50 protein-coding genes (2 of these 50 cut by a window edge) are annotated in these 57671 nt (G+C 62.0%); 29 read left to right on the top strand and 21 right to left on the bottom strand.

Annotated elements, in window-relative coordinates; all coding sequences use genetic code 11:
• Together AC07SI_RS16165 and AC07SI_RS16160 are read left to right on the top strand one after the other, a co-directional pair.
• Positions 1-7, top strand: partial view of a D-2-hydroxyacid dehydrogenase gene (locus AC07SI_RS16165; protein ID WP_106804837.1) — the final stretch only. It extends 926 nt beyond the left edge of the window; only the last 7 of its 933 coding nucleotides appear in the window; the start codon falls outside the window, past its left edge; it ends in the stop codon at positions 5-7.
• A gap of 123 nt (positions 8-130) precedes the next feature.
• The gene (locus AC07SI_RS16160; RefSeq protein ID WP_495006063.1) at positions 131-2743 is read left to right on the top strand and encodes an OspG family effector kinase; all 2613 of its coding nucleotides are present in this window, start codon (positions 131-133) and stop codon (positions 2741-2743) included.
• A gap of 41 nt (positions 2744-2784) precedes the next feature.
• Here the strand turns inward: AC07SI_RS16160 and AC07SI_RS16155 are convergent, their stop codons facing one another.
• Complete coding sequence (locus tag AC07SI_RS16155) at positions 2785-3378, bottom strand: nitroreductase family protein (protein WP_065902081.1); 594 nt, start codon at positions 3376-3378, stop codon at positions 2785-2787.
• 289 nt (positions 3379-3667) lie between these two features.
• On the opposite strand from AC07SI_RS16155, the gene AC07SI_RS16150 reads away from it, so the two are divergent.
• Entirely contained in the window at positions 3668-4117 is a 450-nt protein-coding gene (locus AC07SI_RS16150; protein WP_003172524.1) for a YcgN family cysteine cluster protein, read from the top strand.
• Positions 4118-4130: 13 nt separating this feature from the next.
• Positions 4131-5351, top strand: a complete 1221-nt coding sequence (locus AC07SI_RS16145; RefSeq protein WP_495006062.1) for a hypothetical protein — start codon at positions 4131-4133, stop codon at positions 5349-5351.
• A gap of 62 nt (positions 5352-5413) precedes the next feature.
• Here the strand turns inward: AC07SI_RS16145 and AC07SI_RS16140 are convergent, their stop codons facing one another.
• The 3 genes from AC07SI_RS16140 to AC07SI_RS16130 all read right to left on the bottom strand — a co-directional run bounded on the left by AC07SI_RS16140 (position 5414) and on the right by AC07SI_RS16130 (position 6782).
• Entirely contained in the window at positions 5414-5764 is a 351-nt protein-coding gene (locus tag AC07SI_RS16140; protein ID WP_065902075.1) for a YgaP family membrane protein, read from the bottom strand.
• A 68-nt stretch (positions 5765-5832) separates the two neighbouring features.
• Complete coding sequence (locus tag AC07SI_RS16135; RefSeq protein WP_003189607.1) at positions 5833-6300, bottom strand: RNA methyltransferase; 468 nt, start codon at positions 6298-6300, stop codon at positions 5833-5835.
• Between the two features lie 107 nt (positions 6301-6407).
• The gene (locus AC07SI_RS16130) at positions 6408-6782 is read right to left on the bottom strand and encodes a YajD family HNH nuclease (RefSeq protein WP_025858458.1); all 375 of its coding nucleotides are present in this window, start codon (positions 6780-6782) and stop codon (positions 6408-6410) included.
• Positions 6783-6934: 152 nt separating this feature from the next.
• Between AC07SI_RS16130 and AC07SI_RS16125 the strand changes: the two genes are divergently transcribed.
• Positions 6935-7855, top strand: coding sequence for a ParB/Srx family N-terminal domain-containing protein (locus AC07SI_RS16125; protein WP_495006061.1), 921 nt, complete (start codon positions 6935-6937; stop codon positions 7853-7855).
• A gap of 47 nt (positions 7856-7902) precedes the next feature.
• Here AC07SI_RS16125 and AC07SI_RS16120 read toward each other — a convergent pair whose 3' ends face one another.
• Entirely contained in the window at positions 7903-8589 is a 687-nt protein-coding gene (locus tag AC07SI_RS16120; protein ID WP_065902069.1) for a spermidine synthase, read from the bottom strand.
• A 78-nt stretch (positions 8590-8667) separates the two neighbouring features.
• Here AC07SI_RS16120 and AC07SI_RS16115 point away from each other — a divergent pair, with 78 nt between their 5' ends.
• The gene (locus AC07SI_RS16115; RefSeq protein ID WP_065902067.1) at positions 8668-8946 is read left to right on the top strand and encodes a hypothetical protein; all 279 of its coding nucleotides are present in this window, start codon (positions 8668-8670) and stop codon (positions 8944-8946) included.
• Here AC07SI_RS16115 and AC07SI_RS16110 read toward each other — a convergent pair.
• Together AC07SI_RS16110 and AC07SI_RS16105 are read right to left on the bottom strand one after the other, a co-directional pair.
• On the bottom strand, positions 8943-9416 hold the full coding sequence (locus AC07SI_RS16110) for a cyclic nucleotide-binding domain-containing protein (RefSeq protein WP_495006060.1): 474 nt from the start codon (positions 9414-9416) through the stop codon (positions 8943-8945). The two genes, AC07SI_RS16115 and AC07SI_RS16110, sit on opposite strands and share 4 nt — an antisense overlap.
• Positions 9417-9485: 69 nt before the next feature.
• Positions 9486-11540, bottom strand: a complete 2055-nt coding sequence (locus AC07SI_RS16105) for a S9 family peptidase (protein ID WP_495006059.1) — start codon at positions 11538-11540, stop codon at positions 9486-9488.
• 24 nt (positions 11541-11564) lie between these two features.
• Between AC07SI_RS16105 and AC07SI_RS16100 the strand changes: the two genes are divergently transcribed.
• From AC07SI_RS16100 to AC07SI_RS16090, 3 genes are read left to right on the top strand one after another with little or no spacing between them, the layout of a single operon-like run.
• Positions 11565-12095 carry an MFS transporter gene (locus AC07SI_RS16100; RefSeq protein WP_065902064.1) on the top strand — a complete coding sequence of 177 codons (531 nt, stop codon included), beginning with the start codon at positions 11565-11567 and terminating at the stop codon, positions 12093-12095.
• Between the two features lie 30 nt (positions 12096-12125).
• The gene (locus AC07SI_RS16095) at positions 12126-12902 is read left to right on the top strand and encodes a class II glutamine amidotransferase (protein ID WP_495006058.1); all 777 of its coding nucleotides are present in this window, start codon (positions 12126-12128) and stop codon (positions 12900-12902) included.
• 11 nt (positions 12903-12913) lie between these two features.
• Entirely contained in the window at positions 12914-13456 is a 543-nt protein-coding gene (locus AC07SI_RS16090) for a DUF2937 family protein (protein ID WP_106804831.1), read from the top strand.
• Between the two features lie 102 nt (positions 13457-13558).
• On the opposite strand, the gene AC07SI_RS16085 is transcribed toward AC07SI_RS16090, so the two are convergent.
• On the bottom strand, positions 13559-14470 hold the full coding sequence (locus tag AC07SI_RS16085; RefSeq protein ID WP_120447887.1) for a LysR family transcriptional regulator: 912 nt from the start codon (positions 14468-14470) through the stop codon (positions 13559-13561).
• 174 nt (positions 14471-14644) lie between these two features.
• Between AC07SI_RS16085 and AC07SI_RS16080 the strand changes: the two genes are divergently transcribed.
• From AC07SI_RS16080 to AC07SI_RS16070, 3 genes are read left to right on the top strand one after another with little or no spacing between them, the layout of a single operon-like run.
• Entirely contained in the window at positions 14645-15385 is a 741-nt protein-coding gene (locus AC07SI_RS16080; protein WP_120447888.1) for a 5-oxoprolinase subunit PxpA, read from the top strand.
• Positions 15382-16086 (top strand): 5-oxoprolinase subunit PxpB, encoded by a 705-nt coding sequence (pxpB, locus tag AC07SI_RS16075; RefSeq protein WP_495006057.1) that lies wholly within the window; start codon positions 15382-15384, stop codon positions 16084-16086. Before AC07SI_RS16080 ends, pxpB begins: the two co-directional genes overlap by 4 nt.
• Positions 16083-16991, top strand: a complete 909-nt coding sequence (locus AC07SI_RS16070; RefSeq protein ID WP_495006056.1) for a 5-oxoprolinase subunit C family protein — start codon at positions 16083-16085, stop codon at positions 16989-16991. Before pxpB ends, AC07SI_RS16070 begins: the two co-directional genes overlap by 4 nt.
• A gap of 96 nt (positions 16992-17087) precedes the next feature.
• On the opposite strand, the gene AC07SI_RS16065 is transcribed toward AC07SI_RS16070, so the two are convergent.
• The 3 genes from AC07SI_RS16065 to AC07SI_RS16055 form a co-directional block, all read right to left on the bottom strand.
• Positions 17088-18266, bottom strand: coding sequence for a vWA domain-containing protein (locus AC07SI_RS16065; RefSeq protein ID WP_106804825.1), 1179 nt, complete (start codon positions 18264-18266; stop codon positions 17088-17090).
• Positions 18266-19111, bottom strand: coding sequence for an AAA family ATPase (locus tag AC07SI_RS16060; protein WP_003210690.1), 846 nt, complete (start codon positions 19109-19111; stop codon positions 18266-18268). The genes AC07SI_RS16065 and AC07SI_RS16060 overlap by 1 nt, the downstream gene beginning before the upstream one ends.
• A 99-nt stretch (positions 19112-19210) precedes the next feature.
• A complete protein-coding gene (locus tag AC07SI_RS16055) occupies positions 19211-20287 on the bottom strand; it encodes a DUF748 domain-containing protein (protein WP_201143739.1) in 1077 nt (358 codons plus the stop codon).
• A 124-nt stretch (positions 20288-20411) separates the two neighbouring features.
• On the opposite strand from AC07SI_RS16055, the gene cysK reads away from it, so the two are divergent.
• Both cysK and AC07SI_RS16045 read left to right on the top strand, forming a co-directional pair.
• Positions 20412-21386: a cysteine synthase A gene (gene cysK / locus AC07SI_RS16050; protein WP_495006055.1), complete on the top strand. Its 975-nt coding sequence runs from the start codon at positions 20412-20414 to the stop codon at positions 21384-21386.
• 422 nt (positions 21387-21808) lie between these two features.
• Entirely contained in the window at positions 21809-22747 is a 939-nt protein-coding gene (locus AC07SI_RS16045) for an aspartyl/asparaginyl beta-hydroxylase domain-containing protein (protein WP_065902037.1), read from the top strand.
• A 127-nt stretch (positions 22748-22874) separates the two neighbouring features.
• On the opposite strand, the gene acnA is transcribed toward AC07SI_RS16045, so the two are convergent.
• Positions 22875-25616, bottom strand: a complete 2742-nt coding sequence (acnA, locus tag AC07SI_RS16040; protein ID WP_495006054.1) for an aconitate hydratase AcnA — start codon at positions 25614-25616, stop codon at positions 22875-22877.
• 190 nt (positions 25617-25806) lie between these two features.
• Here acnA and rlmM point away from each other — a divergent pair, with 190 nt between their 5' ends.
• Positions 25807-26883: a 23S rRNA (cytidine(2498)-2'-O)-methyltransferase RlmM gene (gene rlmM / locus AC07SI_RS16035; protein ID WP_065902033.1), complete on the top strand. Its 1077-nt coding sequence runs from the start codon at positions 25807-25809 to the stop codon at positions 26881-26883.
• 125 nt (positions 26884-27008) lie between these two features.
• The gene (tusA, locus tag AC07SI_RS16030; RefSeq protein WP_495006053.1) at positions 27009-27260 is read left to right on the top strand and encodes a sulfurtransferase TusA; all 252 of its coding nucleotides are present in this window, start codon (positions 27009-27011) and stop codon (positions 27258-27260) included.
• Here the strand turns inward: tusA and AC07SI_RS16025 are convergent.
• A complete protein-coding gene (locus AC07SI_RS16025; RefSeq protein ID WP_495006052.1) occupies positions 27257-28651 on the bottom strand; it encodes an MATE family efflux transporter in 1395 nt (464 codons plus the stop codon). The two genes, tusA and AC07SI_RS16025, sit on opposite strands and share 4 nt — an antisense overlap.
• Positions 28652-28789: 138 nt before the next feature.
• Here AC07SI_RS16025 and pdxB point away from each other — a divergent pair, with 138 nt between their 5' ends.
• Positions 28790-29932 carry a 4-phosphoerythronate dehydrogenase PdxB gene (gene pdxB, locus AC07SI_RS16020; protein WP_201143742.1) on the top strand — a complete coding sequence of 381 codons (1143 nt, stop codon included), beginning with the start codon at positions 28790-28792 and terminating at the stop codon, positions 29930-29932.
• An 83-nt stretch (positions 29933-30015) separates the two neighbouring features.
• Here the strand turns inward: pdxB and AC07SI_RS16015 are convergent, their stop codons facing one another.
• The gene (locus tag AC07SI_RS16015) at positions 30016-30189 is read right to left on the bottom strand and encodes a PA1571 family protein (protein ID WP_162946068.1); all 174 of its coding nucleotides are present in this window, start codon (positions 30187-30189) and stop codon (positions 30016-30018) included.
• 246 nt (positions 30190-30435) lie between these two features.
• Between AC07SI_RS16015 and AC07SI_RS16010 the strand changes: the two genes are divergently transcribed.
• Positions 30436-32223 (top strand): ABC transporter ATP-binding protein/permease, encoded by a 1788-nt coding sequence (locus AC07SI_RS16010; RefSeq protein WP_495006051.1) that lies wholly within the window; start codon positions 30436-30438, stop codon positions 32221-32223.
• A 410-nt stretch (positions 32224-32633) separates the two neighbouring features.
• Here the strand turns inward: AC07SI_RS16010 and AC07SI_RS16005 are convergent, their stop codons facing one another.
• Positions 32634-34562: a transglycosylase SLT domain-containing protein gene (locus AC07SI_RS16005; protein WP_106804818.1), complete on the bottom strand. Its 1929-nt coding sequence runs from the start codon at positions 34560-34562 to the stop codon at positions 32634-32636.
• 213 nt (positions 34563-34775) lie between these two features.
• Between AC07SI_RS16005 and AC07SI_RS16000 the strand changes: the two genes are divergently transcribed.
• On the top strand, positions 34776-36698 hold the full coding sequence (locus AC07SI_RS16000) for an ATP-binding cassette domain-containing protein (protein WP_495006050.1): 1923 nt from the start codon (positions 34776-34778) through the stop codon (positions 36696-36698).
• 183 nt (positions 36699-36881) lie between these two features.
• On the opposite strand, the gene AC07SI_RS15995 is transcribed toward AC07SI_RS16000, so the two are convergent.
• Positions 36882-37322, bottom strand: a complete 441-nt coding sequence (locus tag AC07SI_RS15995; protein ID WP_065902018.1) for a universal stress protein — start codon at positions 37320-37322, stop codon at positions 36882-36884.
• A gap of 105 nt (positions 37323-37427) precedes the next feature.
• Here AC07SI_RS15995 and AC07SI_RS15990 point away from each other — a divergent pair, with 105 nt between their 5' ends.
• The 7 genes from AC07SI_RS15990 to AC07SI_RS15960 all read left to right on the top strand — a co-directional run bounded on the left by AC07SI_RS15990 (position 37428) and on the right by AC07SI_RS15960 (position 46204).
• The gene (locus AC07SI_RS15990; protein WP_065902016.1) at positions 37428-37865 is read left to right on the top strand and encodes a hypothetical protein; all 438 of its coding nucleotides are present in this window, start codon (positions 37428-37430) and stop codon (positions 37863-37865) included.
• 530 nt (positions 37866-38395) lie between these two features.
• Positions 38396-40543: a fatty acid oxidation complex subunit alpha FadB gene (gene fadB / locus AC07SI_RS15985; RefSeq protein ID WP_065902014.1), complete on the top strand. Its 2148-nt coding sequence runs from the start codon at positions 38396-38398 to the stop codon at positions 40541-40543.
• 29 nt (positions 40544-40572) lie between these two features.
• Positions 40573-41748: an acetyl-CoA C-acyltransferase FadA gene (fadA, locus tag AC07SI_RS15980; RefSeq protein WP_065902012.1), complete on the top strand. Its 1176-nt coding sequence runs from the start codon at positions 40573-40575 to the stop codon at positions 41746-41748.
• A gap of 97 nt (positions 41749-41845) precedes the next feature.
• Positions 41846-42082, top strand: coding sequence for a DUF1653 domain-containing protein (locus tag AC07SI_RS15975; RefSeq protein WP_495006049.1), 237 nt, complete (start codon positions 41846-41848; stop codon positions 42080-42082).
• 114 nt (positions 42083-42196) lie between these two features.
• Positions 42197-44818 (top strand): type I DNA topoisomerase, encoded by a 2622-nt coding sequence (gene topA / locus AC07SI_RS15970; RefSeq protein ID WP_065902010.1) that lies wholly within the window; start codon positions 42197-42199, stop codon positions 44816-44818.
• Between the two features lie 407 nt (positions 44819-45225).
• Positions 45226-45747 (top strand): DUF6586 family protein, encoded by a 522-nt coding sequence (locus AC07SI_RS15965; protein WP_495006048.1) that lies wholly within the window; start codon positions 45226-45228, stop codon positions 45745-45747.
• Between the two features lie 223 nt (positions 45748-45970).
• Positions 45971-46204, top strand: coding sequence for a hypothetical protein (locus AC07SI_RS15960; protein ID WP_010212068.1), 234 nt, complete (start codon positions 45971-45973; stop codon positions 46202-46204).
• A gap of 411 nt (positions 46205-46615) precedes the next feature.
• Here the strand turns inward: AC07SI_RS15960 and sulA are convergent, their stop codons facing one another.
• Entirely contained in the window at positions 46616-47089 is a 474-nt protein-coding gene (sulA, locus tag AC07SI_RS15955) for an SOS-induced cell division inhibitor SulA (protein ID WP_065902006.1), read from the bottom strand.
• A gap of 10 nt (positions 47090-47099) precedes the next feature.
• A complete protein-coding gene (lexA, locus tag AC07SI_RS15950) occupies positions 47100-47708 on the bottom strand; it encodes a transcriptional repressor LexA (RefSeq protein WP_003172575.1) in 609 nt (202 codons plus the stop codon).
• Positions 47709-47971: 263 nt separating this feature from the next.
• On the opposite strand from lexA, the gene AC07SI_RS15945 reads away from it, so the two are divergent.
• A complete protein-coding gene (locus AC07SI_RS15945; protein ID WP_065902004.1) occupies positions 47972-48679 on the top strand; it encodes a TetR/AcrR family transcriptional regulator in 708 nt (235 codons plus the stop codon).
• Between the two features lie 156 nt (positions 48680-48835).
• Positions 48836-49834 carry a beta-N-acetylhexosaminidase gene (nagZ, locus tag AC07SI_RS15940; protein WP_177410376.1) on the top strand — a complete coding sequence of 333 codons (999 nt, stop codon included), beginning with the start codon at positions 48836-48838 and terminating at the stop codon, positions 49832-49834.
• 93 nt (positions 49835-49927) lie between these two features.
• Here the strand turns inward: nagZ and AC07SI_RS15935 are convergent, their stop codons facing one another.
• The 3 genes from AC07SI_RS15935 to mfd are packed head-to-tail and all read right to left on the bottom strand — an operon-like array spanning position 49928 to position 56658.
• Entirely contained in the window at positions 49928-52621 is a 2694-nt protein-coding gene (locus AC07SI_RS15935) for a DEAD/DEAH box helicase (RefSeq protein WP_495006047.1), read from the bottom strand.
• 9 nt (positions 52622-52630) lie between these two features.
• Complete coding sequence (locus AC07SI_RS15930) at positions 52631-53197, bottom strand: CsiV family protein (protein WP_065901998.1); 567 nt, start codon at positions 53195-53197, stop codon at positions 52631-52633.
• A gap of 11 nt (positions 53198-53208) precedes the next feature.
• Positions 53209-56658, bottom strand: a complete 3450-nt coding sequence (mfd, locus tag AC07SI_RS15925) for a transcription-repair coupling factor (protein WP_106804813.1) — start codon at positions 56656-56658, stop codon at positions 53209-53211.
• 340 nt (positions 56659-56998) lie between these two features.
• On the opposite strand from mfd, the gene AC07SI_RS15920 reads away from it, so the two are divergent.
• On the top strand, positions 56999-57671 hold the beginning of the coding sequence (locus AC07SI_RS15920; protein WP_106804812.1) for a glyceraldehyde-3-phosphate dehydrogenase. Its footprint extends 791 nt past the window's final position; 673 of the gene's 1464 nt are visible here — the first part of the coding sequence; the start codon lies at positions 56999-57001; its stop codon lies off the right edge, out of view.

The raw sequence follows: 57671 nt of genomic DNA, 5'->3' as shown, positions 1-57671 counted from the left end.
TTACTGACGGCGACACACAACCTGACAGTCAAGATGGAACCTTCTTCGCGGGCACTCCCACCCAGTGACCGCAAAGGGCGCAAGGTCGCGCCCTTTAAGGATATCCATATGACTAAGGACAGGTTCGCCCATGACCACGCTCATCCCTTCCTCTTTCAATACGCCAGCCTTGGCGTTTTCCAGCCGGGGAACACCGGCTCCCACCGATGCCGCCTTGGCGGCCATCTACCTGCGGCTTGACCCCGAATCCCAGGCGACTCGCCCCCGCAATAGCGTCGCCGGTTTTGACCTCGCGCACCCTCGGTACTGGGGGCAACCCGCCTCGGTGGTGATAGCCGAACTGGCCAGGCATCTGGTCAACAAAGGCCGGGCCGATGCGCAGACGGCTGGCCAAAGAGCCAGTCTTTTGCTGGCGAGGACGGCACCGCACTACCTGGTCAAGGACATTCCCGCCAGCCTGACCTACGGCAGCGTGCTGTGGGTGCAATTGACGATGGCGGTGGCCAGGCTCGAAGCCCACACCCCGGGCGGCACGCTCGGCAAGGGCTACGCCGAGGTTTTGCTGGCCGCCGAGCAGCTCCCTGACGATGCAGTCGTCAGCCAGCAGAGTGCTTATGAGGCGCTGCGGGATTGGGGCGTCGCCAACGGTTTTCTCGCCCGCCCCGATGCGCATCCATCGGCTGACGAGATGGAGGGTGTGAGGGTCGCCTACAACCACCAATTGGCGGCACTGAAAACCACCGGCACGTTGTTGAGTACGCAAATCCCCAGCCGAAGAGCGATGGCGCTCGCGCAGCTTGAACAAGCGTTTCCCGAACTGGATAAACGTCTCTTCGAGGTGAAAAACCTGCACAAGGCCTGGCTGAAAAAGGGCCGGCCAGGGGTTTATCCGGGCGCGCGCTCGATGCTGGATGTCGTCATGGAAGGCGGCAAGCTGGGGCCACAGGATCACTGGATCAGCCAGGACAAACGCCTGCCCGTCACGCGCTTCTGCGACCTTTATTCAGCCGGCAAGCTCGACGTTGCCACCTCATTCAAAAGCGCCTACGAGGCGGCGATCAAGGCGCATGAGGACGGGCACCAGAGCCGGGTCAGGCAGCTGATTGCTGCGTTGCCGCTGGAGGACCGCAAGAACCTCGAGTTCGGTGAACTGACGTTCTTCCACACCAATGACTACAAGATAGCCGCTGATTTTTTCACCCCGCCGGCCCTGCACGTCAGGGGGCATACGCTGGAGGTGAAGACCACCCGCAACGGGCAGGTCAACCTCTACACGATCGACACGCGACGCGGCACCCTCGAGAAGGAGAACTTCCTGATACGCAGCCGTACCGAGCCTTATACCGCCAGCAAGATGGAGACCCGAGAGGCGAATATTCTCTCGAAAACCGTGCGGTTCGAGCCCGGTGAAGATAAGCCGGCTGCGCAATTCCTGGCTCAACCCGAAGGGCCGGAACAGCCTGACAGTTTCAACTCCGGCCGCAGCCACGCTATTGCTGACGTCTTCGTGAAGTCTCTCGACCTGCACAACGACGATCTGCTCAATGAGGCCAGGGGCGTCACGTCCTATGATCAGGACAGCGCGAGGAATGAGGCGATTTCGCAGTTTTTCCTCAACCTCATTCCGCTGCGATCGGCGATCGTCAATTTTCAACAGGGCAATATCGGCCAGGGGCTCTTTGACCTGTCCCAGGATGCCCTTGGGCTGCTTACCCTCGGGGTGGGCAAGGCTGCGCAGGCGGGCCGGGTGCTGGGCAAGGCGTTGTCATCGGTGGAGCACGCGGCCAAGGCCGGCAGGTTTGTCGGGGCGCTGGCCATTGAGGCATTCAACCCGCTGAGCGGCAGCGGCGAACTGACGGTGGCCGGCGGCCGGTTGCTTGCCAATGGCGGTCGTCAGGTGGCGGCGAAGGCGTCGCGGCAGTTCAATCAGCTCCGGGGCTCAACCGCTGAACTGAGTAACCGGCTGTTTGGTCAATTCAAGCTGCCCGACTCCACCATCGCCGGGCTCTCAGCCAACAGCCAGGGCGTGTATATCGCCGCCGACGGCCACCTGTCGTATATCCGGCATAGGGACAGTACGGGCCAGGCGGCCGTCTACGAAGTGCGCCAAGTCAGCCGAACCGAGGATGGCGCGGTGCAGGCGCGGGTTTATCACAATGGCCGACAGACGCCGTTGCTGCTCGAACATCTTCAGGGGGATCAGTGGCAACGGCTGGGCGTACGCGGCGGCAGCCCGGTAGCGGTCAAGGCGGATCTCGGGCCGGTGATCGGCCAGGGCGGCGAGGGGGTGGTGTATGCCAGCCTGGATGGCAAGCATGTGTATAAGGACCTTGGACCGACAAGGCTGACGACCGCCGAGGGGCATATCGATATGGAGGTGGTCAATCTGAACACCTATTACGGGGATGGCTTTGCCGAGGTGCTGGTCGAGGAAGGCCGCAAGTACATCAAAATGGGCAGGATCGAGGGTGTGGCTCTCAGTCAGGTCGAAAAAGGCAGCTTGCCGCCGAGCGCGCGCTCATTGCTCGATGAGGTGCTCGCACAACTGGAGGCCAGCGATATTTTTCACAATGATCCACAGCTGAGCAACTTCATGTACTCCAGCAAGGAAAACAAGCTGTATCCGGTGGACTTGAATGGCATGCCTGGGGAGTTCATGGTGCCGGTGGTCAAGCGCGTGTATGACCGGCAAGTCGCCGAACTGCGGGCGGCGTTCAATGAGCTGATCGCCCCCGCGTCTTGACCGGCTCACCCTGGCGTTCGGCAACGCCAGGGTGACACGGCTCAAAGGCTGAAATCACCCTCTGACACCAGCTCGCTCAGCGGCTTGCGCGGGCTCGGTGCTTCGCGGCCTTGCAGGTACTCGGGCAAGGTCGACTTGTCACCCAGCTTGCCGACGGCCACGGCCGCGTGCAGCGCATACCCTTCAGGAATCTTCAGCTCCTTGCGGGTCAGCTCCTGGTCGAAGCCGGCCATGCCGTGGGTGTGCCAGCCGCTGAGGCTGGCTTGCAGCGCCAGGTGGCCCCAGGCCGAGCCGGTGTCGAAGGTGTGCCACAGCGCCGGGGTTTCTTCCGTGGCGCCAGGGGCGGTGAAGTCGGTTTTCGAGGCGATGATCACCAGGGCCGAGGCATGCTGCGCCCACCCACGGTTGAATTCATTCAGCAGGCCCAGGAAACGTTCCCAGTCCGGCGTGTCGCGGCGCGCGTAGAGAAAGCGCCATGGCTGCGAGTTGTAGGCCGACGGCGCCCAGCGTGCGGCTTCAAAGAAGCTCAGTAGGGTTTCCTGGGGAATGCTTTCACCGGTAAAGGCGCGTGGCGACCAGCGCTCGGTGAACTGGGTGTGGATCGGGTAATCGGCAACGCGTGGATTTGTGCTCATGAACAGTTCCTGATGACGACGATGGGCTACGGTGAGATAGGCAAGCGCAGTTCAAAAAAACGGGGCACCGATGAGCTCGGCGAGGGTTTTTTCAAGGCTCCATGGGGCGTCGTGGGCAATGCGGCGAAGCATTTATGGCGGCCGACGCAGGGCCTTCGCGGCTCACAAAGCTACTGCGACGAAGGGTCGCTGACAAGTCTTGTCGTACCGACAGTCGCCAGCGCTTGGCCCCAAGGGCCTTGGGCACTAGACTGGCGGCCTTTTCACCTACCGATACTGATGCAGAGCCATGGCCGCCAAAGTCGAACCTTTCTGGATACGCAAAACCCTTGAACACCTCGACCAGGAGGAGTGGGAGTCGTTGTGCGACGGCTGTGGCCTGTGCTGCCTGCAAAAGCTTGAGGATGAGGACGACAACAGCGTCTATTACACGCGTATCGCCTGCAAACTGCTCGACCTGAAGACCTGTCAGTGCACCGACTACCCCAACCGCCGCGCCTCGGTGCCCGACTGCATCCAGCTCACCCCGGGCCAGGCCGACCAGTTCAAATGGCTGCCGCCCACCTGCGGCTATCGCCTGGTCAGCGAGCGCAAGGACCTGCCGCTGTGGCACCACCTGGTCTGCGGCGACCGCGACGCCGTGCACCATGAACGCATTTCCCAGTCCGGGCGCATGCTCAGCGAAGGCAGCGTGCCCGAGGATGACTGGGAGGATTACCTGATTTTCCGCGCGGGCTGAACGAGGAGTGTGTATGAGGGCGGGAACCCAGCTGGCGGCAAGCCTGGTGTTACTGGCGTTGAGCATGCCTGCGTGGTGCGCGAAGAAGGTTGACCTGGATTATCACGTCAAGTTGTTGCCCCAGAGCGATCAGGCCGAGGTGCGGGTGAGCCTGTCCCAGGGCTCGGCGGTGCGCAGCCTGGATTTCGACCTTGGCCATGACGGTGACTACAGCGACTTCAAGGCTGATGGCCAATGGAGTGTCACCGAGCACCGCGGCCGGTGGCAACCCGGCGCCAACAAGGCCAGCCTGACCTACCGGGTTCGCCTCACCCACGCGCGCAAGCCGGGCATTTATGAAGCGCGGATGACGCCGAGTTGGGCGTTGTTTCGCGGCGAAAACCTGGTGCCGCCCGCGCGCCTCGACCAGCAGGACGGGGTGGAGTTGGTCTCGCGCCTGGTGTTCGAACTGCCGGCGGGCTGGAAAAGTATCGAAACCGCCTGGCCGCGCATCGGCAAGAACAAATTTCGTATCGACAATGTTTCGCGCCTGTTCGACCGGCCGACCGGCTGGATGCTCGCCGGCACCCTCGGCAGCCGTCGCGTGCGCCTGGGCGAGAGCGAAGTCACCGTCGCGTCGCCCAAGGGCCAGGCCATGCGTCGCATGGATGTGCTGACGTTGCTGACGTTCGTCTGGCCCCAGGTGGAAGCGGCGTTCCCGCGCCATCCGGCCAAGCTGCTGGTGGTAGGCGCCAGCGACCCGATGCGACGTGGCGCGTTTGCCGCGCGCGACTCGATCTACCTCAACAGCCGTACGCCGCTGGTCAGTGAAAATGGCAGCAGCCCGCTACTCCGTGAAGTAGTGCAGGCGATTGGCCGTTTCAACGATCACGACACCAGTGACTGGATCAGCGAGGGCCTGGGCGAGTACTACGCCATCGAGCTGCTGCGCCGTGCCGGCGGCATTACCGATGAGCGATATCAGGCAATCCAGGCGCGGTTGGTCAAGGAGGGCAAGGACGTGACCAGCCTGCGCGGCGAGCACGTCAGCGGGGCGACGGTGTCACGGGCGGTGGTGGTGTTGCAGGAGCTGGATCGCGAGATCCGCGTGAAAACCCACAACAAGCGCTCCCTGGATGATCTCGCCCAGGCGGTGATGCGGGCCAACAGCATTACCACGGCGGAGTTTGTGCAACTGGCCGAGAGCATCATCGGCGAGACGTCGGTGGTGCTGGACAGCAAGCTGCTGCGCTGAATCCGCCGAACAGACTGCAACTTCGTGTAGGAGCCCGGCAAGCCGGGCTCCTACACGAAAGACTAGCCGGTGGTTTTTACCGCTTTTTCAGCCGCCACTTCGGCCTTGGTCTTCAAGTTTTTCAGCTCTTCACCGGCGCGCTCGATCTTTGTACGCACGCTGTTCATTTCCTGACGGCCCTGTTCCAGCTTGTCCTTGAGCGAGCTGTGCCCGGTGACGCCGCGCACCAGCGCCACGCCGCCAATCGCTACCTGGATCAAGCCGAAAATCCCGCCGCGGCGCAGGCCTTTGCCGACCATCATCACGCCACCGGCCACCGAGCCGATGCGCTCCCAGCCGTGCACGTTCTGGGTGGGCTGGGTCTGGAACGGCGTGTGTTCGATGATAGGGCGCAAGGTTTTGCTGTCGCTCATGATCTGTCTCCAACGAGGGCTAGTGATATGCAGCTGACTGCGGGCAGGCGCCGGATGTTCCCGATAAATCAGTACTTGGGGCCCGAACGGGTGTTGTTGCCCTTGGCCAGGCGGTCGTAGAGCACCACGTTGACGGTCGCGGCGAGGTTCATGCAGCCGGTGGTCGGGATGTACACGACGTCTTCGCACCAGTCGCGGATCTCTTTATCCAACGAGCCATCTTCGGGGCCGAAGATATACAGCGCGCGGTCAGGGTGCGTGTATTCGGGCAGTGGGCGGGCGCCTTCCACCAACTCCACCGCGACCGGGATGCAGCCCAGGGGGAGGATTTTCTTCAGGTCGTCGATGCCGATCAGCGGAATGTCGTGGTGGACTTTCTTGGTGTCGGTGATGAAGTCCCGGGCGCGCTCGTAGCGCACGCCGGTGTAGAACACCGAGGCCACGCCGTAGCAGCCGGCGGCACGCATCACCGAACCAACGTTTTCGGGGGATTTGGGGTTATACAGACCGATGCAGCTGTAGCGTTTATTGCCCACGGGAGTGCCTTAAAAAGGCAGCAGTATAGCGGCAAGCTACAAGCTGCAAGTAAAAGCGGCATGGCTTTTTCTTGTAGCTTGCTGCTTGAAACTTGCAGCTGCGTCATTCAGTCGTCTTTCTTCATCAGCCCCGCCAACGCCGCAAATGGGTTGTGCGTGGCCTTGGCAATCGTCGGGCTGCTGGTGGAGCCTTCGCCGAAGTACTGCTGGTCGGTGTAGCGCGAGTGTTCGTTGTCGTGGCAGTACAGGCACAGCAACTCCCAGTTGGAACCGTCCTGGGGATTGTCATCATGATTGTGATTTCGGTGGTGTACGGTGAGCTCGCTCAAGCGTTTGCCGGAGAACTCACGGGCGCAGCGGCCGCACACGTGGGGGTACATCTTCAAGGCTTTGTCGCGGTAGCCCATTTCCCGGTCACGCTGGGCATCGGCCAGGATGCGGTCCAGCTTGGCGGTGTGGGAGGGCGGGTTGGTCGAGCTCATCATGGCTCCTGGCTATTTGGTGGGTCACGGATAGGGTTGATTCTAGCCGCTCGCGCTGTAAAAGACCGCTGGCTTTTTCAGCAACCGTACAGCCTGGCCGCGACGAACGTTTGTAGTATCGGTTCACTCACTTTCATAAGGATCTGAAGCCTATGCGTTTACCTACATGGACAGTTGCACTGCTGCTTTGCGTGCTGGCGGCTCAAGCCCAGGCGTTTTCCACCCCCAAGCCCGGCCAGGTGATCGAGGTCAGCCTCGAACAGTTGCACCCGACCCAGGCGGTGGTGGGGTTCGACCAGATTTACTACAGCCTGGGGCTGTTTGCCGACAAACCGAAGAAGGTCTTCGATGAATACTGCGAAACCAACGGCCAGGGCGAAGCCGACAACGTGCCGAAAAAGGCCGACCTGCAGCGGCCCGACAGCTTCACCTGCAAGGACCCGGTGGGCACCCATCCTGAAGACATGAAAACCGTGGTGGTCGGCCCCGCGGGCCAGCTGTACCTGACCGACGGCCACCACAGTTTCACCACCTTGTGGGAAGTCCCCGGCGGCGGTCCCCGGTTGAACATGTGGGTCAAGGTCACCGACGACTTCAGCGACAGCCCCGACCTCGCCACGTTCTGGCAGCGCATGCAGGCGGCGCGCAAGGTCTGGCTCAAGGACAACCAGGGCCAGACCCTGCCGCCGGCGCAATTGCCGGCCCACCTGGGCTTCAAGAACCTGCAGGACGACATGTTCCGCAGCCTGGTGTACTTCACGCGCAAGGCCGCCTATGGCAAGCCGGAGGAGGGTGCGGTGGCGCCGGAATTTCTGGAGTTCTACTGGGGCAACTGGCTGCGCACGCAGGTCGACCTGAGCCAGTACAACCTGGACAAGAAAAGCGGCTACAAGGACGCCATTGAAGCCGTCGCCCAGCGCATGGTCAGCCTCGCGCCGGGCTCACAGGTTGGCGACAGCGGTTTTACCGCCCATCAACTGGGCGGCATGACCACGCTGGACCGCGCTGAGCTGGAGAAGACCTTCGAGAAAAAAGTGCCGTATGTGATTGATTACCGCAAATCCCGCAACTGACGCGGGATTGGAAATGTGGGCGCTGGCCGGCCGGCGCCTACAGGGGCTCAGCCCTTGAGCTTCTCGGCGATCCAGATGGTGTGCCGGGTGCCCTTGTTACCGTGGGCGAACACCTGCACTTCTTCGGCCTTGAAACCCGCCTTGCGCAGTTTGTCGCTGAACAGTTTGTCGGCGCTGGCGGACCAGACCGCCAGCACGCCCTTGGGGCGCAGGGCTTTGGCACAGGCTGCCAGGCCACCGGCGGAATAGAGCCAACTGTTGGCTTTTTGCGTCAGGCCTTCGGGGCCGTTGTCGACGTCGAGCATGATCGCGTCAAAACCCTGGGGCTCGGCCTGCAGTACGTTGGCCACGTCTTCCAGGCGGATCACGGTGCGCGGGTCGAGCAATGGCCGACCGGATTTCTCGCCCAGCGGGCCACGGTTCCATTCCACAACGCCGGGCACCAGTTCCGCCACCACCACCTCGGCAGTCTTGCCCAAATGCTTGAGCGCCGAAGCCAGGGTAAAGCCCATGCCCAGCCCGCCGATCAACACCCGCGAACCCGGACGGCCAGCGACTTTGCGGCAGGGAATTTCCGCCAGGGCGTCTTCCGAACCGTGCATGCGCGTGTTCATCAACTGGCCGCCGTCCCCGCCCTGGATCTTGATGACAAAATCCTCACCGTATTCGAACAGGCACAAGGCGCCGCCATTGTCGGGGATCGGGGTGGTGTCCAGCAGAACGAAACGTTTCATGGAAATCTCATTGGGAAGGGCATTCTTGCGCGGTTGGGAGTAGCCTTGTGACATTCCGGTCAGGCCATGGAGCCATCGATGAAGTGCAGCATTCTAACGGTCATTGTGTTGAGCGCGCTCGCATTGGGTGCGGCGCAGGCTCAGGAGTTGCAAACCGTACCGGTCGCCCCGACGCCAACCCCAGGCGCGCCGGGCACGCCAACGCCGACGCTCTACCCGCAAGTCACCCCGCCCGCCGTGCCCAAGACCAACGGCTCGCCGCCCCTGGTGCCCATCGTGCTGCCGACGCCGCCGAAGGACCAGACGGTGCCGGGCCTGCTGCAAAACGACAGCAAACCGAAGACGCCCGGCGGCTAGAACTGTTGCGAGAGTAATTGCCCGTCGGCCATGCGCAGGCGCTTAGACAGGGCAATGGCAATGGCGCGGATGATCTTGGCGGCCACCCGAGGCGCTTCGTTGAGCATCTTCTCCAGGGAATCCTTGCCCAGGTTCAACAGCACGCAGTCACTGGCGGCCACGCAGCTGGCCGAACGCCGCTCGCCGTCCAGCACCGCCATTTCACCGAAAGCGCGCCCACTGCGCAGGGTGGCGATCGTCAGGCGCTGGCCGGTGTGGCTGGATTTCTGCACGGCCACCTGGCCGCTGTGGAGGATGCACATGAACGTGCCGGCATCGCCCTCGAGGAAAATCACCTCATCGCGGGCAATGCTGCTGATATTGAAGTAGCCGGCGGCCACGTGGAAATCTTCCGGCAACAGCGGGTCGAACAGACCGCAGTCCATGAGCATGTCGCGGATTTCGTTATTCAGGAGCGTCGGTTGAGGCATGGCTGCAGTATTGATCCATCAATCAGGTAGGCGGTCCTGTGTTCAGACAGGACCGCCGCGCTAAGTTCCTTAAACCAGCCCCAGCGCCTTGAACACAAATGCATATTCGAGCGCTACGTCACGTAATCCCTGGTAACGACCGCTCATCCCACCGTGGCCGGCGCCCAGTTCGGTCTTGAGCAGCAGGAGATTGTCGGAGGTGGCGGTGTCGCGCAACTTGGCCACCCACTTGGCCGCTTCCCAGTACTGCACGCGGCTGTCGTTGTAGCCGGCAATCACCAGCAGGGCCGGGTAGGCCTGGGCGCTGACGTTTTCGTACGGCGCGTAAGCCTTGATGCGCGCATACACCTCGGGCTCTTCGGGATTGCCCCATTCATCGTACTCGGTGATGGTCAGCGGCAGTTCCGGGTCGAGCATGGTGTTGAGCACATCGACGAACGGCACCTCGGCAATCGCCGCCTGGAACAGCTCCGGACGCTGGTTGAGCACCGCGCCGATCAACAGCCCGCCGGCGCTGCCGCCACTGATCGCCAGTTGGGTGGACGTGGTCAGGCCCTGGGCGATCAGGTGTTCGGCACACGCGATAAAGTCGCTGAAGGTGTTCTGCTTGTGAGCCTGCTTGCCGTTGCGGTACCAGGCTTCTCCCAGTTCGCCGCCGCCGCGCACATGCGCAATGGCGAAAGCGACGCCACGGTCGAGCAGGCTCAGGCGCGCATGCGAGAACCATGGGTCGAGGCTGTGGCCATAGGCGCCGTAGCCATACAGGTACAGCGGCGTCGGCTTGCCGAGCTGGTCGCGCTTGACCACCAGGCTGATCGGCACCTGCGTGCCATCGGCGGAGGTGGCCCACAGGCGCTGGCTGACGTAGTCATCGGCATTGAACACGCCGAGTACCGGGGTTTCCTTGAGCACCTGTTGTGCGCCGCTGGCCAGTTCCAGCTGACGGACCTGGGCCGGGCGGTTCAGGGCTTCGTAGCGCAGGCGAATCTTGTCGCTGGGGAATTCCAGGCTGTTCTGTACGTAGAGGCTGTAGGCAGCGTCAGGCAATTCCACGCGATAGGCCGGCAGGCCTTGCGGGTGCACTTCGATCACGGGCAGGCCGCCAATGCGCAGGCTCAGGGTCATGGCGCTGGCGTTCAGGCTGACGCCGTCGAGCATCACGTCGTCGCTGTGGGGGATCAGGTTCTGCCACTGGTCCTCGGTTGGCACATCGCCGGTATCGGCAGCGACGAACAGCGCGTAGTTGATGCCATCGCGGTTGCTGCGGATAAACCAGGTCCACTCGCCGTCGAGCTTGCCGTGGTCGACGTCATATTCATGGTCCTCGACCCGTGGCGCCAGGCAAGTGAAGTCCAGGTGCGGCTGGTTGGCGTCCAGCGCCCAGATTTCGCTGGTGGTCTTGCTGCCCAGGGCCAGCAACAGTTGGCGCTCGGAGCTGGAGCGGTAGCAATGCAGGAAGAAACGCCCGTCGGGCTCGTGGAACACTTCCTGCGCTGCGGTGCCGTCCAGGCGATAGCGATACAACTTGTGCGGGCGGTGCGTGTCGTCGAGTTCGCCGAAAAACAGGGTCAGGCTGTCGTTGGCCCAGGTCATGCTGCCGTCGCAGTTCTCGAACGCCAGTTCGCTGACCTTGTCGGTGGCCAATTCCTTCACGAACAGGGTGTAGATCTCCTCGCCACTGGTATCCAGGCTGTAGGCCAGGCGTTGGTGGTCGGGGCTGATGCTGAATGCACCGAGGGAGAAGAATCCGCCATTGGCCAGCACGTTCGGGTCCAGCAGCAGTTCCTCGCTGCTGTCGTCGACCTGGTTGCTGTCGTCGGCCGGACGGCGGCAGCGGTAGTGGCGGGCGTATTCGTCACCGGCGGTGGTGCGCGTGTAGTACAGGTACGGGCCCCACGGCGAGGGCAGCGACAGGTCGGTTTCGAGGATGCGGCCCTTGATCTCTTCGAACAGCGTTTCGCGCAAGGCCTGCTGGTCGGCGAGCTGGGCTTCCTGCCAGGCGTTTTCGGCCTTGAGGTAATCGAGGACTTCGGCGCTGTCACGCTCCTGCAGCCAGGCGTACGGGTCCTGGCCTGGGGCCTTGCGGGCAATCGGGGCGGCAGTGATGTGGGTCGATGACGGCATGGATCACTCTCTGTCTGGCGGAAGGTGGCAGGCATTGCAGCCGCGACACGCAAAAGCCGTTATCATAGCCGCCTGTTTGCCTACCTTGCCATGGACACCATGACCGAGAACGACTATCTGACCGCTTGGGGCCTCTACGCCTTTGCCGCTTTGGGCTGCCTGTTGGTGTGGTGGCGCATGACCCGCTGGATCTGGCGCTGGCTGCGCGAGCCGCTGCAATTGCTGATGGCGGTGCTGCTGTTCAGCCCGACCATCGTCGACCCGGTCAAGACCCAGTTCGCGCCGGCCGTGGCCATTACCGCGCTGGACCTGGTGCTCAAGGTCGGCAACAACGCCTGGCGGGCGATCTCCGATCTGTTCATGTACACGATGATTGCGTTTGCCGTGTACCTCGTGTTCGTGTTGATCCGTTGGCCCATCGAGCGCGCCGCCAATGCCCGTCGGGAGCGCAAGGCCGCCGTCGATGCCGCCCTGGCCGCCGAGCCGGACGATGACGACGAGCCTTTGCGCCGTCCTGCCCCCGTGAGCGGTATGCGCGTCGAGCCGCGCCTTTAACGTTGTCCGCCCTGCAGCGAGAGCCCTGGCATGTGTGAATTATTGGGCATGAGTGCCAACGTCCCCACCGATATCGTGTTCAGCTTTACCGGGCTGATGCAGCGCGGTGGGCGCACTGGCCCGCACCGCGACGGTTGGGGCATCGCCTTCTACGAAGGCCGTGGCCTGCGCCTGTTCCAGGACCCGGCCGCCAGCAGCGAGTCGGAAGTCGCCCTGCTGGTGCAGCGGTATCCCATCAAGAGCGAAGTGGTGATCGGGCATATCCGCCAGGCCAACGTCGGCAAGGTGAGCCTGGCCAACACTCATCCGTTCGTGCGTGAGCTGTGGGGGCGCAACTGGTGTTTCGCCCACAACGGCCAGCTGGCGGACTTCACCCCGCGCGCCACCTTCTACCGCCCGGTCGGCGATACCGACAGCGAAGCGGCGTTCTGCGACCTGCTCAACCGCGTGCGCGAGGCGTTCCCCGAGCCGGTGGGCATCGAGCGAATGCTGCCGGATCTGATCGCCGCCTGCGCTGAATACCGCAGCAAAGGCGTGTTCAACTGCCTGCTCAGCGATGGCGACTGGCTGTTTTGCTTTTGCTCGACGAAATTGGCGCAGATTACCCGGCGTGCGCCGTTTGGCCCCGCGCGCCTGAAAGATGTCGACGTGATCGTCGATTTTCAGGCCGAAACCACACCCAACGATGTGGTGACGGTGATCGCCACCGAGCCGTTGACCGACAACGAAAACTGGACCCGCTACGAACCGGGCCAATGGAGCCTGTGGCGACGCGGTGAATGCGTCAGCCAGGGCATCACCGAGTAAGGATATCGACCATGTTGCTCAGTTACCTGCGGTTGGTGCTGTTTGCCATTGGCCTGTTGGTCGGCGTGCAAGTGCCGGGGTTCATCAACGATTACGCCAAGCGCGTCGAAGCCCACTTGATCGAGGCCCAGACCGGCCTGCGCGGGTTCGAGTCCACCGCGCAGCAGTTCTTCAATGGCGACCTGCAGGCGCTGGTCGCCCACTACCGCGCCAGCGATGACCCGGTGTTCCAGAGCGATGCCAACAGCCTGGGCGCCATGCTCGATCGGCAGGTGGCGCTGGACAAGCAATTCCAGGCGATGCAAGGCCCCTGGTACATCCGCGCGCTGCAAGTGGCCGTGGCTGCCGACCCGGATATCCGCCTGGAAACCTGGAATGGCTACAGCTACCAGATCCTGTTGACCCCCGAAGCCATGGGCTGGGGCCTCGGCGGGGCGATGCTGCTGTCGTTCGGCCTGGAATGCCTGTTCCGCCTGATCGACTGGGTAGTGCTGGGCGGCAAGCGCCTGCGCCAGAGCCGGCCGATCGAAGAGCGAGATCTGAAAGGCCTCTAACGGCCACCTTGAATCACTGTAGGCGCGCGGTTTGCGGCGATGCGGCTCACGCGACGCTGAGGCGCTATCGCCGGCAAGCCGGCTCCTGCAGGTTTGGGCGGGTCAGGCCAGCACCATGCGCTCGGCGCCCACTTCCTCGGCATACTGCGCCACCACCTTCTGGCACAGCCCGACAATCTCCTCGACCAACTCCACCCCCACACGCCACGACACCACCACCTGCAGATTCGGTAGTTGCTGCGCCATCGGCAGCATCACCAGTTCGCCGCGCGCGAGTTCCTCAGTGACCAGCACCGGCGGCAGTGCGCCAATGCCGAAGCCATCACGCAGCAGCCGCGTGATCGCCGACACGGAGTTCACACAGTTCATCCTCGGCGCGGCCACGCCATTGGCCTGCATCAGGCTGAGCACATCCTGGTGCGGGTGGGAGTTTTTCGAATAGGTGATGATGCGCTCCTGGGCCAGTTCGGCGAGGGACGCGTAGTCGCGGTTGTAGATCGATTGGCTGGCGACGATCCACGCCATGGGGTGGCTGGCCAGTTCCAGGCTGCGCACGGTTTCCAGGCGCAGCAGGTCGGTTTGCAGGATCAAATCCAGAAAGCCTTTTTGCAGCTGATCGCTGAGGTTCAGCGCCGTATCGGCGACCAACTCGATTTCTACCAGCGGAAAATGGTCCATCAACTCGGCGACCAGCGGGCTCAGCCACGTGTGGATCACCGTGTCCATCGCGCCGATGCGGATGCGCCCGACCTTGCTGCTGGTGGTCTCCAGGGACTGCTTCAGGCCTTGCATGGTCACCATCATCTGCTCGGCATAATCGAGCACCTTCAGGCCTTCCGGGGTCAGGCTCACGCCCCGTGAGTCACGCAGAAACAACTTCACGCCCAGCTCGCTTTCCAGCACCGCAATGCGGCTGGAGATCGAGGCCTGGGTGGTGAACAACTTCTCGGCGGTCAGCCGAAAGCTCTTGAGCTTGGCCACCCAGACGAAGGTTTCGAGGAACTTCAAATTCATGGGATCAACTTTTCTTATGCTTGGATCGGTTTTTATTAGTTGGACGCCGCACCGGGCCAGCGCCAAAAATCGAGTTATTCCACGATAAGCGTCGTTGGGGTGCCAGGACAAGTTGCGAGTTCTGTGTAAAAAATCCCACACTACAAAAAAACAAAGCCTACAGGAGCGACCACCGTGAGCCGCCTGCTACTGAATTGCGACATCGGCGAAAGCTTTGGCAACTGGACGATGGGTCTGGACGCCGAGGTCATGCCGTTCATCGATTGCGCCAACGTGGCCTGTGGCTTCCACGCCGGCGACCCGAGCATCATGCGCAAGACCGTCGGCCTGGCGCTCAAGCACGGTGTGCAAGTCGGCGCGCACCCGGCGTATCAGGACCTGCAAGGTTTCGGTCGTCGCTCTATGGCCTACACGCCCGAAGAAATCCAGGACCTGCTGCATTACCAGATCGGCGCTCTCGACGGCATCTGCCGCGCCCAGGGTGGGCGGGTCAGCTACGTCAAGCCACACGGCGCGATGTACAACGACATGATGGCCAACCCCGTGCAGCTGCGCGCGGTGATCCAGGCCGTGGCCGCCTATGGCGACCTGCCGCTGATGCTGCTGGCCACCCGCGACAACAGCGCGGCCCAGGCCCTGGGCGATGAATACGGGGTCATCCTGTGGTTCGAGGCCTTCGCCGACCGTGCCTACGACCCCAAGGGGCATCTGGTTTCGCGCCAATTGCCGGGTGCCGTGCACCATGATTCCGACACCATCGTCCAGCAGGCCCTGACCCTTTCCCGTGGCGAGGCCCTGACGGCCAGCGATGGCAGCCCACTGGTATTGCGGGCCAACACCCTGTGCGTGCATGGCGACAACGCCAGCTCGGTCGCCGCCGTGCAGCGCATTCGCGAGGCATTGAAGCCAACATGAAGCCACGCATTGAAGTGGTGGCCATCGACGCACTGATGGTGCGTCTGTTTGACGTGATTGCCGAAGCCAACATGCCGTGGATGCTCGCCGCCACCCAGCGCTTGCGCAGCGGTTTCGGGCCCGCGCTGGTCGACCTGGTGCCGTCCTACACCACGTTGATGGTGCATTACGACCTCACCGCGTTGAGCCCGTCCCAGGCCCGCGCGTTGATCGACGAAGCCCTGACTGACCTGCAACCCCAAGCCCAGGGCGGCGGCCAGTGCCATGTGCTGCCGGTGTGGTACGACCCGAGCGTCGGCCCTGAACTGACGTTGCTCGCCCAGCGCAGTGGCCTGGCGGTCGATGAAGTGATCCGTCGTCACAGTGCCCACCAATACCAGGTATTCGCCCTCGGCTTCGCCCCCGGTTTTGCCTTTATGGGGCTGGTCGACGAAATCCTCGCCACACCACGCCTGAGTACCCCGCGCAAGCGCGTGGCGGCCGGCAGCGTCGGCCTCGCCGAGCGGCAAACGGCCGCCTACCCGGTGGTATCTCCCGGCGGCTGGAACCTGATCGGCCGCACCCCGGCCAAGCTGTTCGACCGCGAACGCGACGGCTACAGCCTGATGCAACCCGGTGATACGGTGCGTTTTGAAGCCGTCGATCACGCGGAATTTATCCACCTGGGTGGCGATGACACGCCGTTGGAGGCGCAGGCATGAGCCGCTTGTTGATCGAGGCCAGCACGCCGCTGTGCCTGTTGCAGGACGCCGGCCGCTTTGGCGTGCGCCACCTGGGCGTGACCCAGGGCGGTGCGCTGGACTGGGTGTCGATGTCCTGGGCCAATTGGCTGCTGGGCAATGCGCTGGATGCGCCGGTGGTGGAAATCACCCTTGGTGGTTTTACCGTGCAGGCCGAGGAGTATTGCCTGCTGGCGTTGGCCGGTGCGGACCTGGGTGCGTACATCGACGAACGCGCCATCAGCCCCGGCCGCAGTTTCATCCTGCAAAAGGGCCAGCGCCTGCGCTTTACCCAGCCGTTCAGCGGGGCCAGGGCCTACCTGGCGGCGCCGGGCGGCTTTGATGCGCCGCAGGTGCTGGGCAGTTGTGCCACGGTGGTGCGCGAGGAGTTGGGCGGGCTGGATGGCTTCGGCAGGGCGTTGGTCGAAGGCGCGCGGTTGGGCTACTCCGGGACAGGCGGTGCGATGAAAGTGCTGAGCGATTCAGTCCTGCCCGCCAAGGGGCCGCTGGATGTGATCGTCGGTGCACAGATCGGCCAGTTCAGCGGCCAGAGCCTGTTCGATGCCTTCAATACCGAATGGGCGCTGGACAGCCGCGCCGACCGCATGGGCATGCGCCTGTTGGGCACGCCGTTGCAGTACCAGGGGCCGTCATTGATTTCCGAAGGGATTCCGTTGGGGGCCATCCAGGTGCCACCGGATGGACAGCCGATTGTGTTGCTCAATGACCGGCAGACCATTGGCGGGTATCCACGCCTGGGCGCGTTGACGCCGTTGGCGCTGGCGCGACTGGCGCAGTGCCTGCCGGGGGAAAAGCTCAGGTTGGCGCCGGTAGTGCAGGAGACGGCGCATCAGCAACACGTCGACTTCCTGCAGCGTTTTCGCTGAACCCTGTGGGAGCCCGGCTTGCCGGCGATGGCGGCCGCTGGTTCAGCGCAAGACTCAAGGCCCTCATCGCCGGCAAGCCGGGCTCCTGCAAGGGGTTTATTTGGACAGGAAGCGCATCCCTTCTTCCAGCCCGCGCAGCGTCAGCGGGTACATCTGGTCTTCGACCAACTCGCGCACAATCCCCGTCGACGCCGTATAGCCCCAGGTGTCTTTGGGGTACGGGTTTATCCAGATCAGCTTCTTGTACTTGGCCATGAAGCGCTGCATCCACACATACCCTGGCTCTTCATTCCAATGCTCGACGCTGCCGCCGGCCTGGGTGATCTCATACGGGGCCATCGACGCGTCGCCGATAAAGATCACTTTGTAGTCGGCGCCGTACTTGTGCAGCAGGTCCTGGGTGGAAGTGCGCTCCGAGGTGCGGCGCTGGTTGTTCTTCCAGACCGACTCGTACACGAAGTTGTGGAAGTAGAAGTACTCCAGGTGCTTGAACTCGGTCTTGCATGCCGAGAACAGTTCCTCGCAGATCTTCACATGGGCGTCCATCGAGCCGCCGATGTCGAACAGCAACAACAGCTTGATGGTGTTGCGCCGCTCCGGGCGCATCTGGATGTTCAGCAGCCCGGCGTCGCGGGCGGTGTGGTCGATGGTGCCGTCGATATCCAGCTCTTCGGCCGCACCCTGGCGCGCGAATTTGCGCAGGCGGCGCAGGGCGATCTTGATGTTGCGCGTGCCCAGTTCCACCTGGTCGTCGAGGTTCTTGTACTCGCGCTGGTCCCAGACCTTCACGGCCTTGCCCTGGCGTTTGCCGGCGTCGCCGACGCGAATGCCTTCCGGGTTGTAGCCGCCGGAGCCGAACGGGCTGGTACCGCCGGTGCCGATCCACTTATTGCCGCCGGCGTGGCGTTCCTTCTGTTCTTCCAGGCGTTGCTTGAACGCCTCGATCAGCTTGTCGAGGCCGCCGAGGGACTGGATCTGTGCGCGTTCCTCGTCGCTCAGCGAGCGTTCGAATTCCTTGCGCAGCCAGTCTTCGGGGATCAGCGCCTGCAGGTGGTCGTCGAGCTTTTCGAGGCCGTTGAAGTAGGCGCCGAAGGCTCGGTCGAACTTGTCGAAATGCCGTTCGTCCTTGACCAGGATCGCCCGGGCCAAGTAGTAGAACTCGTCCATGTCGGCGAAGGTCACGCGCTGTTTCAGCGCGTTGATCAGGTCGAGCAGCTCGCGCACCGAGACCGGCACCTTGGCTGCGCGCATTTCATTGAACAGGTTGAGCAACATTATCGATTACCGCGACGGCTCATGAATGCCAGACGTTCAAGCAGTTGCACGTCTTGCTCGTTCTTCACCAAGGCACCGGCCAGCGGCGGGATCGCCTTGGTGGGGTCGCGCTCGCGTAGCACCGCTTCGCCGATATTGTCGGCCATCAGCAGCTTGAGCCAGTCCACCAGTTCGGAGGTGGAAGGTTTCTTTTTCAGGCCCGGCACCTTGCGCACATCGAAGAACACGTCCAGCGCTTCGCTGACGAGGTCCTTCTTGATGTCGGGGTAGTGCACATCGACGATCTTTTGCAGGGTGGTACGGTCGGGGAAGGCGATGTAGTGGAAGAAGCATCGGCGCAGGAAGGCGTCCGGCAGCTCTTTTTCATTGTTGGAGGTAATGATGATGATCGGGCGTTTCTTCGCCTTGATCGTCTCGTCGATTTCGTAGACGTAGAACTCCATCTTGTCGAGTTCCTGCAACAGGTCGTTGGGGAACTCGATGTCGGCCTTGTCGATTTCATCGATCAGCAGGATCACGCGCTCTTCGGACTCGAACGCCTCCCACAGCTTGCCTTTCTTCAGGTAGTTGCGCACGTCGTGCACCTTGTCCACGCCCAGTTGCGAGTCGCGCAGGCGGCTGACCGCGTCGTACTCGTACAGGCCCTGGTGGGCCTTGGTGGTGGACTTGATGTGCCAGGTGATCAGCTTGGCACCGAAGGATTCGGCCAGTTGCTCGGCGAGCATGGTCTTGCCGGTGCCGGGCTCACCCTTGACCAGCAGCGGACGCTCCAGGGTAATGGCAGCGTTGACGGCCAGTTTCAGGTCATCGGTGGCAACGTAGGCCTGGGTGCCTTCGAACTTCATCGGTCATTCCTCGAATTCATCAATGCCCGGACTATACCGCGCGGCCCCGGCGACTGTGAACGCAGACGGGTTATTCAGTCTCTGAATGGCCGGTCAGGCTCAATCCGCCGATGGCTTGGGTTGTTCATAGCGCGCGTTGAATGCCTGGATGAAGCCATTGCGCAAAATCGCCAAAAACGCGGAGAACGCGCTGACATTCTGCTGATGCACGCTGCCACTCAGCTCCACGCGGGTGGCGAACTGGTTCTTGGCCTGGTTCTTCAGCACCGTCTCGCTGGCGCCGACCACGGCCTCCCAGATCGAGCGGAAGATGTTCTTGTCCTTGTTTTCGACGTCCTGTTGCCAATCGAAGACTTCCACATTGCGCAGCAGCGGCTTGATGTAGCCGGTCAACTGGCCTTTTTCCGCCTGGGCCTCGATCACCACATCACCGGTACCGGCCTTGAAGTCGAATTTGCCGTACGCCGACGCGAAATCATTCATGCGGCGCAGCTGCAGGTCCCTGGCGCGAAAGCGGAATTCGAAGTCTTCGAAGTTGCTCAGCGGGTCAAATGTGGCGGTCGCTTCCAGGGGGGCCTGGCCTTGCAGCAGGGCCTTGCCGTCGAAGCGGGCGTCGCGCTTGCCTTTGACGTCGACCACGTTGGTGAGGTTATAGAAGCTGGCGTTGACCGACGTGGCGTTGATGTTCACCGGCGGTTTGGAGCTGAAGTTGTGGAAGGCGATCTTGCCGTCCTGGATGCGCACTTCGTTGAGGGTGATCGGCAGCAGTTTGCTCAACTGCGCGCGCCAGTCGGTGCCTTTACCGGTCTGGGACGCCTGCTTGTTGGCCCCGCCATCGACGAAATTGACCTCGGGGTTGACGAACTGCACCTCAGCCACCACCGCATGGTCGTACCACAGCGAATGCCAGCTCACCGCCAGGTCGATCAACGGCGCCTTGACGAACGGTACCGGCACCTTGCCGTCGACCTTGACGATCTGCAGGCCGTTGATCCTGTACGCGCCGCGCCACAGGGCCACGTCCACGTCGGTGACCTGGCCACGGTAGTCGCCCATGTCGGCGAGTTTGTCATTCAAATAGTTGCGCACCAGGTAGGGCAGGGCCAGGTCGATAGCAACCAGCACCACCACCAGGGCGGCGAAGGTCCAGAGTGGCCAACTGTAGCGACGTCTCATGGTCAGGTTCTCCAACGGTATAGGCGATGGACCGCCCGGGTGGGCGCAACGTTCCTCTGACTGGACGCCTTGGTGGACGAGGCATACCCTTGTGACCTTCTTGAAATTGCCTTAAGGACCCGTCATGAGCCGCATCTTTGCAGACAACGCGCACTCCATCGGTAACACGCCCCTGGTCCAGATCAACCGCATCGCCCCGCGTGGCGTGACCATCCTGGCCAAGATCGAAGGGCGTAACCCGGGTTACTCGGTGAAGTGCCGCATTGGCGCAAACATGATCTGGGACGCCGAAAGCACCGGCAAACTCAAGCCGGGCATGACCATCGTCGAACCTACCTCCGGCAACACCGGTATCGGCCTGGCGTTCGTGGCCGCTGCCCGTGGCTACAAGCTGCTGCTGACCATGCCGGCGTCGATGAGTATCGAGCGCCGCAAGGTGCTCAAGGCCCTCGGCGCCGAGCTGGTGCTGACCGAGCCGGCCAAGGGCATGCCAGGGGCCATCGCCAAAGCCGCTGAGATCGTCGCCAGCGACCCGGCCCAGTACTTCATGCCAGGCCAGTTCGAAAACCCGGCCAACCCGGCGATCCACGAGAAAACCACCGGCCCGGAAATCTGGAATGACACCGATGGCGCCGTCGACGTGCTGGTCGCAGGCGTGGGCACCGACGGCACGATCACCGGCGTGTCGCGCTATATCAAGAACACCGCGGGCAAGCCGATTCTGTCGGTGGCCGTGGAGCCGCTTGTGTCGCCGGTGATCACCCAGGCCCTGGCCGGTGAAGAGATCAAGCCGAGTTCGCACAAGATCCAGGGTATTGGTGCCGGCTTTGTGCCGAAGAACCTGGATTTGTCGATGGTCGACCGCGTGGAGCTGGTGACCGACGAAGAGTCCAAGGCCATGGCCCTGCGCCTGATGCAGGAAGAAGGCATCCTCTGCGGAATCTCCTGCGGGGCGGCGATGGCCGTGGCCGTGCGTCTGGCGGAGAAGCCGGAAATGCAGGGCAAGACTATCGTAGTCATTTTGCCGGACTCCGGTGAGCGCTACCTGTCGAGCATGCTGTTCAGCGATTTGTTTACCGAGCAGGAAAACCAGGCTTGATGGTTGTTTTGTGGTGAGCGGGCTTGATGTTTTGTAGTGGGCAGGTTTGATGGGGTAAGTAGGCGTATTGTTGATTTGTCGTGAGCGCGCTTTCCGCTTCCTGTGGTGAGCGGGCTTGCCCCGCGTTGGGCTGCGAAGCGGCCCCAATCAATCCAGCGGGTTTTTGCAGGGAGAAACGCGGTGAATGGTTTCAGGGCCGCTTCGCGCCCCAACGCGGGGCAAGCCCGCTCGCCACAATAAGCCTGCACTAGCCACAACAAGCCCAGTCACCATATGAGATCCGCTGCCCCACCCGCGTTGCTTGCAATGTTTGATTTGTGTCAGCCGGTCAGCTCGGGCCTTCTGCATAATGGCCCAACTGTTTATCATGGTCGGCTGCTACGTCTGCTGTTGGCCAGGCGCTTATTTTCAGGAGTTGCTGCATGACCTTTTCTTTGGCCGCCAAACTGTCGGTGCTGGCGTTGTTTATCGGCAGCACGCTGTATGTGCACCTGCGCGGCAAGGCCCGTTTGCCGATGTTGCGCCAGTTCGTCAACCATTCGGCGCTGTTCGCCCCGTATAACGCCTTGATGTACCTGTTCTCCGCCGTGCCGTCCAAGCCCTACCTGGACCGCAGCAAATTCCCGGAACTGGATGTGCTCAAGGACAACTGGGAAGTGATCCGCGAAGAGGCCATGCACCTGTTCGACGAGGGGTACATCCGCGCCGCCGAAAAGAACAACGACGCCGGGTTCGGTTCGTTCTTCAAGAAGGGCTGGAAGCGTTTCTACCTCAAGTGGTACGACAAACCCCTGCCATCGGCCGAGGCGCTGTGCCCGAAAACCGTGGCGCTGGTGAGCAGCATCCCCAACGTCAAGGGCGCGATGTTCGCGCTGTTGCCAGGCGGCAGCCACCTCAACCCGCACCGCGACCCGTTTGCCGGTTCGCTGCGCTATCACCTGGGCCTGTCCACGCCGAACTCCGACGACTGCCGCATCTTCGTCGATGGCCAGGTGTACGCCTGGCGCGACGGTGAAGACGTGATGTTCGACGAAACGTATGTGCACTGGGTGAAGAACGAAACGGAAAAGACCCGTGTCATCCTGTTCTGCGACATCGAGCGCCCCCTGAGCAACCGCCTGATGACCCGCGTCAACCGCTGGGTCAGCAAGCAACTGGGCCGCGCCACTGCGCCGCAGAACCTCGACGACGAGCGCGTCGGCGGCATCAACCAGGCGTATGCCTGGAGCAAGACCTTCAGCGACAAGTTCAGCGGTGTGGTCAAGCAGTGGAAGCGCAAGCATCCCAAGGCCTACCGCATTGCACGGCCGGTGCTGGCGGTAGTGGTGCTGGTGCTGTTGTGGAAGTGGTTGTTCGGCTGATCTGCAATGCGGTCGAAACTGTGGGAGCGGGCTTGCCCGCGAATGCGGAGTGTCAGTCGATACATTTTTGACTGATCCACCGCATTCGCGAGCAAGCCCGCTCCCACAGTTGGTTTTGCAGGGTCGTTTAAGAGGCGATCAATTGGCGCAGCACGTAGTGCAGGATGCCCCCCGCCTTGAAGTACTCCACCTCATTCAGCGTATCGATCCGGCACAGCACCTCGATCTTCTCGCTGCTGCCATCTTCCCGGGTAATCACCAGCGTCAGGTTCATGCGCGGCTCAATCTCGGCATCCGTCAGGCCGAGGATGTCGATCTTCTCCTTGCCGGTCAGCTTGAGTGACTTACGGTTCTGATCCAGCTTGAACTGCAGCGGCAGCACGCCCATACCCACCAGGTTGGAGCGGTGGATGCGTTCGAAGCTCTCGGCGATCACCGCCTTGACGCCCAACAGGTTGGTGCCCTTGGCCGCCCAGTCGCGGCTGGAGCCGGTGCCGTATTCCTGGCCGGCGATCACCACCAGCGGGGTGCCCGCTGCCTGGTATTTCATCGAGGCATCGTAGATCGGCATTTTCTCGCCGGTAGGGATGTACAGCGTATTGCCGCCTTCCTCGCCGCCGAGCATTTCATTGCGGATCCGGATGTTGGCGAACGTGCCGCGCATCATCACTTCATGGTTGCCCCGGCGTGAGCCGTAGGAGTTGAAGTCACGCGGTTCCACGCCCTGCTCGCGCAGGTAGCGGCCGGCAGGGCTGTCGGTCTTGATGTTGCCGGCGGGGGAGATGTGGTCGGTGGTCACCGAATCACCGAGCAGGGCCAGCACGTTGGCGCCCTTGACGTCCTTGATCACCGGCAGCGGGCCGGCAATGTCGTCGAAGAACGGTGGGTGCTGGATGTAGGTGGAATCTTTCTGCCACACATACGTTGCCGCCTGCGGCACCTCGATCGCTTGCCACTGCTCGTCGCCGGCGAACACTTCGGCGTATTCCTTGTGGAACATACTCGTGCTGACCTGCGCTACCGCGTCGGCGATTTCCTGGCTGCTGGGCCAGATGTCCTTGAGGTACACCGGCTTGCCGTCCTGATCGTTACCCAGTGGTTCGCTGCTGATATCGATGCGCACGGTGCCGGCCAGTGCGTAAGCAACCACCAGCGGTGGCGAGGCCAACCAGTTGGTTTTCACCAGCGGATGCACGCGGCCCTCGAAGTTGCGGTTGCCGGACAGCACTGAAGCGACGGCCAGGTCGGCTTTCTGGATGGCTTTTTCGATCGGCTCGGGCAAGGGACCGGAGTTGCCGATACAGGTGGTGCAGCCGTAGCCGACCAGGTCGAAGCCCAGCTTGTCGAGGTAGTGGGTCAGGCCGGCTGCCTTGTAGTAGTCGGTGACCACTTTGGAGCCGGGCGCCAGCGAGGTTTTCACCCAGGGTTTGCGCGTCAGGCCCTTTTCCACGGCCTTTTTCGCCACCAGGCCGGCGGCCATCATCACGCTGGGGTTGGAGGTGTTGGTGCAGGAGGTAATCGCGGCGATCACCACCGCGCCGTTTTTCAGGCGGTAGGTCTGGCCGTCGTATTCGTAGTCGGTTTCGCCGACGAGGTCGGCATTGCCGACGGCGACACCGCCGCCGCCTTCACTTTCCAGGCGGCCTTCTTCCTTGTTGGTCGGTTTGAATTGCAGGTCGAGGAAGTCGCTGAAGGCCTGGCCGACATTCGGCAGGGACACACGGTCCTGCGGGCGTTTCGGCCCGGCCAGGCTGGCTTCGACGCTGCCCATGTCCAGCGCCAGGCTGTCGGTGAACACCGGTTCCTGGCCAGCGTTGCGCCACAGGCCCTGGGCCTTGGTGTAGGCCTCGACCAGCTTGACGGTATCTGCCGGACGCCCGGACAGGCGCAGGTAGTCCAGCGTCACCTCATCCACCGGGAAAAAGCCGCAGGTGGCACCGTATTCCGGGGCCATGTTGGCGATGGTCGCGCGGTCAGCCAGCGGCAGGTCGGCCAGGCCGTCGCCGTAGAACTCGACGAACTTACCCACCACGCCTTTCTTGCGCAGCATCTGGGTGACGGTCAGCACCAGGTCGGTGGCAGTAATACCTTCTTTCAATTTACCGGTGAGCTTGAAGCCGATCACTTCCGGGATCAGCATCGACACAGGCTGGCCGAGCATCGCCGCTTCCGCCTCGATACCGCCCACGCCCCAGCCGAGCACGCCCAGGCCGTTGATCATGGTGGTGTGCGAGTCGGTGCCCACCAGGGTGTCGGGGAACGCATAGGTGCGGCCGTCCTCATCTTTGGTCCACACGGTGCGGCCGAGGTATTCGAGGTTGACCTGGTGACAGATACCGGTGCCAGGCGGCACCACGCTGAAGTTGTCGAAGGCGCTCTGGCCCCAGCGCAGGAAGGCGTAGCGTTCGCCGTTGCGCTGCATCTCGATGTCGACGTTCTGCTCGAACGCACTGGTGCTGCCGAATTTGTCGACCATCACCGAGTGGTCGATGACCAGGTCCACGGGCGACAGCGGGTTGATGCGCTGCGGGTCGCCACCGGCCTTGGCCACGGCGGCGCGCATGGCGGCCAGGTCGACTACGGCGGGGACCCCGGTAAAGTCTTGCATCAATACTCGGGCGGGGCGGTACTGGATCTCGCGGTCGGACTTGCGCTCTTTGAGCCAGGCGGCGATGGCCTTCAGGTCGGCGCCGGTGACGGTCTTGTCGTCTTCCCAGCGCAGCAGGTTCTCCAGCAGCACTTTGAGGGACATCGGCAGCTTATCCAGGTCACCCAAGCTCTTGGCGGCTTCGGGCAGGCTGAAATAGTGGTAGGTTTTTGCGTCAATCTGCAGGGTCTTAAGGGTTCTCAGGCTATCAAGGGATGACATTACATGACTCCTTATGGTCCGCACGGCTACGGACCTGACGGGACGAACAGAGCTTTCAAACTAGCCCTGTTTTCAGTAGCTGGCTAATTACTGGACTCTATGGACAGAACCAAGGTTCCGAACTCGGCTATCATGCGCGCGTTTTCATGACAGGCCTTGCGCTACAGCAAGCGTGTTACCAGGAGAGTTGATGAACACCCTTTTTATGCACTGCCGCCCGGGTTTTGAAGGCGAAGTCTGTTCCGAGATCGCGGAACACGCCGCGCGCCTGAACGTTTCCGGCTACGCCAAGGCCAAGACCGGCAGCGCCTGCGCCGAATTTGTCTGCACCGAAGAAGACGGCGCCCAGCGCCTGATGCACGGCCAGCGCTTTGCCGAGCTGATCTTCCCGCGGCAGTGGGCGCGCGGGGTGTTCATCGACCTGCCGGAAACCGACCGCATCAGCGTGATCCTCACCCACCTGCGCGAGTTTCCGGTGTGCGGCAGCCTGTGGCTGGAGATGGTCGACACCAATGACGGCAAGGAACTCTCCAACTTCTGTAAGAAATTCGAAGTGCACCTGCGCAAAGCCCTGCTCAACGCCGGCAAGCTGGTGGACGACCCGAGCAAGCCGCGCCTGCTGCTGACCTTCAAGAGTGGCCGCGAAGTGTTCATGGGCCTGGCCGAGTCGAACAACTCGGCAATGTGGCCGATGGGCATCCCGCGCCTCAAGTTTCCGCGTGAGGCGCCCAGCCGCTCGACCCTGAAGCTGGAAGAGGCTTGGCACCACTTCATCCCTCGCGACCAGTGGGATGAACGCCTGCACGGCGACATGACCGGCGTCGACCTCGGCGCAGCGCCGGGCGGCTGGACCTGGCAACTGGTCAATCGTGGCATGCTGGTGACCGCCATCGACAACGGCCCGATGGCCGAAAGCCTGATGGACACCGGCCTGGTGCAGCACTTGATGGCTGACGGCTTCACCTTCGTGCCCAAGCAGCCGGTGGACTGGATGGTCTGCGACATCGTCGAAAAGCCGGCGCGTAACGCAGCCCTGCTGGAAACCTGGATCGGTGAAGGGCATTGTCGCGAGGCGGTGGTCAACCTGAAGTTGCCGATGAAGCAGCGCTACGCCGAAGTGAAGCGTTTGCTGGAGCGCATCGAAGACGGCTTCAAGGCGCGTGGCATCCGCGTGGAGATTGGCTGCAAGCAGCTGTACCACGACCGCGAGGAAGTGACGTGCCACCTGCGTCGGTTGGTCGATGTAAAGAAATCTAAAGGCCGCTGAGATCAAAGGCAGGCGCCGGCTTGCCGGCGAAAGCGGTATAACGGTCGAAATTTATGTTGAATGCGCCCCGTCATCGCGGGCAAGCCCGCTCCCAGAGTGGAGCAGGCTGGATTTAGGAGTAAATGATGAATCAGTCTGTTGATTTGCCTGTCGACGCGACCTTGGACGCCACCGGCCTCAACTGCCCGGAGCCGGTGATGATGCTGCACCAGCACATCCGCGACCTGCCGGCCGGCGGCTTGCTCAAGGTCGTCGCGACCGACCCGTCGACGCGTCGCGATATCCCCAAGTTCTGCGTGTTCCTCGATCACGAACTGGTGGATCAGCAGGAGCAGGCCGGCACGTACCTCTACTGGATCCGCAAGAAGGCCGATTAACCCCGCGCCTTGTCCAGGCGAATGCGCCGGCGTGCACTGCGCGCCAGGCGCACCAGCAACATCCCCGCCGCACAGCTCAGGCCGACGATCAGCCCCTGCCACAAACCGCTCGGGCCGCTGGGTTCGCCGAGCCAGTTGGTCAGGCCCAGCGCATACCCCACCGGCAGCCCCACGCCCCAATAGGCAAACAGCGTCAGCACCATGGTCACGCGGGTGTCCTGGTAACCCCGCAGGGCGCCGGCGGCGGTGACCTGGATCGAATCCGAGAACTGGAACAGCGCCGAGAACACGATCAGCGTCGAAGCCAGGTGGATCACGATCGGGTCCGGGGTGTAGATCGTCGCGATCTGCTCGCGGAACACCAGCATCAGGCTGCAGGACAGGCAGGCATACGCCAGCGCCGTGCCCATCCCGACCCCGGCGGCGAAGCGCGCTTCACGCGGCTCGCCGCGCCCCAGGGCCTGGCCGACGCGCACGGTGACGGCCATGCTCAGGGAGTAAGGGATCATGAACACCAGGGAGCTGACGTTCAGGGCGATCTGGTGCCCGGACACCACCGTGGCACCCAGGCTGCCGATCAGCAGCGCGATCACCGCAAAGATGCTCGATTCGGCGAAGATCGCGATACCGATCGGCAGGCCGATCCCCAGTACGCGCTTGATCACCGCCCACTGCGGCCAGTCAAAGCGCGTGAACAGCTCACTGCTCTGGTAGGCCGGGCCCCAGCGGGTCCAAACGGCCAGGCCGAGCATCATCACCCACATCGCAATCGCCGTGGCCCAGCCGCAGCCCACGCCGCCCATGGCGGGCACGCCGAGGTGGCCGTAGATGAAGATGTAGTTCAGTGGAATGTTCAGCGCCAGCCCGCACAGGCCCATGACCATGCTCGGTCGCGTGCGGCCCAGGCCATCGCTGAAACAGCGCAGCACGTAATACAGCGCAATGGCCGGCATGCCGGCGGCGATGCCGTGCAGGTAGCCCATGGAGGGCTTGATCAGGTCGGGCTCGACCTTCATCGCGTGCAGGATCGGTTCGGCGCAGAGCAGCAACAGGGCCGCGCTGATGCCGACCACCACCGCCAGCCACAGCGATTGGCGCACCAGCGGGCCGATGTCGCTGAACTGCCCGGCACCGTAGCGCTGGGCAACTTTCGGCGTGGTCGCCAGGAGCGTACCGGTCATCAGCAGGTACACCGGGATCCAGATCGAGTTGCCCAGGCCCACTGCCGCCAGGTCCTGGGGGCTGACGCGCCCGGCCATCACCGCATCGACAAAACTCATCGCGGTGGTGGCCAGTTGGCCGATCATGATCGGCAGGGCCAGCGTCAGCAGGCCGCGCACTTCCCGGCTGATGCGGGCGGGGCGGGTAAGGGGAGCGGTGGCAGTGTTCACGTACAAATGTCCAGTCGAGCAGCGCAAGGACGGCGGATTCTACGCCTTGACGCAACGGTCAGGAAAAAACCTGTGTTAGCGATTTGTAAGCGACGGCTGTGATGCCTGTACACTGCTGATCCGCCAAAGGAGCCTGCCATGTTGATTGTTGCCGACGAAAATATCCCGCTGCTCGATGCATTCTTCGAAGGGTTTGGCGAGATTCGCCGCGTGCCCGGCCGTTCCATCGACCGCGCCACGGTCGAGCAGGCCGACGTGCTGCTGGTGCGCTCGGTGACCAACGTCAACCGTGCGCTGCTCGAAGGCAGCAACGTGCGCTTTGTCGGCACCTGCACCATCGGCACCGACCACCTGGACCTGGAGTATTTCCGGCAGGCGGGCATCCAGTGGTCCAGCGCGCCGGGCTGCAACGCGCGCGGCGTGGTCGATTACGTGCTGGGCAGCCTGCAGACGCTGGCCGAGATCGAAGGCGTCGACCTTAACCAGCGAACCTACGGTGTGGTCGGCGCCGGTGAAGTGGGCGGGCGGTTGGTCAAGGTACTCAAGGGCCTGGGCTGGAACGTCCAGGTGTGCGACCCGCCACGCCAAATTGCCGAAGACGGCGATTACGTCAGCCTGGAGCAGATTATCGAGCAGTGCGACGTGATCAGCCTGCACACGCCGCTGACCAAGTCCGGCAATGGCTCCACCTGGCACCTGTTCGACCGCCAGCGCCTCGAGCAGCTTAAACCGGGTACCTGGCTGATCAACGCGAGCCGCGGCCCGGTGGTCGACAATGCCGCCCTGCGCGAAGTCCTGCTGGCGCGCGAAGACCTGCAAGCGGTGCTGGATGTGTGGGAAGGCGAGCCGGAAGTGGACGTCGACCTGGCCGACCTGTGCGTACTGGCCACCCCGCACATTGCCGGCTACAGCCTGGATGGCCGGCAGCGCGGCACGGCGCAGATCTACCAGGCGTTCTGTGCCTACCTGGGCCAGGAACCGGTGATTCAGTTGAACGACCTGCTGCCAGCGCCCTGGTTGGCCGAGGTGCATTTGAACGCGGCCACCGATCCGGCCTGGGCCCTGGCCACCTTGTGCCGCAGCGTGTACGACCCGCGCCGTGATGATGCGGATTTCCGCCGTAGCCTGGTGGGCACCGTGGAAGAACAGCGCAAGGCGTTCGACCTGTTGCGCAAGGGCTACCCGGCGCGCCGCGAGATTGACGCGCTGAAGGTGCGTATCAATGGGGAATCCGCCGCGCTCTCGGCTATGGTCTCGGCCCTCGGCGCAGAATTGCTCTGACCTCGACTCGCGGGTCGCTCCTACAGGGTGGCGGGCATAAAAAAACCGGCCACCCGGGCCGGTTCTAAAAGAGCGTGGGCGCTTCAGCCTTGCTGGGCAGGCTTGACCAGTCGTTGTTCCAGCTCGCTGCAGGCTTGCTGGATCATCTCTTCGGTAATCTGCACTTCGCGGCCCGTGGCGTCGATGTACGAGCAAGGCAACTGTTGCGGTTGGCGGATCACTTCAATTTTGGCGTCGCTGCTGTTTTGCAAGGTCATGGCCTGTCTCCTCATCAGGTTGTGTACCTACTCTGAACCCCCCGCGTGACCAAGCTGTTACAACTCCTTGCACAGTCAGCGGTTCGAACACCCAGTCCACCAGAAACCACTGTGGATTTCCAGCCGGGCGTTAGACCGATAGCCTCTAGGGGCCAGCATCGGCGGGCATAATTAACCTGACTCATTGTTATTCGCGCAAGTTCCCCCCATGTAAGGACGCAGGTACCAACCCTTTCCGATCAGGTGATGCCCTCCATGTTCTCAGTCCGTCAACGCCGTGCAATTCGCCTGGCCAGCCGCTTCATCGCGCCGTACCGCTGGCAGGCCCTCGGTGCCCTGTTGGCGCTGATCGTTACCGCCGGCATCACCTTGTCGATGGGGCAGGGCATTCGCCTGCTGGTGGACCAGGGCTTCATGACCCAGTCGCCGCACCTGCTCAACCAATCCATCGGCCTGTTCATGGTGCTGGTAGTGGGCCTGGCGGTGGGCACCTTTGCGCGGTTTTACCTGGTGTCGTGGATCGGCGAGCGGGTAGTGGCTGACATTCGTCGCCAGGTGTTCAACCATTTGATCTACCTGCATCCCGGGTTCTACGAGAACAACCGCAGTTCGGAGATCCAGTCGCGCCTGACCACCGACACCACCTTGCTGCAATCGGTGATCGGCTCGTCGCTGTCGCTGTTCCTGCGCAATGCCTTGATGGTCATCGGCGGCATCGTGCTGCTGTTTGTCACCAACCCCAAGCTCACCAGCATCGTGGTGATCGCGCTGCCGCTGGTGCTGGCGCCGATCCTGATCTTTGGCCGCCGTGTGCGCAGCTTGTCGCGCCTGAGCCAGGACCGTATCGCCGATGTGGGCAGCTACGTGTCCGAGACCCTCGGCCAGATCAAGACGGTGCAAGCCTATAACCACCAGGTCCAGGATGAGCAGCGCTTTGCCGTCACGGTGGAGGAGGCGTTTACCACCGCGCGCAAACGCATCACCCAGCGCGCCTGGTTGATCACGTTGGTGATCATGCTGGTGCTCGGGGCCGTGGGCGTGATGCTCTGGGTCGGCGGCATGGACGTGATCAGCGGGCGCATTTCCGGCGGCGAACTGGCGGCGTTTGTGTTCTATAGCCTGATCGTCGGCAGCGCCGTCGGCACCCTCAGCGAAGTGCTCGGTGAACTGCAACGTGCGGCGGGTGCCGCCGAGCGGATTGGCGAGTTGTTGCAGTCAAGCAACGAAATCCAGGCGCCGGCCAGCGGCAGCGTGCAGTTGCCCGAGCGAGTCAGTGGCCGGATGGAGCTGCAGGATCTGCGGTTTTCCTACCCGTCACGGCCGGACAGTTACGCGATCGATGGGCTGAGTCTGACTATCAACCCCGGTGAAACCCTGGCGTTGGTGGGGCCTTCCGGCGCGGGCAAGTCGACGATTTTCGACCTGTTGCTGCGTTTCTACGATCCCCAGCATGGCCGCATCCTGCTCGACGGCCATCCACTGACCGAACTCGACCCCCTGGACCTGCGCCGGCATTTCGCGCTGGTCTCGCAGAGCCCGGCGCTGTTTTTCGGCAGCGTCGAAGAAAACATCCGCTACGGCAACCCGACCGCCACGCGCGAGCAGGTTGAAGCTGCCGCGCGCATCGCCCACGCCCACGACTTCATCCTGCAAATGCCCGATGGCTACCAGACTCACCTGGGCGACGGCGGCATGGGCCTCTCCGGCGGCCAGCGCCAACGCCTGGCCATCGCCCGGGCGTTGCTGGTGGACGCCCCGATCCTGCTGCTCGACGAGGCCACCAGCGCCCTTGATGCGCAAAGTGAACACCTGATCCAGCAGGCCTTGCCGCAATTGATGCAAGGGCGCACCACGCTGGTGATCGCCCATCGCCTGGCGACGGTGAAACATGCGGACCGCATTGCGGTGATGGACCAGGGCAAGCTGGTGGCGGTGGGCACGCATCAGCAGTTGATTGCGAACAATCCGCTGTATGCGCGGTTGGCGGCGTTGCAGTTCAATGATGGGATTGAGGTTGCGAAAAACGAAGGCTAGGTGGGGGCAAGCGAGCAGGCTTGAATGTGGTGAGCAGGCTTGTTTGTGGTGAGCGGGCTTGCCCCGCGTTGGGCTGCGTAGCAGCCCTAAAACCTGCTGGCTCGGTCTTCCAGTTGGAGTGAGGTAGGCAGCAGGCTTGTTTGTGGTGAGCGGGCTTGTCCCGCGTTGGGCTGCGTAGCAGCCCTAAAACCTGCTGGCTCGGTCTTCCAGTGGGAGTGAGGGTGGCTTGGATGGGAGCGCTTCGCGCTCCAACGCGGGGCAAGCCCGCTCGCCACAAAAAGCCCACTGAGTCCACAACAAGTACGCTGAATCCACAACAAGCTCACTCAATCCACAATAAGCCAGCTCACCACAAACCAGCCAGCTCGCCATAGTAATCCGGCTGATCGCGGAGCTTTCTTCAGTGTGAATCACTGATCATCGAAATACCGCTCATGCCAATCCACCAGCGGCTGTGGCGAGTTGAGCTTTTGCCCGTAGATCACCGAATAAGACAGCACGTTCTGCACGTACTGGCGGGTTTCGTCGAATGGAATGCTCTCCACCCACACGTCGAAACTCAGGTGGTCGGCACCCCGCAGCCATTGGCGCACGCGGCCGGGGCCGGCGTTGTAGGCGGCGGAGGCGAGCACGCGGTTGCCGTTGAATTGGCTGTGTACCTGGCTCAGGTACGCGGCGCCGAGCTGGATGTTCTTGTCCGGGTCCAGTACCTGGGCCGGTGAGGCCAGCGGGATGCTGAACTTGCGCGCGGTGTCCTTGGCGGTGCCGGGCATCAGTTGCATCAGGCCGCTGGCGCCGACGCCGGAGCGCGCGTCATCCATGAAGGCGCTTTCCTGGCGGGTAATGGCAAACACCCAGCTGGAATGCAGGCCACGGACCTTGGCTTCGCGCACCAGGGTGTCGCGGTGGGCCATCGGGAAGCGGATGTCGAGGTCGTCCCAGTACTGCGCCTGGCTGATGGTGCGAATCGCCGGGAAGTACCACTTCATGTCATAGGCCAGCTTGGCCTGGGCGACCATTTCGTCGCGGTTGAAGTGACGGCTGACGTGGTACCACTCGCGGCGTCCGTCGACCACCTGGCCACGTGCGTAGAACTCCAGCGCACGGCGCACGCCTGGGGTGTTGCGCACTTTGTTGACCAGCGCCTGGCTCATCAGCAGTGGCTTGTTCTTCAACTGATACGGGGCCTTGGAGCGATCCGCGGCGAGGAAACCATAGAAGTCGCGTTCCTGCGCGAGGTTCTTGTACAGCACCAGGGCTTGCGGGTTTTTCGGCTCGGCCAGTTCCAGGCTACGTGCCTGCCAGTAGCGCCAGCGGTTGGTGGTGGCCAGGTCCTGTGGGAGTTTGCGGGTCAGCTGGTAGGCATCTTCCCAGCGGGCCAGGCGCAACAGCAGGCGCAGACGCCATTCCGACACAGTGTTATCGCGCAGCTCCGGGTCGTACTTGGTCATCACTTCAAGGGCGCGTGGGTCGAAACGCTTGGCCAGGGTCAGGCCGATCTCACGGGCGATTGCCACTTTTTCGTCACGGGAGAAGTGCATGCTGCTGGCATAACCGTCGAGCAAGGCCATGGCCTTGTCGGGATCCTGGCGCGCCAGGCGGCGAAGACCCAGCCCGACCGCGTCAGACATGGCCTCGTTGGCCGGCAGGAAACGCGACGGATCGCTGAGCATGTCGGGCTTTTGCGCCACGTCCACCATCAGGCGGCCCTGGGCGCCGAGGGTCGGCAGGGTTTTCACCAGGCTGTTGGCCAGCGCGTAGTTGCGGGCCTCGGCGGCCAGTTTGGCGCGGTCCCAGATCTTCTGTTCGGTGAGCTGGCCATCAGCGGCCCACTGGCCGAAGGTGGCGTCGCAGGCGGCCGGTTGGGATTTGCCGGTCATCCAGAGTTTTTCGGTGGTCTTGTACCCTTCGGCCTTCAGGTTGTGGGTGAGCTGGTACTGGCCGTGGAGGCAGTCCAGCTCGACGAAATTGAGCTTGGGGTCGTAGTACTTTTCAAAGGTCTGCCAGTCGCCACGGTCGGCGAGCCAGCGCAACCAGCGCAGCTTCATCCAGTTGGCCTGGGGCAGGTCGCCGTTCTTGGCGAGGAATTGTTCGATTTCCTCGTTGCTGGCGCTTTTCAGGCGCGCGGTCAGTTCGTCGTAGGCAAGGTAGGGCGTCAGCGGATAATCGGCCAGCGCCTGGCTGTATTGCATGTACGGGCCGGTATCGCCCTTGGCCAGCGCACGTTTGGCTTCATCGTAATATTGACGTTGGGTGGTGAGGTCCACGGCCTGGGCAGATTGAACGGCGGTGGCGGAAAGAAGCAGACAAGACAAGAAATTGAAAAGGCGACTGCGCATGAGACGTCCGTGCAGAGAAATCACGACTAGCACCGGCACCGCCGACACTGATTGCCCCTAGCTTAGCCTTTTGCCCGACGCCTACGAAAGCTTTGCCGGCCGGTTCGTTCAAGTTCGCCGCAAATGTCCTGCTGAACGTGTCAGCTGGGAAAATGCTGGCCGCATCCCCTCCTCAAGTCAGGTAGAATGCGCGCCCAGTTTTTGGAGAAGCGTATGACCCTGCTCAAATTCAGCGATGTGTCCCTTGCTTTCGGCGCTATGCCGTTGTTGGACAAGGTGTCCTGGCAGATCGCCCGTGGTGAGCGGGTGTGCATCATCGGCCGCAATGGCACCGGCAAGTCCAGCATGATGAAGCTGGTCAAAGGCGACCAGAAGCCCGACGACGGCTCTGTCTGGCGCGCCCCGGGCCTCAAGATCGGCGAATTGCCGCAGGAATTGCCGGTGGCCGACGGACGGACAGTCTTCGACGTGGTTGCCGAAGGCCTGGACGGCGTGGGCGCGTTGCTCGCCGAGTACCATCACCTGGCGCAGAACTGCGTCACCGAGGCAGACCTGGACAAACTGATGCATGTCCAGCAAGACCTCGAAGCCCGTGACGGCTGGCGCTTGCAGCAACTGGTCGACAGCACCCTGAGCCGCCTGCAGCTGCCGGCCGACAAGACCCTTGCCGAGTTGTCCGGCGGCTGGCGTCGCCGCGTGCTGCTGGCCCAGGCCCTGGTCTCCGAGCCGGACTTGCTGCTGCTCGACGAGCCAACCAACCACTTGGACATCGGCGCGATTGCCTGGCTGGAAGAAGCCCTCAAGGATTTCCAGGGCGCCGTGTTGTTCATCACGCACGACCGCTCCTTCCTGCAGAACCTGGCGACCCGCATTCTTGAGCTGGACCGTGGTGGCCTGATCGACTGGAACGGCGACTACGCCAGCTTCCTGGTGCACAAGGAGGCCGCCCTGGCCGCCGAAGAAACCGCCAACGCCTTGTTCGACAAGAAGCTGGCCCAGGAAGAAGTCTGGATTCGCCAGGGCATCAAGGCCCGCCGCACCCGTAACGAAGGCCGCGTACGTGCCCTCAAGGCCCTGCGCGTTGAGCGCAGCGAACGTCGCGAGCGCACCGGCAAGGCCAATATCCAGCTGGATACCGCCGATAAATCCGGTAAGCAGGTGATGGTGCTGGAGAACGTCAGCTTCCATCACCCGGACGGCCCGTTCCTGATCAAGGACTTCTCGATGGTCCTGCAGCGCGGCGACCGCATCGGCCTGTTGGGCGCCAACGGTACCGGCAAGACCACCTTGCTCAAGCTGATGCTCAGCGGCCTGCAACCGACCAGCGGCACCGTGGAAGAGGGCACGCGCATCGACGTGGCGTACTTCGACCAGTTGCGTCACCAGTTGGACCTGGAAAAAACCGTGATCGACAACGTCGCCGAAGGTCGCGACTTTATCGACATCGACGGCCAGAGCCGCCACGTGCTGAGCTACCTGGGCGACTTCCTGTTCAGCCCGCAACGTGCCCGTACACCGGTGAAAGCCTTGTCCGGTGGTGAGCGCGCACGCCTGCTGCTGGCCAAGCTGTTCAGCAAGCCAGCCAACCTGCTGGTACTCGATGAACCGACCAACGACCTCGACGTGGAAACCCTCGAGCTGTTGGAAGAAGTGCTGCTGACCTTCAACGGCACTGTGCTGATGGTCAGCCACGACCGGGCATTCCTCGACAACGTGGTCACCAGCACCCTGGTCTTCGAAGGCGAAGGCAAGGTGCGTGAATATGTCGGTGGTTATCAGGACTGGCTGCGCCAGGGCGGCTCGCCGCGCCTGCTGGGCGTAACCGAGAGCAAGTCCGGCAAGGCCGACTTGACCTCCGTTGTGGTCGCGCCAGTGGCCGCTGCGGCACCCGTGCAGGAAACCGCTGCGCCGGCGGCCAAGAAGAAACTCAGCTACAAGCTGCAGCGCGAGCTGGAAGCCTTGCCGGGTGACATCGATGCCAAGGAACAGCAGATTGCCGCCGTAGAAGCGGAAATGGCTGACGCGGGCTTCTACCTGCGTCCGGCGGCGGAAACCGCCAAGGTCATCGCTTCCCTGGAAACGTTGAACCAGGAGCTGGAAGCGCTGGTTGAGCGTTGGGCCGAGCTGGATGCCTGAGTGATCTAGCTGCACTAAAAAAGCCCGGCGTTCATTCCTATGAGCGCCGGGTTTTTTATATGAAATGCGATCCAAATGTGGGAGCGGGCTTGCTCGCGAAAGCGGTGTGTCAGTTACCAGATGCATCAACTGACAAAAAGCTTTCGCGAGCAAGCCCGCTCCCACATTTGATCTTCGTTAGGATTACGAGGCTTTGACCAGCTTCACCGCGAGCACATCACACGGCGCGCCGTGCAGCACGTCGTTGGCGGTAGAACCGAGCAGCAACGCCAAGCCGTGGCGGCCATGGCTGCCGACCACGATCAGGTCGCAGCCCTGTTCCTTGGCGAGGTGGTGGATTTCCTGGCGCGGTTGGCCGTAAGTGAGGTGGGAGTTTTCCTTGGTCACTTCCGGGTATTTGAGGATCAAGCGGTCCAGGCGCTCCTTGGCCTGGTCAAACTGCTGTTGCTGCAGCTGGGAAAGGTCCATGGGCACGTCACCGCCAAAGGCCATGGCCATCGGCTCGACGATGTGCACCAGGGAGAGTTTGGCGTTGCTGGCGACCGCGAAGGCGCGGGCGCGCTTGATCACTGGATCGCACTCTTCGGTCAGGTCGACAGCGACCAGAATATGTTCGTAGGACATGGGGCGTTCCTCCAGGGGACTGCAATAGATTCAGTATGGCTGCTTTCAAGCGGATGGGGTTGCGTCAGGTCAAATCCGCTCATCTAGAAATTCGGGAGTACACATATGACGGTCTGGATAGTGGTGTCAATCCTTGTGGTGGTTCTGAGCCCCCTGGCATGGCTGCGGCCGTCGCGCCATCAGAGCGGGCGCATGGCCCTGCGCATGGAGGCGCGCCGCATCGGCCTGGCCATGCAACTGGCGCCCCAGGAGTGGCCGCACTGGCTCAAGCAGGAGCCGCCGAGCCCGTGTGCGCAGTACTGCCGGCCACGGCGCAGCAGCACGCCGACGATCTGGAGTTACTGGCAGTTGGAGCCGGGCGTGTGGGTCAACCAGTGGCGTGAGGTGTGCGTCGATGAAAAGTTGTTGCCGTATTTTGCGACGCTGCCGGCCAACGTCTACAAAGTCGAAGCCGACAAGCAAATGATCGCCTTGTACTGGGGCGAGAAGGGCGAGCCGAGTGTGTTGAAAGACATCGATGCGTTGCTCAAGGCGCTGGCCTGACACCTGTCCTCCCGGCCCTGGGCTCCTACGGTCGTCGTATTCGGGAGAAACAGCAGGCAATAAAAAGCCCGACATCATCATCGGGCTGGAGTTGGCCAGGCAGGCCGGTAAATCTGTGGTTCCCGCGACGGATGTTCATCCAGTCGCGTTACGGTTGTCGCTAGCCTAGCGGCATATCCCGTTCTGTACAGCCTTTTCCCACATCTTTTCTATTATTGATCTTGTGAATATTTGAATATTGACGAGTCGCCGGCTTATGGTCGGGGTTCTGAAATGACTGGAAAGTCGCGTTTTTCCTAGCCTTTCGAGCGATTGACAATTGCCCGGAATTGGATGAAGGTGGCGTACCCAAATCAAACGGGCGTATGAATTGAGCGTTTGTCTGTCAGACCGCTCATACAGAATCCCGACTATCGCATTGGCGGGTGTGCCTGGCGGATTGGCATGAGCATTGACGCAACAGTCAGTGTCCAACCAGAGGCCAGCGTCCAGTGTGTACTGTTCAGCTTCCATATCGTGGAGATCAGTTGATGATTTACGAAGGTAAAGCCATCACGGTTAAGGCTCTTGAAAGTGGCATCGTCGAATTAAAATTCGACCTCAAGGGTGAGTCCGTCAACAAGTTCAACCGTCTAACCCTGAATGAATTGCGTCAGGCCGTAGACACCATCAAAGCAGATGCTTCGGTCAAGGGCGTGATCGTCTCCAGCGGCAAGGACGTGTTTATCGTCGGCGCTGACATCACCGAATTCGTCGACAACTTCAAGCTGCCCGATGCCGAGCTGGTGGCTGGCAACCTCGAAGCCAACAAGATTTTCAGCGATTTCGAAGACCTCAACGTGCCGACCGTGGCTGCCATCAACGGCATCGCGCTGGGCGGCGGCCTGGAAATGTGCCTCGCGGCAGACTTCCGTGTCATGTCGGCTACCGCCAAGATCGGCCTGCCTGAAGTCAAGCTGGGCATCTACCCGGGCTTTGGCGGCACCGTGCGCCTGCCGCGCCTGATCGGTGCCGACAACGCGATCGAGTGGATCGCCGCCGGTAAGGAAAACAAAGCCGAAGACGCGCTGAAAGTCGGTGCTGTCGACGCTGTAGTCGCCCCGGACAAACTGGCCGAAGCCGCGCTGAACCTGATCAAGGGCGCCATCAGTGGCGAATTTGACTACAAGGCCAAGCGTCAGCCGAAGCTGGAAAAACTCAAGCTCAACGCCATCGAGCAAATGATGTCGTTCGAAACCGCCAAGGGTTTCGTGGCTGGCCAGGCCGGCCCGAACTACCCGGCGCCGGTTGAAGCGATCAAGACCATCCAGAAGGCCGCAAACTTCGGTCGCGACAAGGCCCTGGAAGTGGAAGCGGCAGGTTTCGTCAAACTGGCGAAGACCTCGGCAGCCCAGAGCCTGATCGGCCTGTTCCTGAACGATCAGGAGCTGAAGAAAAAGGCCAAGGCCTACGACGAAATCGCCAAGGACGTGAAACAGGCTGCCGTACTCGGCGCCGGTATCATGGGTGGCGGTATCGCTTATCAGTCGGCGTCCAAAGGCACGCCGATCCTGATGAAGGACATCAACGAGCACGGTATCGAGCAAGGCCTGGCAGAAGCCGCCAAGCTGCTGGTCGGCCGCGTGGACAAAGGCCGCATGACCGCCGCGAAAATGGCTGAAGTGCTTAACGGCATTCGTCCTACGCTGTCCTACGGCGATTTCGGCCACGTCGACCTGGTGGTCGAAGCCGTTGTCGAGAACCCGAAGGTCAAGCAAGCCGTACTGGCAGAAGTGGAAGCCCAGGTCAAAGACGACACCATCCTGGCGTCCAACACCTCGACCATTTCCATCTCGCTGCTGGCCAAGGCACTCAAGCGTCCGGAAAACTTCGTCGGCATGCACTTCTTCAACCCGGTGCACATGATGCCGCTGGTGGAAGTGATCCGTGGCGAGAAGTCCAGTGAGCTGGCAATCGCCACCACCGTGGCTTACGCCAAGAAAATGGGCAAGAACCCGATCGTCGTCAACGACTGCCCGGGCTTCCTGGTCAACCGCGTTCTGTTCCCGTACTTCGGCGGTTTCGCCAAGTTGGTGAGTGCCGGTGTGGACTTCGTACGCATCGACAAGGTCATGGAAAAATTCGGCTGGCCGATGGGCCCGGCGTACCTGATGGACGTGGTCGGCATCGACACCGGCCACCACGGTCGTGACGTAATGGCCGAGGGCTTCCCGGACCGCATGAAAGACGACCGCCGTTCGGCGATCGACGCGCTCTACGAAGCCAAGCGCCTGGGCCAGAAGAACGGCAAGGGCTTCTACGCCTACGAGGCTGACAAGAAGGGCAAGCAGAAGAAAGTGGCCGACCCGTCGGTGCACGAAGTACTCGCGCCGGTCATCTACGAACAGCGTGAGGTGTCCGACGAGGACATCATCAACTGGATGATGATCGCCCTGTGCCTGGAGACCGTGCGTTGCCTGGAAGACGGCATCGTCGAGACCGCCGCCGAAGCCGATATGGGCCTGGTGTACGGTATTGGTTTCCCTCCATTCCGTGGCGGTGCGCTGCGTTACATCGACTCGATCGGTGTGGCCGAGTTCGTTGCCCTGGCTGACAAATACGCTGATTTGGGCCCGCTGTACCACCCGACCGCGAAGCTGCGTGAAATGGCCAAGAACGGCCAGAGCTTCTTCGGTTAAGCGTCCCATACACTTGAGCGAGAATATTTATGAGCTTGAATCCAAGAGACGTCGTGATTGTCGACTTCGGTCGTACTCCGATGGGCCGCTCCAAGGGCGGCATGCACCGCAACACCCGCGCCGAAGACATGTCGGCGCACCTGATCAGCAAACTGCTGGAGCGTAACGTCAAGGTCGACCCGAACGAAGTCGAGGACGTGATCTGGGGCTGCGTCAACCAGACCCTGGAGCAGGGCTGGAACATCGCGCGCATGGCGTCGTTGATGACCCAGATCCCGCACACGGCCGCTGGCCAGACCGTCAGCCGCCTGTGCGGCTCGTCGATGAGCGCGCTGCACACCGCCGCCCAGGCGATCATGACCGGCAACGGCGATGTGTTCGTGGTCGGTGGCGTGGAGCACATGGGCCACGTCAGCATGATGCATGGCGTCGATCCTAACCCGCACATGTCGCTGTACGCGGCAAAAGCCTCGGGCATGATGGGCCTGACCGCGGAAATGCTCGGCAAGATGCACGGCATTACCCGTGAAGCCCAGGACGCCTTCGGCCTGCGTTCCCACCAGCTCGCCCACAAGGCGACCGTGGAAGGCAAGTTCAAGGATGAGATCATCCCGATGAACGGCTATGACGAGAACGGTTTCCTGAAACTGTTCGACTACGACGAAACCATTCGTCCGGATACCACCCTGGAAAGCCTGGCGGCCCTCAAGCCGGCCTTCAATCCAAAGGGTGGCACCGTGACAGCCGGTACTTCGTCGCAGATCACGGACGGTGCTTCGTGCATGATCGTGATGTCGGCGCAGCGGGCCCAGGACCTGGGTATCCAGCCGATGGCGGTGATTCGTTCGATGGCAGTCGCAGGTGTGGACCCGGCAATCATGGGCTATGGTCCAGTACCGGCCACACAAAAAGCCTTGAAGCGCGCAGGCCTGACCATCTCCGATATCGACTTCTTCGAGCTCAACGAAGCTTTCGCCGCACAGGCCCTGCCAGTGCTGAAAGATCTGAAAGTACTCGACAAGATGAACGAGAAGGTTAACCTGCACGGCGGTGCGATTGCCCTGGGCCACCCATTTGGTTGCTCCGGTGCGCGTATTTCCGGCACTCTGCTTAACGTGATGAAGCAAAATGGCGGCAACCTTGGGGTTGCTACCATGTGCATTGGCCTCGGCCAAGGCATCTCCACCGTCTTCGAACGCCTCTAAGCGTTGGGATGACGGAAGCCGGGGCCCAGTGCCCCGGTTTTTGTTTTTTGGAATTTTTAATATTTTTTTTCAACAAATTTTGTAAGAGGGCCAGAGCATGAAAGTCGAACCAGGGCTCTACCAACATTACAAGGGGCCGCAGTACCGCGTATTCAACGTGGCACGGCACTCCGAGACCGAAGAGGAAGTGGTGTTTTACCAAGCACTGTATGGCGATTACGGCTTTTGGGTACGTCCTTTGAGCATGTTCCTGGAGACCGTCGAAGTTGACGGCGAGCAGGTCCCGCGCTTTGCTTTGGTCCAGACCGAACCCAGTCTTTTTTCAGGGCAATAACGGCAGGCCGCGCAGAATGCTGCGCTTGACCTCACCTTGTTGCCACTATATATAGCGTTGCCGCGACAGGCGCCAACTGCCTTTCACTTCTCGAATTCAGGAATTTTCCGATCCATGGGCAAATCGCTGGTCATTGTGGAATCCCCGGCTAAGGCCAAGACCATCAACAAGTACTTGGGCAACGAGTACGTGGTGAAGTCGAGTATCGGCCATATCCGAGACCTGCCCACCAGCGGTTCGGCTAGCGCCAGCAAGGAGCCAGCCGCCAAGCGCGGCAAGGCAGCTGCGGGCGAAGGTCCGGTGCTCAGCCCTAAAGAGAAAGCGCGCAAGCAGCTGGTCTCGCGCATGGGTGTGGACCCGGAACATGGCTGGAAGGCCAAGTACGAAATCCTTCCAGGCAAGGAAAAGGTCATCGAAGAGCTGCGCCGGCTCGCCAAGGATGCTGACACCATCTATCTCGCGACGGACTTGGACCGCGAAGGGGAAGCCATTGCCTGGCACCTGCGGGAAGCCATCGGCGGTGACGACAGCCGCTACAAGCGCGTGGTGTTCAACGAAATCACCAAGAAAGCCATCCAGGAAGCCTTCTCCAAGCCGGGTGAGCTGGATATCGACCGCGTCAACGCCCAGCAGGCCCGGCGTTTCCTCGACCGCGTCGTCGGTTACATGGTTTCGCCGCTGCTGTGGGCCAAGATCGCCCGTGGCCTGTCCGCCGGCCGTGTGCAATCGGTCGCGGTAAAGCTGGTGGTGGAGCGTGAGCGCGAGATCCGTGCGTTCAACCCCGAAGAATACTGGGAAGTCCACGCCGACCTGGGGACTGCCAAGGGCGCCAATGTGCGCTTTGAAGTGGCCCGTGAGAAAGGCGAGGCCTTCAAGCCGCTGAACGAAGCCCAGGCCATGGCCGCGCTGGAGAAGCTCAAGGCCTCCAGCTACAGCATCGTCAAGCGCGAAGACAAACCGACCAGCAGCAAGCCGTCGGCGCCGTTCATCACTTCGACCCTGCAACAGGCCGCGAGTAACCGCCTGGGCTTCGGCGTGAAGAAAACCATGATGATGGCCCAGCGTCTGTACGAAGCCGGCTACATCACCTATATGCGTACCGACTCCACCAACCTCTCGGTGGACGCGGTGGCGATGGCGCGTACGTATATTGAAAGCGAATTCGGCAAGAAGTACCTGCCGGAGAAGCCGAACGTCTACAGCAGCAAAGAGGGCGCCCAGGAGGCTCACGAAGCGATTCGTCCTTCCGACGCGAACACCGAGCCGAGCAAGCTGAGCGGCATGGAACGCGATGCCGAGCGTCTCTACGAGCTGATCTGGCGCCAGTTCCTGGCTTGCCAGATGCTGCCGGCGCAATACCTGTCCACCACCGTCAGCGTGGGTGCTGGTGACTTCGAGCTACGTGCCAAGGGCCGTATCCTCAAGTTTGATGGTTACACCCGCGTCATGCCGCAGATCGCCAAGCCGGGCGACGACGATGTGCTGCCGGACATGGCCCAGGGCGACACGTTGAAGCTGATCAAGCTCGACCCGTCCCAGCACTTCACCAAGCCGCCGGCGCGTTATTCGGAAGCCAGCCTGGTAAAAGAGATGGAAAAACGCGGTATCGGTCGTCCGTCGACCTACGCCGCGATCATTTCCACCATCCAGGACCGTGGCTACGTCGCGCTGCACAACCGTCGTTTCTATTCGGAAAAGATGGGCGATATCGTCACCGAGCGCTTGTCCGAGAGCTTCTCCAACCTGATGGACTACGGCTTCACCGCCGGCATGGAAGAGAACCTCGATGACGTGGCCCAGGGCGAGCGCGACTGGAAAAACGTGCTCGACGAGTTCTACGGTGACTTCAAGAAAAAACTCGAAGTGGCCGAAAGCCCCGAGAACGGCATGCGTGCCAACCAGCCGGTGATGACTGACATCCCGTGCCTGACGTGCGGCCGCCCGATGCAGATTCGTACCGCGTCTACCGGCGTATTCCTCGGTTGCTCGGGCTACAGCCTGCCGCCGAAAGAGCGCTGCAAGGCGACCGTCAACCTGGTACCGGGCGATGAAATCGCCGCCGACGACGAGGGTGAATCCGAGTCGCTGGTACTGCGTGGCAAGCACCGCTGCCCGATCTGCAGCACGGCGATGGATGCCTACCTGCTCGACGAGAAGCACAAGTTGCACATCTGCGGTAACAACCCGGATTGCGACGGCTACGAGATCGAGGAAGGCAGCTACCGCATCAAGGGCTACGAAGGCCCAAGCCTGGAGTGCGACAAGTGCGGCAGCGAGATGCAGCTCAAGACTGGCCGCTTCGGCAAGTTCTTTGGTTGCACCAACCCGACGTGCAAGAACACCCGCAAACTGCTGAAAAGCGGTGACGCGGCGCCGCCGAAAATGGACCCGGTGAAGATGCCTGAACTCAAGTGCGAGAAGGTCAACGACACCTATATCCTGCGTGACGGCGCTTCGGGCCTGTTCCTGGCCGCCAGCCAGTTCCCGAAAAACCGCGAGACCCGAGCGCCGCTGGTGCTGGAGATCGTGCCGCACAAGGACGAGATCGATCCTAAGTACCACTTCCTGTGTGAAGCGCCGAAGAAGGATCCCGACGGTCGTCCGGCCGTGATCCGCTACAGCCGCAAGACCAAGGAGCAGTACGTGCAGTCCGAAGTGGACGGCAAGCCTACCGGCTGGAAAGCGTTCTACGACGGCGGTAAGTGGAAGGTCGAGGACAAGCGCCAGGGCGCTTGATCGACGTGGTCGAGTAATACGAAAGTCGCCTGAAACAGGCTGAAAGCAAATGCCCCGACTTGTCGGGGCATTTGCTTTTGTGGTTATGCAAAAGGACTTTCCATTCAAGGCACGCAGGTTAGCTGTCAGAGAAATGAGTGACAGGTGACGGAACGTTCCCCATAAAGCTGACCACCTATTAGCCGGGTATTAGCCCGTCAATTATCTATAGGGCGCCATGTGAATGGGGTTGGAGACGCTGGTGATGCCTGCAATTAATGGCGCTGATGAGAAAGAGGTGTGCACCATCGTAGATAGTGTCTAAAGAGGGGCAGTGCCCGCCCTCTACTCCATGCTTGCAGTGTGGGCGGTTGATCCGTGACACTGTTAAGCCAGCATCACGCTTTTTCGTTGTGGAGACTGCCGTTATGGCCAACGAACTCTATACCCGTACCAACCAGAAAATTTACTTCGCGGGCTTATCCCTGGAAGCCCTCGGCCGCGCCGAGGAAGGGAAGGAGATGAATGCCATCGCGCTGGTCCAGGCGGGGCGTGAGGCAGCGTTGTTCCACCTGTACGGCGCGTTGCTGGGGCTGTGCCATGAAATCGCCGGGTTCTATCGCTTGCCCCAGGCGGGTTCGCCGCGCGCGGAAATGATCATGAACCGCGAAGTGCTGGAGGCCATGGCTATTCCTGAGCTGGCCGAGCTGGTGGAAATGGCCCAGAGCCCTGTTAGCTGGGTGGCGCGCCTGCTCAAGGCGCATGCGGATATGTTCCAGCCACCGCGAATTCCCCACGTGCCCAAGGGCGACGTGACTCAGCCGTTGATCGTAGCGGTTGCGCTGGAAGAGGAAGAGCCCAAGCCCCTGAGCCGGGAAGAGCTGGAAGGCTGGCGCCAGGAGCTGAAAAAGATGGCCCTGCGCTTTCGTGAAGGCCTCAACGAGTGCTGAGGCGGCGTCACTGATTTACACCAGGACGGGCTTGCTCGCGAAGGCGGAGTGCCAGGCGTTTATAGGGCACTGATACACCGCCTTCGCGAGCAAGCCCGCTGCCACATTTTAACCAAGGCATACCGGCACCATTCATCAAGCCGCAAAGAAACCTGGCCAGATCCTCAGCGATTCCGGGTGGATGACTGATATAATCCCGGCCTTTCGTGGAGAACAGACTTTTATGCCAACGTCCTTTCTGGAAATTGTTGAGTTGCCTGACGGCCGAATCGAGCTGCGCCGGGCTGAGGACGAGGGTTCTCTGGTTATTCTGGATTTTTCCGAGGACGCCAAGGTGTTCCTCCAAGGCCAGCACGTGGAAGTGGCTAAAGCCATGTTGAGCGTGGGCGTGCAGATGGCTGGTCGCCTGGCGGAAGGCGAGCCGGAGAAAGAAGACGGGCCGCGAGTGCTTCACTGAGTTCTGTTGTTAGCAGGCTTGTTGTGGCGGAGGCGGGTGTCTTGAGGGGCGCCAGATCTCTTGAGGTGAGTCAGGTTTGCTTTGGCGAGTAGGCTTGTTGAGGTGAATCGGCTTGCTGGTTAATCGGCGTGTTGTGGTGAGCTGGCTTGTGTGGCGAGCGGGCTTGCCCCGCGTTGGGCTGCGAAGCAGCCCTAGATGGATTCAACGCGATGTATCAGGTATTCCACGGTGCTTGGTTTTGGGGCCGCTTCGCAGCCCAACGCGGGGCAAGCCCGCTCGCCACATATAAGCCCCCCACCACATATAAGCTAAGCCCGGTTGTCACATAAGCCCGCTTGTCATAACAAGCCCGCCATTCATAGAGGCCGGTTCTTAAGATAAGCCCGCTCCTTACCAAGCTGGGTCTTCGTGTTATCCCAATCGAATATTCAAACTCTGCGCGTCGCCTGTGCGCGCTGCGCTGATCAGCTGTTGCTTGGCGGTGGCATTCAGTGGGTTCAGCCAGCTCACCACAGTGTGGCTGCGGCCCAGGCGCAAGGCTTCGCAAGTCAGTTGCTGGGCGCTTTGCGTGCCGCGTGGCTGCAATAACAGGATGCGCTCGCGGTTGAGGCCCGCGTCCCGCAGCCAGGCCTGGGTCAGGCTGGCAGGCGGGGCGATCAGGGTCAGCCAGCGCGCGTCCTGTTCTTCGCTCAATTCGCGAAGGATCGGCGCCAGCAGGCTCAGGCAGCTCCCAGCTGCACCGCGCAACGACAATTCACTGAACGCCTCGGGTTCGGCACTCCAGGGCGCCTCGACCGCTTCCTTGAGGATCGGTGCAAGGGGTTGGGCCATGAAGGCCTCGAACAGCGACAGTTGTGTGTGTTGGGGGGTGTGCACGAGCTGCATGATGCCTCCTTTAGCGACGAATGACGCCGACACTCAAGCCTTCGATCACCAGGTCCTGATCTTTCAGGTTCACTTCAATCGGGGCGAACTCAGGGTTCTCGGCCAGGAGCCAGACCTTGCTGCCTTCGCGCTTGAAGCGTTTTACGGTGACTTCATCGCCGATACGGGCGACGACGATCTGGCCATTACGGGCTTCGCGGGTGGTGTGGACGGCGAGCAGGTCACCATCGAAAATACCCACGTCCTTCATGCTCATGCCGTGCACCCGCAGCAGGTAATCGGCGCGAGGGTGGAAAAAGGTGGGGTTGATGTTGCAGGATTCCTCGACGTGCTGTTGCGCCAGGATCGGCGCACCGGCAGCGACGCGACCGATGATCGGCAGGGTCGATTCGTCGGCCTTGGCTTCGAAGCCAGGGATGCGAATACCGCGCGAAGCACCCGGGGTCATCTCGATCGCGCCTTTGCGAGCGAGGGCCTTGAGGTGTTCCTCGGCGGCGTTGGGGGACTTGAACCCCAGTTCCAGCGCAATTTCCGCTCGTGTCGGCGGGTAGCCGTTGTCATCGAGGCAGCGCTTGATAAAAGCCAGAATCTCAGCTTGGCGTGGCGTCAGTTTTAGCATGTTGATCGCTCTGTCTTTTTATACAGTGACTGGGATTATATACAGTGAACTGCGCTTGGCAATCATCCTTTTCGGGCACTCCGCTGGACGGTCATTCGTCACCCGTCCTACAGGGCAGAGATAGCGCTGCCTACAGACCGGTAGGGATGTGATTAAATAGCGACGAAATAGATGACTGCCCGGCCGGAAAGCGAACCCGCAGGCTTGACAAGACACACCCTGAAACGTATGTTTCAAACAAGTGTTTGTCAGGCGGAGTAGCCATGGCCCAGTCGGAAACCGTTGAACGCATTCTCGATGCTGCCGAGCAATTGTTCGCGGAAAAAGGATTTGCTGAAACTTCATTGCGGCTGATCACCAGCAAGGCTGGGGTCAACCTCGCCGCCGTGAACTACCATTTCGGCTCGAAAAAGGCCCTGATCCAGGCAGTGTTCTCGCGCTTCCTGGGGCCGTTCTGTGCCAGCCTCGACCGTGAGCTCGAGCGCCGTCAGGCCAAGGCCGATCACAAGCCAACCCTGGAAGACCTGCTGGAAATCCTGGTCGAGCAGGCGTTGGTGGTGCAGCCGCGCAGCGGCAACGACCTGTCGATCTTCATGCGCCTGCTGGGGCTGGCATTCAGCCAGAGCCAGGGCCACTTGCGGCGTTATCTGGAAGACATGTACGGCAAGGTGTTTCGTCGCTATATGTTGCTGGTCAACGAAGCCGCCCCGCGTATCCCGCCGATCGAACTGTTCTGGCGCGTGCACTTCATGCTCGGTGCGGCGGCGTTCAGCATGTCCGGGATCAAGGCCCTGCGTGCGATTGCCGAGACCGATTTCGGCGTCAACACCTCCATCGAGCAGGTCATGCGCCTGATGGTGCCTTTCCTGGCCGCCGGCATGCGCGCCGAAACCGGTGTGACCGACCCGACGATGGCCGCCGCGCAATTGCGGCCACGCAGCAAATCCGCGCCGACCGTCGCCAAGGTTTGACCGCTTCGGGTGTGCGTGGCCGCTTGCATCCGCTAAGCTAGCCGCCATGCCGAATTCAGCTATTTACTCGCAACCCGTTGAGCTCACCGCGCCAGTCGCGCCGTGTGAGGTCAACGGGTTGTGTGCGTTATTTAAGGAAGGATTATGAGTGTTGCGCTGCAAGGTTCTTTGATGGTCGACGTGGCCGGTACCTGGCTCACGGCCGAGGATCGCCAGTTGTTGCGCCAACCCGAAGTGGGCGGCCTGATCATTTTTGCGCGCAATATCGAGCATCCACGCCAGGTGCGCGAGCTGAGCGCCGCGATTCGTGCCGTGCGCCCGGATCTGCTGTTGGCGGTCGACCAGGAGGGTGGTCGGGTACAACGCCTGCGCCAGGGTTTTGTGCGCCTGCCGGCCATGCGTGCGTTGGCGGATAACCCCAACGCCGAGTACCTGGCCGAGCAATGCGGCTGGATCATGGCCACCGAGGTGCTGGCGGTAGGCCTCGACCTCAGCTTCGCCCCGGTACTGGACCTCGACTACCAGCGCAGCGCCGTGGTCGGCACCCGTGCGTTCGAAGGCGACCCCGAACGTGCTGCGGTACTTGCCGGGGCCTTTATCCGTGGCATGAACAGCGCCGGCATGGCCGCCACCGGTAAGCATTTTCCGGGTCACGGTTGGGCTGAGGCGGATTCCCACGTCGCGATTCCCAATGATGAACGCAGCCTGGAACAGATTCGTGCGAATGACCTGGTGCCTTTCGCACGCCTGAGCCAGCAACTGGCGGCGGTGATGCCCGCGCATGTCATCTACCCACAGGTTGACCCGCAGCCGGCCGGTTTCTCGCGTCGTTGGCTGCAGGACATTCTGCGCGGCGAGCTGCAGTTCGATGGGGTGATTTTCAGCGATGACTTGTCGATGGCCGGGGCGCATGTGGTCGGTGATGCAGCCAGTCGCATCGAAGCGGCGCTGACCGCCGGTTGCGACATGGGCCTGGTGTGCAATGACCGCGCGGCGGCGGAACTGGCGCTGAGTGCGGCGCAGCGCATGAAGGTGACGCCGTCGGCGCGGATTGCGCGGATGCGTGGGCAGGCGTTTGCTTCGACGGACTACAAGCAGGATCCACGTTGGTTGGCGGCGCTGACTGCGCTGCGGGATGCTCAGTTGATTGATTGAGGCCGCGTCGCGCCCATCGCCGACAAGCCGGTTCCTTCAGGCGAATGCGTTCCAATAGTAGGAGCCGGCTTGCCGGCGATGGTCATCTGGCCATCAACGTTTCTCTTGCTTGTTGGGCAACGGCGCAAACAGCGCCTCGATGTCCTCGTTGCCCAACTGCCAATCCCCGGTCGTACGCCCATCCAGCACGCCCGCCGCCAGGTCGGATTTCTCCTTCTGCAGGTGTTGGATTTTCTCCTCTACCGTGCCCCGCGCGATCATCTTGTACACGAACACCGGCTTCTCTTGGCCGATCCGATACGCACGGTCGGTGGCCTGGTTTTCCGTGGCCGGGTTCCACCATGGGTCATAGTGGATCACGGTGTCGGCTTCGGTCAGGTTCAAGCCCACGCCACCAGCCTTCAGACTGATCAGAAAAATCTGCAGCTTGCCGCTCTGGAAGTCCTTCACCGGTGTGCGCCGATCACGGGTCTGGCCGGTCAGCAGTGCGTAGGCAACACCGCGCTTTTGCAGTTCAACTTCAATCAGGCTCAGCATTGAGGTGAACTGGGAAAACAGCAGGATCCGCCGGCCCTCGGCAAACAATTCCTCGAGCATCTCCATCAGGCTGTCCAGCTTGCCCGAGCTGCTGCCACGCGCGGGCAGGGTGGCGTCGTTGACCAGGCGCAGGTCGCAGCACACCTGGCGCAAATTGAGCAGTGCTTCGAGAATGATGATCTGGCTGCGTGCCACACCTTTGCGGGTGATCTCGTCACGGACCTTTTTATCCATGGCCAGGCGCATGGTTTCGTACACGTCGCGCTGGGCCTCGTTGAGGTCGACCCAGTGGATAATCTCGGTCTTGGGTGGCAACTCGGTCGCCACCTGTTCCTTGGTGCGGCGCAGCAGGAACGGCTTGATCCGACCGTTGAGGTGCTGCAATCGCACATCACTGGCGCGTTTTTCGATCGGCACGCGGTAATCGCGGTTGAAGCTTTTGACGTCACCCAGCCAGCCCGGCAACAGGAAGTGGAACAACGACCATAGCTCGCCCAGATGGTTTTCCAGCGGGGTGCCGCTCAGGCACAGGCGCTGCCGGGCATTCAGCTCGCGTGCCGCCTGGGCGGCCTTGCTCGTCGGGTTCTTGATGTACTGGGCTTCGTCCAGGATCAAGACGTGCAGGGGCAGGGCGGCGAGTGTCTCGATGTCCTTGGGCAACAGCGCATAAGTGGTCAATAGCAGGTCGTAGTCCTGCAGGTTGGCAAAATGTTTCTTACGTCCGGCGCCGTACAACGCCAGCACTTTGAGCTGCGGGGTGAAGTGCGCGGCTTCGTCCAGCCAGTTGGGGATCAGGCTGGTGGGCATCACCACCATGCACGGCCGGTCCAGGCGTCCGGCGGCTTTTTCAGTAAGAATATGCGCCAGGGTCTGCAGGGTTTTGCCCAGGCCCATGTCATCCGCAAGAATTCCGCCGACATCCAGCTGGCGCAGTGACTGCATCCAGCTCAAGCCTTCCAGCTGATAAGGCCGCAGCGTGGCGTTCAACCCTGCAGGCGCGACGCTGGTGAAGTCCTTGATGTCGCGCAGGCGCTGGGCAAAGTTGCGGATCTTTTCACCGCCTTGCCACTGCAGCGGCAGGTCATCCAGCGGGTTGAGGCGGATCGCATCGGCCTTGGCCAGGCGCAGCGTGGTGGTGCCGGGTTCCTGCAGATAAAACTCGCCGAGGGTGGCCAGGACCGGTTTCAACCGGCCATAGGGCAATGCCACTTGCAGCGGGCCATGGCCGCCATTCGGCAAGCCGGGGATATTCACCAGGATCAGTTCATCATCGCGGCGTCGCGCGAGCTTCTCCGGGTTGAGGATTTCGGTGTGGGAGCGCATCAGGTTGAGCAGGATCGGCAGCAGGCTCAGGCGCTCGCCATTGACGATGATCCCCAGTTCGAGGTCGAACCAATCGCGTTCGGGGCCTTCGTCGACGGTGGCATACCAGTCGTCCACCGGGCTCAGGTCGAAGCCGAAATCCTCATCGATCTGCAGCTCCCAGCCCTCTGCGCGCAGGGTGGGCGAGGCGTTGAGGGTGAAGTTCAGCCAGGCGCTGTCATTGACCATCTCGAACAGTTCGCCGGCGCTTTCCGGCAAGGCCTTGCTCTGGCGCGTGGCGATCTTGAAGCCCAGCAGGCGCAGTTGCTCGCGATAGGGCTGCTCCAGCTCTGGATGGCGCTTGATGCGCAGGCTCTGGGTTTCCTGGCGCACAATGATATCGGCGTTCTTCTGCCCGCTGACATAGTTGCCCAGGTAATTGAACGACAGCGCCGCGCGATGCTGGATATAGCGCTGCATTTTGCCGTTGCGCGGTTCAAACGCGCTGAACTCGACACTCGCCAGCCACAGGCGTGGCACCGGCGGCACGTCTTCCATCACCACCTGCGGTACCACCACGCGGTTATCCAGCACGGCCTGCAGCTTCTCGAGCAGCTCGGCATCCTGGGCGGCGGCCGGGTAGGCGAGGGTTTCCTGGACCTTGAGCAGTACTGCCGCGATGTGTTTGCAATTGGTGTGCACCGGGCAGGTACAGCGGCTGTCGACGAGGATCAACGTGCCCTTGGCCGATTCGCGCAACGAGATGGTCTGCCGATACACGTTGCCGCCCGAGCCTTCGCAACTGGCAACGATGGTGCTGTCGCCGGACTCGACGATGCGCACGCGGTTCTCCAGCGCATAACGCCGCCCGCGCTCCAGGCTCTGCTCTTTGAAGCGGTTGGCCCACGAAGGGGCCAGGGGTTTGGTCAACGACGACGTCAGGGGCATGGCGCTGGATCAGTCCTGAATGTCGGGCGGCGGCGCGCTGGGGGGCTTGGCGGTCAGCGAGGTGATCTTGATCAGCAGCGCCAGGTGGCCGCCGTCGAGGTAGTTGAGTTGGTTGTTCTTGGTGCGCACGTCGTGCTGGCTCAGGTGTTCGCTGGCAATCACGCTGCCGTTGGCGTCGAATTGATTGATCCAGAAATCCGCGTCTATATCGGTGAAACGCCCCAGTTGCAGGTTCAGCACGCCCTCGATGGGAAACTGGCCGAACTGCTCCTGGCCATCGCTGATCGCGATCTTCACGGGCTGCTCGCCGAGGTTCTGCTCCCAGGCCTTGTGCGCGAGCACGGTGTAGCTTGAGTCGGCGCTGAGCTTGTCGACGATATTGCCCAGGCGTGGCGGGCTCATCCGCTCACCCAGCCGCGCGGCGCCAGCATCCCAGTTTTCCGGCGCGGGGCGGCTGTTGATCACCGGCTCGGCGTTCTGTCGCACCAGGATCATTTCCACCAGGTACGGGCTGTCGGCAAACGCCGAAGGTGCGAGTACCACCAACAACAGGCTCAGAATGCGGAACAGGCGCATGGGGGCGTCCTTCAAGCAGATTTCGGGATGAGGCGCTCAAACAGCGCCTCCAGGGTATTGAAGCGTTCTTCGGCACGTTCCATCGGCACCATGAACTTGAACAGCGTAGCCCCTTCGAACTTGTAGCGGTTGGGCTGGCCCTGGATCAGCTTGATCAGTACCAGTGGGTCGACCGGCGTCTGCGCTTCGAACTCGATACGCCCGCCCTGCGGCCCGGCGTCAACCTTCTTGATCCCCAACTGCTCAGCCTGCAATTTGAGCAGGGTCAGGCGCACCAGGTTCTTGGTCGGTTCGGGCAACAGGCCGAAGCGGTCGATCATCTCTACCTGCAGGTCCTTGAGGCCTTCTTCGTCGGTCGCCGAAGCGATGCGCTTGTACAGGATCAGCCGTGCATGCACATCCGGCAGGTAGTCCTCGGGAATCAGCGCCGGCAAGCGGAGGTTGATTTCCGGACCGCCGCCCAGGGGTTGGTCGAGGTTCGGTTGTTCGCCTTTGCGGATGGCTTTCACCGCGCGCTCGAGCATCTCCATATAGAGGGTGAAACCCACGGCCTGGATCTGCCCGCTCTGGCCGTCGCCGAGCAATTCACCGGCGCCTCGGATTTCCAGGTCGTTGGTCGCGAGCACAAAGCCGGCGCCGAGGTCCTGGGTGTTGGCGATGGCTTCCAGGCGCTTTTCGGCGTCGCCGGTAATTTGCTGGCGCGGTGGCGTCAGCAAGTAGGCATAGGCCTGGTGGTGACTACGGCCAACCCGGCCGCGCAACTGGTGCAGCTGCGCCAGGCCGAACTTGTCGGCACGCTCGATGATGATGGTGTTGGCGCTCGGCACGTCGATGCCGGTCTCGATGATGGTCGAGGCAATCAGCACGTTGAAGCGCTTGTGGTAGAAGTCGCTCATCACCTGTTCGAGTTCGCGTTCGCGCATCTGCCCGTGGCCGATGGCGATACGCGCCTCCGGCACCAGTTCGGCGAGGTCGGCGGCGCATTTCTCGATGGTCTTCACGTCGTTGTGCAGGTAGTACACCTGGCCGCCGCGGAGCAATTCGCGCAGCAGTGCTTCCTTGACCGTGCTTTTGTTCTGCTCCATCACGAAGGTGCGCACCGACAGCCGGCGCGCCGGCGGCGTAGCGATGATCGACAGGTCGCGCATGCCCGACACGGCCATGTTCAGCGTGCGCGGAATTGGCGTGGCGGTGAGGGTGAGGATGTCGACTTCACTGCGCAGGGCCTTCAGCTGTTCTTTCTGGCGCACGCCGAAGCGGTGTTCTTCGTCGATGATCACCAGGCCCAGGTTCTTGATCTTCACATCGTCGGACAGCAGCTTGTGCGTTCCGATCACGATGTCGATCTTGCCTTCGGCGAGGTCGGCGACGGCGGCATTCACTTCCTTGGCGGACTTGAACCGGCTCATCACCTCCACGGTCACCGGCCAGTCGGCAAAGCGGTCGCGGAAGCTGTTGTAGTGTTGCTGGGCGAGCAGGGTGGTCGGCACCAGGATCGCCACTTGCTTGCCGCCGTGCACCGCGATGAAGGCGGCGCGCATCGCCACTTCGGTCTTGCCGAAGCCGACGTCGCCGCACACCAGGCGGTCCATCGGCTTGGGCGCGAGCATGTCGGCGCGCACCGCTTCGATGGTGGTTTGCTGGTCCGGGGTTTCTTCGAAGGCGAAGCCGGCGCTGAAGGTGGCGTAGTCGGCCTTTGGATCGGCGAAGGCGTAGCCCTCGCGTGCGGCGCGGCGTGCATAGATGTCGAGCAACTCGGCGGCGACATCGCGCACCTGTTCGGCGGCCTTGCGCTTGGCTTTCTGCCAGGTCTCGGAGCCCAGGCGGTGCAACGGCGCCAGCGCGTCGTCGCTGCCGGTGTAGCGCGCGATCAGGTGCAGGTTGGCCACCGGCACGTAGAGCTTGGCGCCCTCGGCGTATTCCAGGGTGAGGAACTCGGCGGCCTGGTTGTCGATCTCCAGCGTCTGCAGGCCCAGGTAGCGGCCGACACCGTGGTCGATATGCACCACCGGCGCGCCTTCACGCAGCTCGGTGAGGTTCTTGATCACGGCGTCGTTGTTGGCGTCGGCGCGTTTTTCACGGCGCCGACGCTGCATCACGCGCTGGCCGAACAGTGGGCTCTCGGCGATCAGTGCCAGGGCTGGGTCATCCAGCAGCAAGCCTTCATCCAGCGGGGCGATGGTGATCGCGAGGCGGTCTTTGCCGGCGACGAAGTCTGGCCAGCTGTCGACGGTTTTCGGCCGCAGCTTCAAGCGTTCCAGCAGCTCCAGCAGCACTTCGCGGCGCCCGGCGGATTCGGCGGTGAACAGCACGCGGCCGGGGAAATCACCGAGGAAGTTGGACAGCGCCTCCAGCGGTTGCGTGGCTTTGGCCTGGATCGCCAGATCCGGCAGCGTGCCTGCAGGGAAACGCTCGCGGCCACTGCCGGCGTCCACGTCCTGTTGGCTGGCGACCACGCGCGGCCAGTTTTTCAGGCGGGCGAAGCAGTCTTCTACCGGCAGGAACAGTTCGGCAGGCGGTAATAAAGGACGGGAAGGGTCGACGCGACGCTCTTCATAGCGGTTGCGCACGTCGTTCCAGAAATTCTCGGCGGCCTGCTCGATGCCGGGCAGCGAGAACACTTGAGTGTCCTGGGGCAGGTAATCGAACAGGGTCGAGGTTTCGTCGAAGAACAACGGCAGGTAGTACTCGATACCGGCCGGGGTAATCCCGCTGCTGAGGTCCTGGAATATCGGGCAGCGGCGGAAGTCGACGTCGAAGCGTTCACGAAAGCGCGCCTTGAAGCGCGTGACCGCATCTTTTTGCAACGGGAACTCACGCGCCGGCAGCAGCTTGATCGACTCGACTTTATCGATAGAGCGCTGGTTTTCCGGATCGAAGGTGCGCAGGGTTTCGATTTCGTCATCGAACAGGTCGATGCGATACGGCAACTTGCTGCCCATCGGGAACAGGTCGATCAGTGCGCCCCGCACGGCAAACTCGCCGTGCTCGTACACCGTATCGACGCAGCGGTAGCCGCTGGCTTCCAGGCGCGTGCGCATCTGTTCGACATCGAGCTTCTGGCCGATATCCAGCACCAGGCTGCTGCCCAGCAGGAACTTGGTCGGCGCCAGGCGATGCAGGGCCGTGGTGATCGGCACCACCAGCACGCCGTGGGCCAGTTCCGGCAGGCGGTACAGGCTGGCGATGCGCTGGGAAATGATGTCCTGGTGCGGCGAGAACAGATCGTAGGGCAGGGTTTCCCAGTCGGGAAAATGCAGCACCGGCAAATCGGGGGCGAAGAAGCTCAGCTCCTGCTCGAGTCGCTCGGCACTTTGGCTGTCGGCGGTGAGCAGCAGGGTAAAGCGCTTGGCTGCGCTGGCAGCCTCGGCAATGGCCAGGCTTAGGGCGGCACCGGGCAGGTTGCCCCAGTGCTGTTTACCTGCCGCGGCAGGGAGAAGCGGTAGACGCAGAACGGGCACGGAAGGTTGAGCTCCAAGCGTTGCGACAAAGTCGGTAATTGTAACGGCCCGAGGTGCCGCCTGTCAGTTGCTGACTGAGCCTATTACGGTTTGTAGGAAATGTAGTGGCTAAGACAAACAATGGCGTGTTTTGACTCAATATGTAGTGCCATTTCGCGCGTATGTTTCGGAGGGTTACGGACAAGTCGGCGTTGTCGGCGAATAGGTGGCCTTCTGGAGCCCGCGTATTTACTGGGCTGCAGCGCGGTGTTGGTTTTTGGCAAGCACTTTTTGTTGCCGGGCGCGCATTGCTCCGAGGGCGGTCGGGCGGCATAATGTAGCCCCTTTTTTCTGCCCCTACATGTGGAAGGTTCCCGTGACTCAGAAGCCCGACCAGTGTCTTGGTGAATGGATCGACCGTGAAGCACTCGCTGAAGCGATGATTCCGCTTATCGGTCAGCTGTACCGCAATAACAATGTGGTGAGCTCGATCTATGGCCGCAGCCTGATCAACCAATCAGTCATCGCGATTCTCAAGGCGCATCGCTTTGCTCGCCATCGCTCTGCCGACGACAGCGAACTCTCCGTCCACGAAACATTCCCCCTGCTCAAGGCCATGAGCGAGCTCAAGCTCGGCGCGGCTTCGGTAGATCTGGGCAAGCTGGCCTATAAATTCCGCAAGGAAGGTGCCGGCCGCAGCGCCGAGCAGTTCGTGCGTGAAGAAATGGCCGAAGTGGTTGGCCAGCAAAACGCCGCAGCCCGCAAAGGCACCGACGTCGTGCTGTACGGCTTCGGTCGTATCGGCCGCCTGCTGGCGCGCATCCTGATCGAAAAAACCGGTGGCGGCGACGGCCTGCGCCTGCGTGCCATCGTCGTGCGCAAAGGCGCCGAGAACGACCTGACCAAGCGCGCAAGCCTGTTGCGTCGTGATTCGGTACACGGTCCGTTCAACGGCACCATCGTCATCGACGAAGAAAACAACACCATTACCGCCAACGGTAACCTGATCCAGGTGATCTACGCGAAGAACCCGT

The organism is Pseudomonas sp. GW821-FHT05D12 (genome assembly GCF_059419825.1).
The sequence above is the reverse complement of the archived record's forward strand: the minus strand, read 5'-3'. Positions and strand labels throughout refer to the sequence as shown.

Coding starts and splice junctions, on each gene's coding strand:
- topA (WP_065902010.1), top strand. CDS start 42,197: ATGGGCAAATCGCTGGTCATTGTGGAATCCCCGGCTAAGGCCAAGACC.
- pxpB (WP_495006057.1), top strand. CDS start 15,382: ATGAAGCCACGCATTGAAGTGGTGGCCATCGACGCACTGATGGTGCGT.
- AC07SI_RS16005 (WP_106804818.1), bottom strand. CDS start 34,562: ATGCGCAGTCGCCTTTTCAATTTCTTGTCTTGTCTGCTTCTTTCCGCC.
- AC07SI_RS15960 (WP_010212068.1), top strand. CDS start 45,971: ATGCCAACGTCCTTTCTGGAAATTGTTGAGTTGCCTGACGGCCGAATC.
- fadA (WP_065902012.1), top strand. CDS start 40,573: ATGAGCTTGAATCCAAGAGACGTCGTGATTGTCGACTTCGGTCGTACT.
- AC07SI_RS16055 (WP_201143739.1), bottom strand. CDS start 20,287: ATGAGACGTCGCTACAGTTGGCCACTCTGGACCTTCGCCGCCCTGGTG.
- tusA (WP_495006053.1), top strand. CDS start 27,009: ATGAATCAGTCTGTTGATTTGCCTGTCGACGCGACCTTGGACGCCACC.
- AC07SI_RS16140 (WP_065902075.1), bottom strand. CDS start 5,764: ATGAGCGACAGCAAAACCTTGCGCCCTATCATCGAACACACGCCGTTC.
- rlmM (WP_065902033.1), top strand. CDS start 25,807: ATGAACACCCTTTTTATGCACTGCCGCCCGGGTTTTGAAGGCGAAGTC.
- AC07SI_RS16085 (WP_120447887.1), bottom strand. CDS start 14,470: ATGAATTTGAAGTTCCTCGAAACCTTCGTCTGGGTGGCCAAGCTCAAG.
- AC07SI_RS15990 (WP_065902016.1), top strand. CDS start 37,428: ATGACGGTCTGGATAGTGGTGTCAATCCTTGTGGTGGTTCTGAGCCCC.
- AC07SI_RS16155 (WP_065902081.1), bottom strand. CDS start 3,378: ATGAGCACAAATCCACGCGTTGCCGATTACCCGATCCACACCCAGTTC.
- AC07SI_RS15935 (WP_495006047.1), bottom strand. CDS start 52,621: ATGCCCCTGACGTCGTCGTTGACCAAACCCCTGGCCCCTTCGTGGGCC.
- AC07SI_RS16125 (WP_495006061.1), top strand. CDS start 6,935: ATGCGTTTACCTACATGGACAGTTGCACTGCTGCTTTGCGTGCTGGCG.
- AC07SI_RS16090 (WP_106804831.1), top strand. CDS start 12,914: ATGTTGCTCAGTTACCTGCGGTTGGTGCTGTTTGCCATTGGCCTGTTG.
- sulA (WP_065902006.1), bottom strand. CDS start 47,089: ATGCAGCTCGTGCACACCCCCCAACACACACAACTGTCGCTGTTCGAG.
- AC07SI_RS15930 (WP_065901998.1), bottom strand. CDS start 53,197: ATGCGCCTGTTCCGCATTCTGAGCCTGTTGTTGGTGGTACTCGCACCT.
- AC07SI_RS16070 (WP_495006056.1), top strand. CDS start 16,083: ATGAGCCGCTTGTTGATCGAGGCCAGCACGCCGCTGTGCCTGTTGCAG.
- AC07SI_RS16010 (WP_495006051.1), top strand. CDS start 30,436: ATGCCCTCCATGTTCTCAGTCCGTCAACGCCGTGCAATTCGCCTGGCC.
- AC07SI_RS16045 (WP_065902037.1), top strand. CDS start 21,809: ATGACCTTTTCTTTGGCCGCCAAACTGTCGGTGCTGGCGTTGTTTATC.
- AC07SI_RS16115 (WP_065902067.1), top strand. CDS start 8,668: ATGAAGTGCAGCATTCTAACGGTCATTGTGTTGAGCGCGCTCGCATTG.
- AC07SI_RS16160 (WP_495006063.1), top strand. CDS start 131: ATGACCACGCTCATCCCTTCCTCTTTCAATACGCCAGCCTTGGCGTTT.
- AC07SI_RS15975 (WP_495006049.1), top strand. CDS start 41,846: ATGAAAGTCGAACCAGGGCTCTACCAACATTACAAGGGGCCGCAGTAC.
- AC07SI_RS15995 (WP_065902018.1), bottom strand. CDS start 37,322: ATGTCCTACGAACATATTCTGGTCGCTGTCGACCTGACCGAAGAGTGC.
- fadB (WP_065902014.1), top strand. CDS start 38,396: ATGATTTACGAAGGTAAAGCCATCACGGTTAAGGCTCTTGAAAGTGGC.
- AC07SI_RS16015 (WP_162946068.1), bottom strand. CDS start 30,189: ATGACCTTGCAAAACAGCAGCGACGCCAAAATTGAAGTGATCCGCCAA.
- acnA (WP_495006054.1), bottom strand. CDS start 25,616: ATGTCATCCCTTGATAGCCTGAGAACCCTTAAGACCCTGCAGATTGAC.
- AC07SI_RS16110 (WP_495006060.1), bottom strand. CDS start 9,416: ATGCCTCAACCGACGCTCCTGAATAACGAAATCCGCGACATGCTCATG.
- AC07SI_RS16095 (WP_495006058.1), top strand. CDS start 12,126: ATGTGTGAATTATTGGGCATGAGTGCCAACGTCCCCACCGATATCGTG.
- AC07SI_RS16000 (WP_495006050.1), top strand. CDS start 34,776: ATGACCCTGCTCAAATTCAGCGATGTGTCCCTTGCTTTCGGCGCTATG.
- AC07SI_RS15965 (WP_495006048.1), top strand. CDS start 45,226: ATGGCCAACGAACTCTATACCCGTACCAACCAGAAAATTTACTTCGCG.
- cysK (WP_495006055.1), top strand. CDS start 20,412: ATGAGCCGCATCTTTGCAGACAACGCGCACTCCATCGGTAACACGCCC.
- AC07SI_RS16105 (WP_495006059.1), bottom strand. CDS start 11,540: ATGCCGTCATCGACCCACATCACTGCCGCCCCGATTGCCCGCAAGGCC.
- AC07SI_RS15945 (WP_065902004.1), top strand. CDS start 47,972: ATGGCCCAGTCGGAAACCGTTGAACGCATTCTCGATGCTGCCGAGCAA.
- pdxB (WP_201143742.1), top strand. CDS start 28,790: ATGTTGATTGTTGCCGACGAAAATATCCCGCTGCTCGATGCATTCTTC.
- AC07SI_RS16060 (WP_003210690.1), bottom strand. CDS start 19,111: ATGAAGTTCGAAGGCACCCAGGCCTACGTTGCCACCGATGACCTGAAA.
- AC07SI_RS16130 (WP_025858458.1), bottom strand. CDS start 6,782: ATGAGCTCGACCAACCCGCCCTCCCACACCGCCAAGCTGGACCGCATC.
- AC07SI_RS16120 (WP_065902069.1), bottom strand. CDS start 8,589: ATGAAACGTTTCGTTCTGCTGGACACCACCCCGATCCCCGACAATGGC.
- AC07SI_RS16150 (WP_003172524.1), top strand. CDS start 3,668: ATGGCCGCCAAAGTCGAACCTTTCTGGATACGCAAAACCCTTGAACAC.
- AC07SI_RS16145 (WP_495006062.1), top strand. CDS start 4,131: ATGAGGGCGGGAACCCAGCTGGCGGCAAGCCTGGTGTTACTGGCGTTG.
- AC07SI_RS16065 (WP_106804825.1), bottom strand. CDS start 18,266: ATGTTGCTCAACCTGTTCAATGAAATGCGCGCAGCCAAGGTGCCGGTC.
- lexA (WP_003172575.1), bottom strand. CDS start 47,708: ATGCTAAAACTGACGCCACGCCAAGCTGAGATTCTGGCTTTTATCAAG.